Origin of the sequence: Phascolarctobacterium sp., assembly GCF_030531065.1 — a bacterium.
GTDB lineage: Bacteria > Bacillota > Negativicutes > Acidaminococcales > Acidaminococcaceae > Phascolarctobacterium_A.
The window spans coordinates 1-57,671 of the sequence record NZ_JAUNOQ010000005.1 but is presented as its reverse complement, the minus strand read 5'-3'; the positions used below and the strand labels follow the sequence as shown (position 1 = coordinate 57,671).

Below are 57,671 nucleotides of genomic sequence, written 5' to 3'. Positions count from 1 at the left end.
CTTTTTGCCCAGCTTGCGGGCTACGGCCAAAGAGGTGTTTACGCAGTCGTTGTCGAAATCGACCAATGCGATGCGGGCGATGGAAGGATCAACGTATTTGTCGAAGGCTTCCGTCGCCGCTACGGTATCGCCGTTGTAAGAAGCGATGAGCGCATGAGGAATAGTGCCTAAGCCTTTGCCGCCGTAAGCGCGGGCGTTAGCGTCCGTGGAAAAGCCGGTGATGCCGCCGACCATAGCTGCATAGCCGTCGGTTTCCTGGGTTTGGTATATATCATAGCGGGCGGGGAAGAACAGGACTGGCTTGCCGTTGGCTGCCTTAACCACGCGGCGAACATTGGTAGCGATGCGACTCTGGCGCGCCAAAATACCCAGATAGATAGTTTCCAGATGGGCAAAATCGGCATAATCGCCTTCGATAGTCATAACGGTTTCCCATTCGCTGACCTCTTCGCCGTCGCGCAGGGAGTGGATAACGATGTCTTCAGGATGGAAGGCGCAGGTCTTGATCAGGGCAATGACCTCGTCGGTACCGCAGACTACTACGTTATCGCGGGCAAATACCTGCATCAATACGCGGGGGTGATAATTATCGCCGTTTAAAATTTCTTCAGAACGCAGAAAATAAGCGTCGGTATAATAACCGGATTTGATTTCTTCTACAGGAAAGTTAAATTTTTCTACGGGTATTCTTTTAGTCACTTTGAGAACCTCCCAAAAATTTTTCAGTAATTAAACATTTCTGTGATTGAATGTTATTGAAAATATGATACAATAATAGCGTTTGTTATTCAAGTGATTTTACAAAAAAATCGTTTTTTACGACGGACTTTTGCGATTGACTGATAATGGTGAATGCTTATGCAGATAGAAGAAAAAAAGATTACCGTACTGCTGCTGTCCGCACCTATTGGGTCGGGACACAAGCTGGCGGCAGAAGCCCTGGAGCAGGAGCTTCTGCGCACGCCTGGAGTGCGGGTCGTCCACGGCAATATCTTCGACTTTTTTCCGCGCTGTTTGGGGAGCGCTTTTCTGCGCAGCTATTTGTGGATTTTAGAGCGCTGTCCCTGGCTGTATGCGCTGGCCTATAAATGGGGCGACAGGCAGGGAGGTTCGCTGTGGCTGCGCAGCTTGCTTAACAGTGCGCTGGCCCGGCTGGGGCGCGGCTATTTAAACCGTGTGCAGCCTGACGCGGTGGTGGCTACCCACGCTACTCCGGCCGGTATCGTAGCCTGCTATAAAAAGCGGCGGCCTGATTTATGGCTGGGCGCAGTAGTAACGGATTTTACTATTCACCGCTGGTGGCTGTGCGAGGGCGTGGATACTTATTTTATTGCCGACGAGCTGCTGCGCAGTAAAATTACGTTGCCAGCTGATGTGCAGCCCTTGGGGATTCCGGTGCGCAGGCAGTTTTGGCAGCACGATAAGCAAATGTGCCGTCAAGGCTTCGGCTGGGGCGCGGACGAGCGGGTGTGCCTGCTGATGGGCGGCGGCGAGGGCCTGCTGCCCATGGAAGAAATTATGGAAGCGCTGCAGCGGGAGCAAATTGCCGGGCTGCGGGTGATCGCTGTGACCGGACGCAACGCCGGACTGGCGGACAGGCTGCGCCGCCGTTTTGGCAGCAGCATGGAGGTTTATGGCTTTCGGGAGGATGTTCCGCAGCTGATGGCCGCAGCGGATATGATTATTACCAAGGCCGGCGGGCTGACGTCGGCGGAGGTGCTGGCGTCCGATTTGGACTTTCTGGTATATAAGCCACTGCCGGGACAGGAGCAGGGCAACGCGCTCTTTTTGCAGCAGTATTGCGACGTCAGAGTAGCGGATAACGTACAGGAGCTGATGCGACTGGTACGGAGCAGGAGGTCCGGCGAAGCGACGCAGCTGCGGCGGCAGCACGCGCATCCGCAGGCGGCGCAACAGATTTGCCGCTATATTTTGGCTAAAATACGCAGCTACGACCAAGGAGAGAGCGGCGTTATCAGAAAATAGTGCTTGACCGTTGTTGCTTTCTTCATTATAATGAGAGAAAATTACATATTATGAAGGCTGTGGCGTGAAGTTGGTCCTGACTGCATAATAGAATGATTTACAGGAGGGATCTGCTTTCATGCACAATCTATATTTAGCCGCTTTATGCGCCGTTGTGCCCGGCCTGGGCCGCAAACAGATAGTAAAGCTGACGCAGCGCTTAGGCGGCGCTCGCGCCGTATTTGAAGCTGATGCGGAAGCTTTGCGGGCAACAAGGCTGGTAAGGGCGGCGGCCGTGGAAAATTTTATTGCCAACCGCAGCGCGGTGTGGCCGCAGAAAATAGCTTATTTCTGCCAACAGGAGGGCGTGAGGCTGGTCGCCGTAAGCGACGAGGATTACCCGAGCGCTTTGCGGCAGGCCTCCGATCCTCCGCCGGTGCTGTATGTTAAGGGAGAGCTGCCGCGTACTGATTACTGCCTGGCCGTAGTGGGCTCGCGGGATTGTACGGCTTACGGGGAACGGGCGGCGTCTTATTTTGCAGGTGCGTTGGCCAGACAGGGTATACCTATTATCAGCGGCGGCGCCCGCGGCATCGATACTGCCGCGCATGAGGGCTGTCTGGCAGCAGGCGGGCGGACTGTGGCTGTTATGGGCTGCGGTCTGGATATGGATTATCCGCCGGAAAACAGCGCGCTTTTTCGCCGTATTGTGCGGCAGCAGGGAGCGCTGGTAACGGAATATCCGCCGGGCGTAGCGCCTCTGCCCGCTAATTTCCCCGCGCGCAACAGAATTATCGTGGGTATGTCCCAGGGCGTGCTGGTGGCGGAGGCCGCAAGGCGCAGCGGCGCACTGATTACGGCTAATATAGCGGCTGACGAGGGGCGCGAGGTTTATTGTGTTCCCGGTAATATTTTTGACCATACCAGTGTTGGCTGCCACGATTTGATTCGTACAGGCGCTAAGCTAGTGGATACGCCCCAGGATATTTTAGAGGATAAGGACGGCTGGGAGCTGCATATGCGGCGGCACGTCAGCCAGCCGACGATTTTTGACGCAGTAAAGCTTGAAAAGGACGCGCCTGCGGTGCCGGTAACTGAGCTGGGCGGCAGGCTGCTGCAGGTTTTGCAGGGAGGGGCCTGTACGCTGGAGGAGCTGACGGAACGAAGCGGCGCAGATTTTGCCGCCGTTAGCATGGAGCTGCTTGAGCTGCAAGCGGCCGGTTTGGCAGACGTCGATCAGGCTCAGCGATACTACCGCAGGTAGGAGGAAAAGGAATGGCTATGAATTTGGTTATCGTGGAATCTCCCACGAAATCCAAGACTATTGAAAAATTTTTAGGAAGAAATTATAAGGTCAAAGCGTCTATGGGGCATTTGCGCGATTTGCCGAAAAGCACCTTCGGCGTAGATGTGGAGAAGGACTTTGAGCCTAAGTATATCAATATACGCGGCAGGGGCGAGCTGATTAAAGAGCTCAAAACTATGGCCAAAAAAGCGGATAAGGTTTATCTGGCGACTGACCCTGACCGCGAGGGAGAAGCAATCAGCTGGCATTTGGCACATATTCTTGGCCTGGAGGAGGATAAGAACTGCCGTATTGAGTTTCACGAAATTACCAGCAGCGCGGTAAAGGATGCGATTAAGCATCCGCGGGCCATCGATATGGATATGGTTGATGCGCAGCAGGCGCGGCGTATTTTAGACCGCATCGTCGGTTATCAGCTGAGCCCGCTGCTATGGCGCAAAATACGCAAGGGCTTGAGCGCGGGCCGTGTGCAATCCGTAGCCGTAAAGCTTGTAGCCGACCGCGATAAGGAAATCGAAGCCTTCGTGCCCCAGGAGTACTGGACGCTGAACGCTAAGCTGCGGGAGCATGCCAAAGCGCCGATTTTTGAAGCGGAAACGGTAAAATACAAGGGTAAAAAGCTGGAGCTGACCTCGGCGGAGCAGGCTCACGCCGCTGAAGCCGCCTTAGCCGACGCTTCTTATATCGTCAGCAAGGCGGAACGCAAGGAGCGCAAGCGTCATCCGCTGCCGCCCTTTACCACGTCTAATTTGCAGCAGGAAGCCAACAAGAAGCTGAATTTTTCCGCTAAGAAAACTATGATGGTAGCCCAGCAGCTTTATGAAGGCGTTTCTTTGGGCAAGGCGTCCGTTGGTTTGATAACTTACATGAGAACGGATTCTGTGCGTCTGGCCGACGTAGCCGTCGACGAAATTCGCAATTATATCAAGGATAGCCTGGGGCAGGAGTTTTGCTCGCCTAAGCCTAATCATTACAGCGCCAAAAAGAACGCGCAGGACGCTCACGAGGCTATTCGTCCTACCAGCGTACTGCGAACCCCCAGCGAGGTCGCCAGCCATTTAACAGGCGACCAGCTGAAGCTGTACACGCTGATTTGGAAACGCGCCGTTGCCAGTCAGATGAGCGACGCCGTTTATGACGTGACTACGCTGCTTATCGACGCCGGCGATTATCAGCTGCGCGCCAGCGGCTCCATTCTGCGCTTTGCCGGCTTTTTAGAGCTGAACGGCGGCAGGAGCGCCGACGAGGAAAAGGATAAGACCGTACCGTATATCGAGCCGGGCAGCAAGCTGATGCTGCATAAGCTGCTGCCGGCCGAGCAGCACTTTACCGAGCCGCCTGCTCATTTTACCGAAGCGACGCTGATTAAGGAACTGGAGGAAAAGGGCATTGGCCGCCCTTCCACCTATGCTCCTACTATCGTCACTATTATCAGCCGCGGCTATGTGGTGAAGGAAGGTAAAAAGCTGCTGGTAACGGAGCTGGGCCTGCTGACCATCGATATGCTGACGGAATACTTCAAGGATTTGATTAATATTCCTTTTTCCGCAGAATTAGAGGGGCAGCTGGACGAGATTGCCGAGCATAAAATCTCCAAGGAGCAGGTGCTGCATAATTTTTACGAGCCCTTTTCTAAGGATTTGGCAAGAGCTAACGAGGAAATACCCGTAGTTGACCTGCCGGTGGAGGTAACAGACATTCCTTGCGAAAAATGCGGCCGCATGATGGTAATCAAGGAAGGACGTTTCGGCAAGTTTTTGGCTTGCCCGGGCTTCCCCGACTGCCGCAACGCCAAGCCGATTTTGAAAAAGATAGGCGTAGCCTGTCCCGTATGCGGCGGCGAGCTTATCGAACGCAAAACAAAGACAGGCAAAACCTTTTACGGCTGCGAAAAGTATCCTGAATGCGAATATACTACCTGGGATTTGCCCTTGCAGGAAAAATGCGCCAAATGCGGCCATATGCTGGTAGAGCACACGGAACGCAGCGGGCGCAAGCGTAAATATTGCAGCAATCCTGAATGCGTTGACGCGCGCCCTGTACGGCCTGCTGCCGTTAAGGAGCAGGAACCGCCTAAGAAAATCGCCCGCGGCGGCAGAAAGAAGGCTGCTAAATGAAACCGGTTCATGTAATAGGCGCTGGCCTGGCAGGCTGCGAGGCCGCCAATCAGCTTACTAAAAGAGGTATTCCCGTTATTCTGCACGAAATGCGTCCGCTCAAAAGCGACGCCGCACATAAAACGGCTTATTTTGCCGAGCTGGTATGCAGTAACAGTCTGCGCGCTGGAAATATTGAAAATGCCGTAGGCTTGCTAAAAGAGGAAATGCGCCGATTAGGCTCGCTGATTATGGAGCAGGCAGACAAGCATCAGGTGCCGGCGGGCGGAGCCCTGGCCGTCGACCGCGACGGCTTTGCCGCAGGCGTAACAGAGGCCGTGCGCAATAATCCTTTGATTACCGTTGTGCATGAGGAGGTAACCGACTTACAGAGTCTGGAGGGTATCGTCATTGTGGCCAGCGGGCCGCTGACCTCCGACGCTCTTTCTGCTAATATTAAGGAGATGCTGCGCGAGGAATATTTTCACTTCTTTGATGCGGCGGCTCCTATAGTAACTGCCGATTCGCTGGATTATGATAAAGTGTACCGCGCTTCTCGCTACGATAAAGGTGGGGCGGATTATCTTAACTGTCCCTTTTATACCAAAGAGGAGTATGTGGCTTTTTGGCAGGCTTTATGCGCTGCCGAAAGCGCGCCGGTTAAGGATTTTGAGCACGATGTCTTTGAGGCCTGCATGCCTATTGAGGAAATGGCTGCCCGTGGCGAGGACACCATGCGCTTTGGCCCGCTGAAGCCAGTGGGCTTGATTGATCCACGTACCGGTAAGGAAGCCTATGCGGTAGTACAGCTGCGTCAGGACAATGCCGCCGCTTCGCTGTATAATATCGTAGGCTTTCAGACGCATTTGAAATGGCCGGAGCAGCGCCGCGTATTCGGCATGATTCCCGGCTTGGAAAAAGCCGAATTTGTGCGTTACGGCGTAATGCATAAAAACACCTATCTTAACTCGCCGCAGCTTTTGGATAAGCATTTCTGCCTGCGCAGCGATAAGCGCTTTTATTTTGCCGGGCAGATGACAGGCGTAGAGGGCTATGTGGAGTCGGCGGCGTCGGGGCTGATGGCAGGCATTGCCGCAGCGCGGGCGGCTTTGGAGCTTCCGGAAGCAGAGTTCCCTGCGGAAACGGCTCACGGCGCTTTGGCTAATTACATCAGCAATCCTGCGATAGAAAACTTCCAGCCCATGAATATAAATTTCGGCTTGATTCCGCCGCTGACAGTGCGTATCCGTAAGAAGAAAGAGAAGAACGCGCAAATTGCTGCCAGAGCCTTAGAGGCATTGGAGACTTTTCAAACGCTTCTAAAAAAATAAAATATTTGCTTTTGCCGTTCAGGCAAAATGCTTGACAAAGCAGAAAATTTACGCTATTATATATTTTGTAAAAATTCTTACTGCTGATTCAATGAAGAAACAGTGCCGCATTATGATGAGCACTGTTTTTTTGTAATTTATAAATCTATTTGAAAATTGAGAAGAATAGAAAAATTATCTTGCTCTTAACTGAAGTTTGTGATAGGATATTTAACAAGGAGATGTGAGTATATGCCTGCTACCGCAGCCCAGTATCCTGAAAGATTTTTAACATATCTGACAGTTGAAAAAAATTGCTCGCCGCTGACAGTAGCCAATTATGGCAAGGATTTAAAAGCTTTTGTCGATTTTTGGCAGCAAAAGCAGAAGAGTACTTTACGGTGGGAGCGGGTAGGAGCGTTGGATATTCGCGCTTATCTGGCGTATTTAAACGATAAGCAGTATGCCAGGCGTACTGTAGCTCGCAGGATCTCGGCGTTACGCTCTTTTTATAAGTACCTGGTGCGGGAGAATATTCTGGAAGCCAGTCCTTTGGACAAGATTCGTTCTCCTAAGCTTGATAAAAAACTGCCGACCTTTTTAGATGAAGCTGAAATCAGCGAGCTTTTAGAATTGCCGGATAATGACGCTTTAGGACGCAGGGATCAGGCGGTATTAGAGCTGTTATACGCTACAGGCTGCCGCGTATCTGAGCTTGTCGGATTGACGCTGACTCGTATCGATTTAGGCAACAGGTACGTCATTTTATTAGGCAAGGGCAATAAGGAAAGAGTGGTGCCGTTGGGGCACACCTGCTGTGAAGCATTAAGCCGTTATTATACAATACGAGCTATGCTGATGCAAAAATATAGGACGGCAGAACATGATTATGTATTTGTCAATAGCAGGGGAGGCGCTTTGACAGACCGCAGCGTGCGCCGTATTCTGGATAAGTATATTTCTCAACTGGCAATTCGCAAAAATGTCAGTCCGCATACTATCCGTCATTCATTTGCTACACATCTTTTAGCTCACGGCGCCGATTTGCGCGCTGTCCAGGAACTTTTAGGCCATGCGAATTTAGCTACTACGCAAATTTACACGCATGTAACAACGGAGAGAATAGCCGCTGTTTACAAAAAAAATCATCCAAGAGCATAGTGGAAAATAGGAGGGGTAAATTATGGAGTTATTAGAAAAAACAAGAAAAATCAATAAATTATTACAAAGTGGCGATAAAGTAGAGTTTAACGCTATTGCAAAATTGCTGTGCGATATTATTCAGGCTAATACCTATATCGTAGGACGAAAAGGTGGGGTTAAGGGATACGCTTTAATTCATGAGTTCGAGTGCGATATTATGCGTGAGCAGGTACTGGATAATAAACGCTTTCCTGCTGATTACTTGGATTTTATTATGAGCGTAAAGGAAACTATAGCTAATATTCCGCATCAAGATCAAAATTGCTCCTTTGTTTCTGCTACTAAATGTATTTTTAAAGATAAAATGACGACTGTAGTACCTATTTACGGTAAAGGCGAACGTATTGGTACATTGATTGTTGCTAAATATAATGATAAATTTAACGATGAAGACTTATTACTGGCAGAGTATGCCGCCACTGTATTAGGAGTAGAAATTCTGCATGACCGCGAAGCGCAGGTAGCTGAAGAAATTCGCAAAAGAGCGATGGTACAGATTGCTTTTTCCACGCTGTCTTATTCTGAATTGGAAGCTATCGTTAATATTTTAGGCGAGCTGAATGGCAACGAAGGCTTGCTGGTCGCTTCTAAAATTGCTGATCGTGTAGGCATTACCCGTTCTGTTATTGTCAACGCTTTGCGTAAATTTGAAAGCGCAGGCTTAATTGAAACTAAATCTTTAGGTATGAAAGGTACTTATATACGCGTGCTTAACGAGTTGTTATTTGAAGAATTAAAAAATAATAAGAAAAGATAAGAATTAGTTCAGAAGACAAATTTAATATACAGATACAAAAAGGCAGCTCTTTGAGAGCTGCCTTTTAATTTTGACGTAATAATAATGTCATTATAGCGTCACTATATCATTATTTCAACGGCAAATTGTCTGTAAAATTACAGCATACGGAAAACGGAGATAACCTTACCCAGTACCTGAATATTATCGGAGCCTACGATGGGCTGATACTTGTCGTTTTCAGGTTGCAGACGCACGCTGCGCAGCTCGCGGAAGTAACGCTTAACAGTAGTTTCTTCGCCGTCGATTAAAGCGACTACGATATCGCCGTTATTGGCAAAATTTTGCTTGCGGGCGATAATATAGTCATGATCTAAAATACCGGCGTTAATCATACTGTCGCCGCAAACGGAAAGCATAAATACGTCGTCGTCGCAGCCAATCAGGTCGCGGGGAATGGGATAGGTTTCTTCGATATTTTCTACCGCCAAAATCGGAACGCCTGCCGTAACCTTACCAACCAACGGTACGGGAACCAACAGCTTATTTCTCCAAGCGTCGCTTTCAGACATTAATTCCAAAGCGCGCGGTTTAGCTGCGTCGCGCTGAATAAAGCCAAACTCCTGCAATCTTTTTAAATGGTTATGCACGCTGGCGCTGGAAGACAAGCCGACAGCAGCGCCAATCTCACGTACTGCGGGAGGATAGCCCTTGCGATTGATAAAGTCGCGGACAAATTTCAAAATATGACGCTGGCGCTCTGAGAGCATATCTTCGGTATAATTGCCATCAAAATCAGGGGGAAGCGCTTTTCTTCTACCCATATTCAGAACCTCCAATCAAGTGTTTATGATTTACTGTAACTCCATTATAACAGATAAAATTAATTTCGTCAAACAGTAGTGCGATAAAATGCTTCTTATGTTGATGTAGTTTGCATATAGAAAAAGCAGAAGCGTTTTGCTCCTGCTTTTTCTATATAATGGTTATTTATAGTGTTGCTTTCTAGTAAAAGTATTGGTATATACAGTTTACTACAAGCATTACTACCACCTAACTTAGTTCTTTATAATATAATTATATTTCAATTCTTAACCAAAGATAGCTTTAGTAGCTAAAAATAGTATTGACGGGCACATGAGACATCCTAAACCAGTATAAAATGTTGCACACATTGCTGCGTAAGGTACAAGTTTGGGATTTACGGCGGCCATACCAGCAGAAGTACCGGAAGTTGAACCTAAAAGCCCGCCATATACCATAGCTGATTTAGGATTATTGATTCCACAAACATTAGCCAACAGGGGAGTTAATATCATAATAGCAACAGACTTAACAACACCAGCAGCAACGCTTAAAGTAATGACTTCTGACGAAGCTCCAAGAGCAGTGCCGGTAACAGGACCAACAATTAGAGTTACAACGCCAGCACCGATTGTTACCAAGGATACTACGTCCGTATATCCCCAAAGAAAAGCTAAAATTACACCAACGACGAAAGAAGATATTATGCCAAGAAACAATGCTAATACGCCAACAAAACCGCATTTCTTTATTTCTTTTAATTCTACGCCGAAAGCTGTCGCTGTGATAGCAAAATCTCTAAGCATACCGCCGCCCATAAAGCCGATGCCTGCAAACATAGGTATTGACGCCAAACCTTTATGCCCACCGGTAGTTATGCCGCCAATATACGCCAAAATCAAACCGAAAAAGATAGCTAGAGCCGATGCATAAGGCTTTTTATTTAGTTTACCGGCAATAGTATATGCAATATGTGTTGTTATTCCAACAATTAAAAACGCACAAATTAAACCATTCTTTATTAACAGTTTAGACAAAATCGCTGCTAAATCCATAATAACACCTCACAATTTCGCCAAAATAGGAATGAGCGCAAACCCTGCCAATACGCCTAAAACACCGCCAATAATTGCTAAAGGCCCGCTTGTTACGGCAGCAACTACATCCTGAGACGCCGTCATAGCTACAACAATAGGAATGTACATAGCAGCCCAAAAATCAATGCCGCTAGCCGATTTGCTATCTAGCCAACCATATTTAGTACCATGGTTAGTTAAGAGTATTAGGAAAAGCATGGCAAAACCTACGCCGCCCACATTAGCTTTAACGCCCAGCAGGGGACCCAGAATATCGCCAATATATAATCCTGAAAGAAAACATGCAGCTAGCAAAGCTACACCTTTAATAATCATAATTTTTACACCACCTTCAAAAATTTAGAAAACACTATAATAACCATAACGTTGAGTACTCTAGGTTATGGTTATAGTATATGAATTATATCCACTGTTGTCTAATAGCAAATAGATTGCTAATCAATAAAGCTTTAATTATATAAAATTCATATAAACTACATATAAGAAAAAGCTACAACATCAATAACTAAATAGTTATCTATGCTGTAGCTTTTGAGCGATTTAGCAAATAAGTATGTTTAGAGTTTACATAAATTATGCTTTACAAATTCATAAAATTGCTTGGCAACTGGAGACATTTTCTTGTCTCTGCGCCATAGCAAGGATATTGGTCGTTCGCACCTAGGTTCTGTTATAGGAATTACTCTACACCCCTTATTATACATACCAGTTTGAATAGCTGTTTTGTTAATCAAAGCAATGCCAAGATTTTCTTCTAAGTAAAGCGGCTCGTATTCTATAATCAAAGATGATATATCAGCGCGTTCAATTTCTGTACTGCAAAACACAAAATCTAGCTCTTGTTTATCAAATAACGCTTCAGCAATTTTGTTTGAAGGGATTAAGGTTTGACTTATAGTAATGTTAGGAAATTCTTCGTGAAAACTTTTTTGGTAGTTACGGGAAAAACTAGTGCCAGTAACTCCTAATCGTAAAGTCTTTTGCGCCTGAAAATCAACTTCCTGCATTTCATATAAAGCCGCGTTATATTCTTCTAGTATCTTGGTAATATGTCTTAAAAAAATTTCACCTTGAGAAGAGAGAACGATATTTCTTCCTCGTTTTACAAACAGGGGATAACCGACCTCCTCGCTGATTCTTGCAAGAGCGCTGGATAAAGCCGGTTGAGCTACATGCAAATATTCTGCAGCTTTTGTCATGTTGCCAATGGTAGCGATAACATGAAAATATTCCATTTGGTGTATATTCATAATAACCTCGTAAAAGTGTTTTTTTCATTATTTTCATTATATAACTCGACGCTTGAGAAAGCAAGCGTGCGAAACCGATGATATATAACTTTTGCGTTATTGATTTATGAATCTATCTATATTAGACCTGTTATGAAAATAATTGTATAATAAAAGCATCAAAAGGAATTCTTCCTGAAAACAAAAAAAGGAGTGTGTTAGATATGTTGACTAAACAAACCTTAATCGTGATTCTTCCCAGCATGCTTGCCATGTACGCTTTAAGCAAAAAATGGACTATTTTAGCAAGCGGTATTATGATTCTAGCGATAGTCGGAATGTTTCATATTTAATTATATGAAAAGTCAAATTGAGGCAGGCCTTTAAATTAAAAGAGCTGTCGTAAAAATAGGAGGCAATGAAGACTTGCAAACGCGGTCTCAATGCCTCCTAAAAATATTTCTTTTTACGTCCGATAATGTACATTATGTAAAATTTTTGCTTTTTCTCACAAACGCTTTTGTCAATCCATGATATTTTCCCTTCACGCCAATTACTCAAGCGCAATCAAAATTGCCATTTATCAATGTCTTTAGTAATTTGTTCATCCGGCGTTATATCGCTTTTGTACAAGTAAAATAATATGCTGCCCGTATCATCTGACACAGGAGCGATGCGCAGGAGATTATCGAAAGCAAAATCCTGCAGCAGATTAATTTTGCTGTGAATGTTAATGTACGCCGCTTTGCCTTGCTTATAGCTTACGCCATAAGAATACTTTTGTAAAGAGAAATAATCGTTTTCAAATCTTTGCAGCTGGTGCAGCGTTTCGCGCGTAATCAATTCTGTATCTAAAGACATCGATAACATATGCTTAAAATCTTCATCTTTAGATTTAATGCTGCAGGCTAATAGCAAAGCGTCCAAATTATTTAATACCTTGCGTACTTCTTCCTTAGCCTTATCCCGAAGAGGCTCATATTTATTGGTAGTTTTATCCACTGCCGTTAATATGGACATTTCGTCGCTGTTTGCGTTATCCGCCGCAAATAAAGCAAACATGCCCTGATAATCAAAATCGTTGGCAATTTTTTGCATTACCGGCAGAGAGGCGGCCATAGTAAATGTGCCTGCGGCTTCCTTTTCCTTAAATTGGATTTGGCCGTAAAACCAATCCTGCGGCAGCGTCATCGTTTTCTGCGCCGTTGCGTCGGTAAAGCTTACCGGGGCTGCAGCTTCAATCGGAGCCATCGTTTTGAAGCTTTTGACAAGCTTATTATGTGCCTTAGCAAAATTTTTAAGCGTACTTTTATCAATATCGGCAGGGTTGACGTTTTCAACCTGCATAGCTTTGGCTAAGGCTTCGCTGAATTTACCGGAGCTCATGCCTGCTTCCGTAGTTTTGCCGTTTTTAGAATCGGTTTTCGCTGTATCTTCCTGTTCTGCATCAGCAGAGTTATCGGTCGGCTGTTTTTTCGCCAGCGCCTGCTCGTCGATAGTTACCGTCGACAACATATACAGCCGGTCGTTAGCCGATAACAGGCTGGTATCCACCGCTACCAGGCCGTCGCCCTGCTTATATAAATAGGAAATATTGACGGCTTTGCGGCTGCTGATTTTACTTACGCTAATAATGGGCTTGAGTTTTTGCAATTGGTCCTTAAACAGCTTCTGCTCCAAAGGCACAACATTGTTTTTGTTTTCATGAGCCGCATAACGCTCCATATCCACCAGAGGGCTGGGAACTGTGCGCACGTCCAGTTCGGAACGCTGCAGCAAAGCCATCTGCTCGTACTGCTTATCAAAATAAGCCGTACTGAACTTTTCCCCTAAAATACTTTCCATTTCATCGGCGGTATAATAATTGATTAAATACACGCTGGCCTGATTCATACGCTCCAGCTTATCAACGGAAGCCGCCCCAAAGCTGGAATAAGCGTACAGCTTACTGCTGACCATTTTGTAGAACGGTTCCTTATCTTGTACGCTGTAGCCTGCCTGCAAATTGTCGTAGGCCCAAGCCTGACTGGCGCACAAAAGAAATACTGCCGCTAACGCTGCACTTTTTTTCATTGTCAACCCTCCCCTGCCGATTACTGTTTTATTTTTGATAAACGATATTTACCATGACGCCGCTGTCTAAATTGCAGGCGTTGGCTTCGTCCGTATCGATATGCACCTCGTCGGCATGCTTCACGCCTGCGCGCACTAACACGTTATGCAGCGTCAGGCTGCGTTCACCTTCTGTCTGGATATCTACGATATCGCCGTCCTTGAGGCCGTACTTAGCGGCTGTTTCAGGATAAAGATGCACATGACGGGCCGCAATAATAATGCCCTCCTTCAGCTCCAGCTCGCCTGCCGGGCCAATAAGCTTAGCGCCTGCCGAGCCTGCAATATCGCCGCTGTTGCGAATAGGCGCGTTGAGCCCTACCTTGCGGGCATCAGTTAAAGAAAGTTCGATTTGCGTTTCCGGACGCAGCGGGCCGATAATGCGCAGTTTCATAGAATCCTTAGGCGTTACCATAGTAATCTGTTCTTCGGAAGCATACTGCCCGGGCTGACCGATAGCTTTTTTAGGATGCAGCTCGCTGCCTTTACCGAAAAGAATATCCATGTGCTCGCGGCACAGGTGCGCATGACGGGCGCTGACGCCCAAAACGATTGGAAATTGCATGTATCTCACCTCGTATAAATTTTATCAGGATAGCTATAGTATATCATAAAAATATCTTTATATGTTGTATACAAAACAAAATTAGCATATTCTTCACACTAAGAAGCGTTTTTGCGGCCGTCTATGGACAAGCGGACGCTGATAGCGTATACTAAAGAAGCATAAAAGAAAAGCGTGGCCAACACGCTTATTTATAAATGAAGGACGGTATAAAGATGGACGGACAAGCCTATTTACAGCTTTTGCAGCAGCGGCTCCAGCGCTATTTTGACTGCAAGCCAACGCCGGAAGAGCTGCCCTTTGCACTTGTTGCGGAGCTGAACGCGGCGGACGAGGGCTATTTTATTGTGCCAAGCATTAAAACCTACAGCGTGCAGCATAACGAATACCTTTATGTGCAGCGCTTTGAGCAGCCGCTGACTATGGCTATGGTGCAGCCCTATTTAAACTATCTGCGGCAAAAAATGCAGAATTTAGTTACGACGACGGAGCATATGAACAGCCTGTTCGCTTTGGTTCTTGTTTGTGAAAAAGGTCTGGAGCCGTCGGTGCAGCAGGAGCTGACTACATTCAAATATCACAAGGACTATTGCTTTTCCCTCAAGGGCTGGTCGGACCTCGCCGTATTTATTGCAGACCTGCCGAACCGGCAGCTTTCATATAATAAGGCCGGACGCAAAACGGCCGCCTATTTCGATTTTCCTCATTAATATACACTACCAGCTGTTAAGAGGATAGTTCTGTATCTATCTTAACAGCTTTTTTTGTTTTCTCTCATTCCGGCATTTTTATTTAAAGACTTTCTGACTATTTCGTTGACAAAACGCTGAAATGTGCTATACTATTGCTATGTTTGGCACAATATATAGTGCTGATACGCTCTTATTTTTCTCATAACTTTATTGCAAGGATGCAAGAAAAAAGAAAGGATGTTATGTATGAGTGGTTTTATGTTATTAGTAGGCTCAATGATTATTTTCTTCATTGCCTACACTGTTTACGGCGCCTGGTTGTGTAAGCAATGGGGCATCGACCCCACGCGCAAAACGCCGGCTGAAAGATTGCGCGATGATGTAGACTACATGCCTACGCCTCCGGCAGTGCTGATGGGTCACCATTTTTCCTCTATCGCAGGCGCTGGACCTATCGTCGGCCCCATTACCGCAGCTGTATTCGGCTGGGTTCCTGTTATGCTGTGGATTTTATTCGGCAGCATTTTCTTTGGCGGCGTGCATGATTTTGGTTCTTTGTTCGCTTCCGTTCGTTTTGACGGCAAAACCATCGGCCAAATCATCGAAGCTACTCTGGGCAAGAGCGGCAAGTTCCTCTTCTCCATTTTCGCTTATGTAACGCTGCTGGTAGTAATCGCTGCTTTCGCCAATATCGTAGCCGCTACCTTCGTGGCCAGCCCGCAGGCTGCCACCGCTTCCATGCTCTTTATCGTGCTGGCCGTAGCCTTTGGCCTGGCAGTATACCGCGGCGGCCTGAGCTTTAAAATCGGTACTGTAGCCGGCGTTATCCTGCTGGTTGTGTGCATCGCTTTGGGCAACATGTTCCCGCTGGTTTTGACTAAAAACACTTGGGTATGCATTCTGATGGCCTATATCTTTATCGCTTCTATCGCGCCTGTATGGATTCTGCTGCAGCCACGCGATTATCTGAACTCCTTCCTGCTGTATGCCTGCATAGCTTTTGCACTGGTTGGTATTATCCTGTATCAGCCCACCATGCAGCTGCCTGCAATCACTACCTTTGACCCCTCCGGCAATGGCAGTAACCCCATGTTCCCCATGCTGTTCGTAACCGTTGCCTGCGGCGCTATTTCCGGCTTCCACTCCTTGGTATCCTCCGGTACCACCTCTAAGCAGCTGGATAGCGAGGGCAACGCCCGTCTGATCGGTTACGGCTCCATGTTGCTGGAAGGCGTGCTGGCCGTGGTTTCTGTTGTAGCCGTTGGTTATGTAGGCGGCGAAAAGCTGACTGAATTGCTCAAGGCCGGCGGCCCGGTAAACGTATTTGCCGACGGCGTTGGTACCTTCATGACTACTTTGGGCTTTTCCTTCGGCGTTGCCAAAGGCTTTGTGGCTCTGACTATTTCCGCATTCGCTATGACTACTCTGGATACCTCTACCCGCTTGGGCCGTTTTATCTTCCAGGAGCTGTTCACTAAAATTGAAGCTGAAAGCGGCGAAGCAAAAGGCAGCATGCTGACTAATCCGTATGTAGCTACCGCTATTACCGTTGTTCTGTCCGGTTATATGTCCTTGGGCTCTTACCTGACTATCTGGCCGATTTTCGGCGCTGCAAACCAGCTGTTGGCTGCTCTGTCCCTGCTGGCCGTTGGCGTATGGCTGAAGAGCGTGGGCAAAAACAATCTGATGGTTGTTATCCCCATGATCTTTATGTTCTGCGTAACGCTGGTGGCTCTGGTGCAGATTATCGCCGCTAATATGGCTGCGCATATTATCACCGCCGCTCTGGGCACTGTCCTCTTTATCCTAGCAATCGCCCTCTTCTTCACCGCTCGCAAGAGCTTGTTCGGAAGTTCTAAAGCGTAAGGAAAATAAAATCAAAAATTTAGCTCCCGTTTCATTGCGAAGCGGGAGCTTTTGTATGTAACAAAATATTATTTATTTGTTCAAATACTCGTCGATAGCCGCGGCAGCCTTCTTGCCTGCGCCCATAGCCGAAATAACGGTAGCTGCGCCGGTAACGATATCGCCGCCGGCAAAAACGCCGGGGATAGATGTCGCCCCTGCCGCGTCGGCTACGATATTGCCGCGCTTGTTGACCTCCAAATCGGGAGTGGTATCCTTAATCAGCGGGTTCGGCCCCTGACCGATGGCCATAACCACCATATCCACGTCCAGCACATATTCGCTGCCGGGGATAGCTACGGGACTGCGGCGGCCGCTGGTGTCAGGCTCGCCCAGCTCCATTTTTACGCATTGCAGGCCCTTTACCCAGCCCTTATCGTCGCCGACAATGGCTACAGGATTATTCAAAAGGCGCAGCTCGATGCCTTCTTCTTCGGCGTGGCCGATTTCCTCTTTGCGGGCGGGCATTTCTTCCTTGCTGCGGCGGTAAACAATGTAAACTTCTTCCGCACCCAAACGCTTGGCAGTACGCGCAGCGTCCATAGCCACGTTGCCTGCGCCGACGATAGCGGCGCGCTTGCCCACATAAACGGGAGTCGCTACATGGGGGAATTGATAAGCCTTCATCAAATTTACGCGGGTCAAAAATTCGTTGGCCGCATAAACGCCGTTTAAATTTTCTCCGGGAATATGCATGAAGTGCGGCAGGCCTGCACCCGTACCAACGTAAACGGCGTCGAAGCCTTCCTCCTCCATCAGCTCTTTGATAGTGAAGGTACGGCCGATAACGGCGTTGACCACAATCTTAACGCCCATTTGTTTGAGCGCTGCAATTTCGTGCTGCACAATTTCCTTCGGCAGACGGAACTGAGGAATACCGTACATCAGCACGCCGCCGGGCGCGTGCAAGGCTTCAAACAGGGTCACGTCGTAGCCCAGCTTAGCTAAATCGCCTGCGCAGGTCAAGCCGCTGGGGCCGCTGCCGACGATGGCTACCTTTTTACCCTTGCGCTCCGGCATAGCTTCGCTCACGGCGTCCAGTCCATGCTCGCGTGCGTAATCCGCTACGAAGCGCTCCAAGCGGCCGATAGCCACAGGCTCGCCCTTAATGCCTAAAACGCATTTGCCCTCGCACTGATTTTCCTGGGGGCACACGCGACCGCAGACAGCGGGCAGCGTGGTTTTGCGTTTCAGAATCTTAAAGGCCTCGGCAAAATCTCCTTGAGCGACGGCGTGGATAAACGCCGGAATTTCTACGTTTACGGGGCAGCCCATAACGCAGCGCGGCTTGGGACAATTCAGGCAGCGCTGCGCCTCGTCCACAGCCATTTCCTCGGTATAACCCAAGGCTACCTCTTCAAAATTTTTATTGCGAACATCAGCCGGCTGCTCCGGCATCGGGTTTCTCATTCCTCCACGCATTTGCAATGACCTCCGCAGCTATATTCCAGTGCTTCCTGGTTCTTGTACATTTGCTGGCGCATTACCAGATTAGCGAAATCTACCTGATGCGCGTCAAACTCCGGCCCGTCGACGCAGGCGAATTTATTTTCTCCGCCTACCATAACGCGGCAGCCGCCGCACATACCGGTGCCGTCCACCATGATGGTGTTCAGGCTGGCGGTCGTTTTGACGCCAAAGGGTTTGGTTACTGCGGCTACATTTTTCATCATAATAACGGGGCCGATAGCCAGAGTTAAATCGATTTTTTCGCCGGCTTCCAGCATCTCGCGCAGCGGGTCGGTAACGAAGCCCTTGCGGCCTGCGCTGCCGTCGTCGGTGGTAACGATCAGCTCGTCGCTGATGGCCGCCATTTTATCCTGCCAAATCACTAAATCCTTATTGCGTGCGCCGATAATAGCGATTACCTTATTGCCCAGCTCGTGATATGCGCGAGCGATAGGATAGACCGGCGCTACGCCGATGCCGCCGCCGACGACTACCACAGTGCCGAATTTGCCCATTTCCGACGGACGGCCCAAAGGCCCTACTACGTCCAGAATTTCATCGCCCGCGTTAAAATCTTCGCACATATGCTTCGTACTGTTGCCAACAGCTTGGATAATCAGCGTAATAGTGCCCTGCTCTCTGTCAAAATCGGCGATGGTCAGCGGTACGCGCTCGCCGTATTCATCGGTGCGCACGATTACAAATTGCCCGGGCTGGCACTTATGCGCAACCAGCGGCGCTTCCACGACCATCTCGTAGACAGCGGGAGCGATATTTTCCTTGGTGATGATTTTTGCCATAATATTTCTCCTCGTATGATGCTCTTATTTATTGATCAGCCTTTGCGCGCAGGCTTCAGCCTCGGCGTAAATTTTTTCCTCGTCGAAGGTCAGCAGTCTGCCCTGCTCTACAACCTTTTTACCGGCGACGAAAACGGTGTCCACGTCGCTGCTGTTAGCTGCGTAAACCAGCTGGGACAGCTTGTTGTGGCGCGGGTACCAGTAGGGCTTGTGCATATCCCACAGCACAATATCCGCCAGCTGTCCTGCCTCTAAGCGGCCCAGCTGCGTAAAGCCCAGTGTCTTGGCACCATCCTCCGTAGCCATAGCCCAGGCTTTGGACGCCGGAACGGCGAGAGGATCGAAGGTAGTAGCCTTGTGCAGCATAGCGGCGGCGCGGCATTCCTCCAGCATGTCCAGATTATTATTGCTGGACGCGCCGTCGGTGCCCAGGCCAACGCAAATACCTTTTCGCAGCATGGCCGGTACGGGTGCGATGCCGCTGGCCAGCTTCAAATTGCTTTGCGGGTTATGCGCTACGCGCACTTTTTTTGCGGACATAATATCCATATCCTCGTCGGTCAGGTGTACGCAGTGCGCGGCGATAGTGCCCAGCTCGAACATGCCCAGGCTGTCCATCAGCTTGATGGGCGTTACGCCGTGCTCTTTAAGGCAGCTTTCCACCTCAAATTTGGTTTCGCACAGGTGCATTTGTATTTCCGCTTTATGCGCCGCCGCCGCGTTGATAACCTTCTCCAAATAATCTATCGGGCAGGTGTACGGCGCGTGGGGGCCGTAAGTAACGCGAATGCGCCCGTTGTCGTGCCCCTGCCAGTTTTCGGCCAAGGCGTCGTTTTCCGCCAGCTTCGCGTCCTTATCCGGCGCCAGTCCGATTAGCCCGCGGCACAAGTTGGCGCGAATGCCTGTTTCCGAGCAAGCGCGGGCTACCTCCTCCATAGCGGGGCCGTACATATCGGCAAAACAGGTCGTGCCGCTTTTCAGCATTTCCGCAATGCCCAGCATAGCGCCCCAGTAAATATCGTTGGCGTTCATTTTAGCTTCGACAGGCCAAATCTTATTTTCCAGCCAGTCCATTAGCGCCATATCGTCGGCATAGCTGCGCAGCAGCGTCATAGAAACGTGACCGTGGGTGTTGACCATACCGGCGGTAGCCAGCTTGCCCCTGCCGTCGATAATTTCGACATCCTCCGTATCCGCAGGCAGTTCAGCGCCTACGTAGGTAATTTTATCGTTCTCCACGGCAATGCAGTGCATTTGCCCATTGGGAGTATGTAAAAGCTCGATATTTTTAATCAGCAGCTTGCTCAAAATATCACTCCTCTATTCTTCGCCCATTTGCCGCTTGGAATAATGCTGCTCGTAAAAGCTGTGCATTGCCGCGGCGTCGGCTTCGTCTAGTTCGTACACCTTGCCGCCGCAGCTGGAGCAGATAACGGCTATCTGCGCCGCTTTTTCCAAAATTTCGGCGACAACAAGCGCGTCGTCAAGAGATTTTCCCCAGCACACCGCGCCGTGATTTGCCAGCAACGCCGCCTTGCGTCCGGCCAAAGCCTTCACCGCGGCGTCGGCCAGCTCCTGCGTACCGGGAAAGGCGTATTCGGCGCAGTTAACGCTGCCGCCGCAAATCTGTACGATATCCTCAATGATGGCAGGAACGGGACGATGCATGGCGGCTAAAGCGCTGGCGTAAATACTGTGAGTATGAATTACGGCCTGCGCTTCAGGACAGGCTGCATAAATTGCTACATGCAGCTTGCTCTCCGAAGACGGAATGCGTTCGCCGTCGATAACGCGGCCCGTATCATCCAGCAGCACTACGTCGCTGGGCGCTAAATGCTCGTAACCGCGCCCGGACGGCGTAATAGCGATGGTCTGCTGGCCTGCGCGGCAGCTGATGTTGCCCCAAGAGCCCGCTACCAACCGCTTTTCTATCAGCCTGTGCCCCATTTCCACAATAGCGGCACGGGCTTCGTTGGCAGATAAATACTTATCCATCGTTATTCGGCGGCCAGATAGGCTTTTTGCTCCTCGGTGAGCGTATCGATGCCCGCGCCCATAGCGTGCAGCTTCAAGGCGGCAATTTCCGTGTTCAGCTCTTCCGGCAGCACATACAATTTATTTTCCATAGCGCCCTTGTGCTCCAGCAGATACTTCATCGCCAGGAACTGCATAGCGAAGGACAAATCCATAATTTCGATGGGATGACCGTCGCCGCAGGCCAGATTTACCAAGCGGCCCTCGCCCAGCAGATTCAGCTTGCGACCGTCGGCCATGGTATAGGTCATAATATTTTTGCGCACCTCGTAGGGAGCAACAACGGACAGCTCCTCCAGATGATGCTTATTGACTTCCACGTCAAAGTGACCGGCATTGCACATAACAGCGCCGTTCTTCATTACCTTCATATGCTCCTTGGTGATAACGTCCTTGCAGCCCGTTACGGTAACGAAGATATCGCCGTACTTTGCAGCTTCCTGCATGGGCATTACGCGGAAGCCGTCGAATACCGCTTCGATGCCTTTGATGGGGTCGACCTCGGTAACGATTACGTTAGCGCCCATGCCTTTAGCCCGCATGGACACGCCCTTACCGCACCAGCCGTAACCGGCTACGACCACGGTCTTGCCCGCTACGGACAAATTAGTAGTGCGCATAATGCCGTCCCAGGAGGATTGACCGGTACCGTAACGGTTATCGAACAGATACTTGCAGTAAGCGTCGTTGACGGCAATCATGGGGAAAGCCAGATGGCCGGCGGCAGCCAGCGCCTTTAAACGATGTACGCCGGTGGTGGTTTCTTCGCTGCCGCCCAGCAGCTTGCCAATCAAATCGCGGCGTTCGCCGTGCAGCATATTTACTAAATCGCCGCCGTCGTCGATGATCAAGTCGGGCTCTACCTTCAGGGCTTCGCGCAAATACATATCGTATTCTTCATTAGTGCAGGCGTGAGTTGCAAAAACGGTAACGCCGCTGTCGACCAGGGCTGCGGCAATCTCGTCTTGGGTGGACAAAGGATTGCTGCCGGTTACGACTACGTTCGCGCCGGCATTTTTCAGCACCAGCGCCAAATATGCGGTTTTAGCCTCCAAGTGAATGGTTACGACCATGTTCAAGCCTTTAAAGGGCTTCGTCTTGCTGTATTCCTCATTCAAAATATTCAGCAGGGGCATATATTCCTTGGCCCAGGCAATGCGCTGATGGCCTAAAGGCGCCAGCTTAATATCCTTAATGATGCTTTCCATGTACTAAAAATCCTCCTTGCTCTGCTTATGCAGCTCTTGAATATTTTCTATATAGGGCACGCGAATCACGCCATATTCCGTAATAATACCGGCTATCAGCTCCGACGGAGTCACATCGAAGGCCGGGTTAAAAACGTCCACGCCGTCCGGCGCAGTCTGCTCGCTGCGAAAGCTTCTGACCTCTTGCGCAGCCCGCTCCTCAATGGGAATCTGTTCGCCGCTGGTCAGCGAAAAATCGAAGGTGCTTACCGGAGCGGCAATATAAAAGGGAATGCCATGGGCTTTCGCCGCCAAGGCCACGCCGTAGGTACCTATCTTATTAGCCGCGTCGCCGTTGGCCGCAATGCGGTCGGCTCCCACAACCACGGCGTTGACGCCCTTGGTTTTCATAGTCCAGGCCGCCATATTGTCCGTTATTAACGTCACAGGCAGGCCGTCCTCGCAAAGTTCGTAAGCCGTCAGGCGCGCTCCCTGCAATAACGGGCGCGTTTCGTCGGCGTAAACCCTGCGCAGCTTGCCCTGCGCATGGGCGGTGCGCAGTACGCCTAAGGCCGTACCCCAGCCGCAGGTAGCCAAAGCTCCGGCGTTGCAGTGGGTCAGCACCACTGCGTCCTGCGGTAGGACGGCGGCGCCGTACTCGCCCATTTTTTTATTGCGGGCAATATCCTCATTATAAATTTTTACAGCGGCCTTTTCCAGCTCGCCGATAATTTTACAGGGCGCGTAATCCTGCTCGTGCAGCTTTACTGCCAGCCGGTACTGCTTTTCCGCAGCCCAGGAAAGGTTGACAGCCGTAGGCCGGGCGGAAATAAGATCGGCGCGCACAGCGTCCAGCGCTCCTAAAAAGTCGGGCTTATCGGCAAGCTGACGCGCACCCAGTACCATGGCAAAGGCGGCCGCAGCGCCGATAGCCGGCGCACCGCGAACCTCCAGCCGCTGAATAGCCAGCTTCACCCGTTCGTAATCACGGCAGGCAATAAATATACATTCCTGCGGCAGCCTGGTTTGGTCTAAAAGATTCAGCACCCCCTGCTGCCAACGCATCGTTTCTACCATCGCAGGCTCCTTACAGCTTAAAGCCGCCAAATTCCTTGAGCGCTTCCGCGCAGCCGCAGCTGACCGTGGCAGGCTCATTGTAAGCGATAAAGGCGGTAATCAGCTTTTCCATATTTTGAATACTCTTGCCCATGGCCTCCACTACCTCGCTGTGAGATAAAGGCGTAGGCGAAATGCCTGCCGCCATATTGGTTACGATGGAGCAGTTAGTGTAGCACATTTCCGCCTCGCGGGCTAAAATAGCCTCCGGCATATTGGTCATGCCCACGACGTCGCCGCCCAGCATGGCGAACATTTTAATTTCAGCAGCGCTTTCAAAGCGCGGGCCTTCCGTTGCAACGTAAACGCCATGCTTATGAAAAGAAATATCGGTTTTTTCCAGGCATTTGATAACCTTTTCCCGCAGCGCCGGGCAGTACGGATAAGAAAAATCCGCATGCACTACGCCGCGCTCCGGCGTGTCGTAAAAGGTGTTGATACGGCTTTTGGTAAAATCCAGCACATTGTCGCAAACGACAAAATCCCCGGCCTTCATTTCAGGATTAAGGCTGCCCACAGCCGTGGTAGCAAAAATTTCTTCGGTGCCCAGGCTTTTCAGCGCCCAAATATTAGCACGGTAATTTACCTTATGCGGCGGCGTTTTATGCCCCACTCCATGACGGGTAATAAAAATTACCTGATTGCCTGCCATGTGGCCGATATTGCATAAAGCCTGACCATAGGGAGTTTCTACTATTTTTTGTTCAAAGCCGTTCAAGGCTTCGGGGCTGTAAATACCGGTGCCGCCAATAATAGCAATTTTACGCATACTCAATCATCTTCCTCCGTTCTGTTTAAATGTTCTATAAGATTCAGTAAAGCTTCAGGCTCGTCGATGACAAAATCGGGAACGCCCTCCAGCAATACTTTATCCAAAGCAAAGGCCGTATATTTGACGGCAGCCGTTACCGTACCGGCCGCTCTACCGCTTTGCATGTCGTAAGGGCTGTCGCCTACGCAAATGCACTCCTGCGGCTTTAAGCCCAGACGCTGGCAACCCAAAAGTACGGGAGCAGGATGCGGCTTGCCAAATTCCGTGTCCAGCACTGTAACCTGAGCGTCAATGTACTGCGACAACTCTAAACACTCCAGCCCTCGCTGCAGCATGGGCGGCTTTTTGGAAGTAACGACGGCAATTTTAAAGCCGCGTTTTTTCAAATTGGCCAGCAGCGCCTTCACTCCGGGAATGGGCTCAATCATCAAATCATGGTGTTCGCGGTTAAAAAGACTGTAAGCGGCGCGCAGCTTCTCCAGCTTATCGGGAGCATTCGTCAGCACAATAAATGCGTCTACCAAGGGCAGACCGATAGTGTTGATGATGTTCTTTCTTGCAGGCTTTAGCCCTAACACCTTTTGGCAGCTGTATTCAAACGAGGCTACGATCAAATCGATAGTGTTAGCCAAGGTACCGTCAAAATCAAAAAGAATCCCTTTAATCAAGATTAAGCTCCTTTAAACGAGTTCTATTCTTATAATTATATCATAAATCAGAACCGTATTTCAGCACATTTTTGCGAGCATATGAAGCACTGACTTAAAATTAAGTAGCGTAATTTTATACATAATAATTATAGCACATTTTTACTGTCCAATGCCTGCCAAAAACTGCATTATCCATTAGCAAAACTGTTGTAAGTATGAAAAATTTGCAACATTTCTGCTCGCATACAAAAAGCTCCGCAGCCTTTACTGCGGAGCCAGCTAACAATTTATTTCTCTTTTTCTTTGGCGAACACTACTTCCTTTGGTCCCTCATTCACCGCATCCTCCGGAATAATAACGTCGTCGAAGCTGATGCCGCGGGTATGCAGCGTATGGTTCCATTCATGATCGTGGCGGTGCCACCAGCCCAAAGCTGTAATCGGCACCCAGCTGTAAATAAACAAGGGATACAGCAGCAGATACAGCCAGGATTTCAAGGAAGCGCGGATTTTCCACAGCACTGCTACCGGGAAAATATACTGGCCGAAGCCGATAATCGTCCAAACCTCCAAGGGAATAACCTTGTACAAAATATTAGTGTAAAAAGGCTCGATGCTGTTGATATAACTGCATAGCACGAAAAAGGTAGACACCATCAAAAAGTAGGGCTGAATTAAATTAACGGAGCAGTCCAGCATTACGATGTTGCGCTCCCTGAAAGCCTTTTTCAGCATGGGCAGCAGATAGCGGTCGGCCACGTCAAAATGTCCTTGGGACCAACGCTTGCGCTGATTCCACGAAGCCTTAAAGGTCAAGGGTTTTTCGTCGTAAATAATAGCGTCGTGAGCCCAGGTCGTGGGGATATTTTCCATCATAGCCTGAATAGTAAATTCCATATCCTCCGTCAGGCAGGTTGCACGCCAGCCGTAACGCTTTAATACCTGCGTATCGAAGCACATACCGGTACCGCCCAGGCAGCAGCTCAAGCCCATATTATATTTTGCCAGGCTCCATACATGGTTGACAATCCAGAAGGATATGGCAAATACGCCGGACACCCAGGTATCCGTAGGATTTTTCGCGTCGATGTAGCCCTGAATTATTTTTTCGCCGTGGCACAAGCGGCTGTTCATTTCCTTCAGAAAATCTGGATGCACCAAATTATCGGCGTCAAAAACGCAAACGGCGTCGTATTGGCGCTCCATTCTGAACAAACGCTCAAACATCCAGGCCAAAGCAAAGCCCTTACCCTTGCCTGTTTCGCTGAAGCGCTCATGCACTAAGGCGCCGGCCTCGCGGGCCACCTGCGCCGTATTATCGGTACAATTATCAGCTACCACGAAAACGTCGTATAAAGCGTTATTATAATGCAGCCTGCGCAGGTTATCCACCAGCTGCGCGATTACTCTCGCCTCGTTATGAGCGCAGACCACCAACGCGAAGGTTTTGCTTTCGTCGTAAATCTTTACTTCCTTTTTTTTGCCGAACAAGCCGAACCACGAAACGAAGAAATAATAAACGGTAAAAAATATAATCAAAATCTGCAATGGTATCATGATTATATCAAAATAGGTGTACATGAAAAGGCTCCTTTACTCCCTAAAAGTTTTGCGCCGCCACATTTTTTACTTATTTTTTCCGGTTACGGCACGATAAACGTGGTTGATAATGCCGGCAACGGTATAAGTAAACATACAAACAAAGGGCCAGGCGCCGGGGCGTTCGAACAGCATTACTGCGCCGATAGCCAGCGCGATAATAACGGGAAGCTTATACATTGGATTGCCCTTCCCTTTAAAATCTGGGAAGCGGACATTGCTGTACATAATGACCGCGATGACCAGCGTCATTGCCGCCGTTACCGCAGCGCTGAATTGATAGCCGCTCAATACATAAGCCGCTAAAAAGCAAGCGCCCGCAGGAATGGGCATGCCTTGAAAATAACCGTGGACAACGCCCGTATTACAGTTAAAACGGGCTAAACGCAAACAACCGCCTACGGCAAACAGGGCTGCGATAACCTGTCCCAATACGCCAAGCTCCTGCAAGCCAAACTGGTAAATCATAATAGCCGGAGCTACGCCGAAGGAACACATATCGCATAAGGAATCCATTTCCTTGCCAAAGTCGCCGCCGCCCACGCCTAAGGCTCTGGCGGCACGACCGTCCAGAGAATCAAAAATTACGGCTATTACTATGAAGATGGGCGCATAGAAAAAATCGCCCTGAATAGTTTTAAAAATGGACAGTATGCCAAAAATCAAGCTGGCGGAGCTGATACTGTTGGGTATAAGACGACGGTAGTTCATTATGCCTTGATCCTCCCTACTACGGTCACGCCGCCGACGACGGTCTGCCCCTTTTTCACGGTAATCTCCACATTGCGCGGCACTATCAGCTCCGTACTGGAGCCGAATTTAATCATGCCATAGGTTTCGCCCTGTTTAAGCTTGTGCCCTACCGTTACCCAGGATACGATGCGGCGCGCCAAAAGACCTGCTACCTGAATAACCAGAAAACGCATACGGCCGTTGTCGATGCCTATAGCGTGGCGCTCGTTTTCAAAAGAGGCCGATTTTTCGTAAGCCGGAACAAATTGACCGCAGGTATAGCGTTGATATTTAATTTCGCCGTCCAAGGGACTGCGGTTAGTATGCACGTTGAAAACGGAAAGGAAAATCGTCAGCTTTAAAGCGGGCTCGTTTAAATATTCGTCGTCGTAAATTTCTTCCACGCCCATGACCGTACCGTCGGCCGGAGAATATAAAATATCAGGGTCATAGGGCATACTGCGGTGAAAATCGCGGAAGAAGTAAGCAAAGTACAACGCCAGCACGATAGGAATAACGGCCCATACCGCGCCGAACAGATAATACACGATCACGGCTACAACCAAAGATGCAATAATAAAGGGGTATCCCTCTTTGACAATAAACATAAACAGCCTCGCTTTCTCTAGCTTTATATAAACGTATCATAAATATACAAAAAGTGATGGCGGCCTTTGCGACAAAGCTCATTCCATCACTTAATTATAATACACGATATAATTTTTGTCCATGATAACCGTTAAACATTTAACATAAATAACGCCAAAAAGCAAGCAGATTTATGTTAAATCTTATTTGCCGGAAAAAATTACCTTGAGTACAAATTTAGGCAAAGCCAGCATACGGATAAAGCGGCTGGGCTGTTTATACAGGCGGAAGGCCCACTCCAGCGAAGCGTCCTGCATCCATTTAGGCGCCCGCTCCATTTTACCGGCAAACACGTCGAAGCTGCCGCCGATGCCCATTAAAATGCGCGGACGCAGCTGCGCCCTGTGCTGCAGCAGCCATTTCTCCTGCTTAGGCGCGCCTAAAGCGACAAAAAGCATATCTGCTCCGGAAGCGTTAATGGCCTCGATAATCGCAGGCTCGTCCGCTTCCGTAAAATAGCCGTTGTGGCAGCCTGCTACCTGCACTCCCGGATACAGGCTTTCAGATTTTGCTTTAGCGGCTTCTGCTACGCCGGGCGAGCCGCCGAAGAAAAACGCCTTATAGCCTTTTTTTGCAGCCAAAGCCAATAAATGATTAAACAGATCGAAACCTGCCACGCGCTCCGGCACCTGATAGCCCAAATAGCGCCCTGCCCAAACAGCGCCCGCGCCGTCAGGCAGCACCAGCTCAGCCTCCTGGCTGACGATTTTATTGTAGCCTGCATCCTCCTGACACATCATAATGATTTCGGCGTTAGCGGTGACAACGAAAGTTTGCTCCCTGGCCAGCATACGCTGCTCCAGAAAATCCACCGATTGCCGCATGGTCAGAGGATGTACGGGAACGCCTAAAATTTTTATTGGCTCTTGCATTTTTATAGCCTCACTTTTATTGAATATAGGCCTTCAGAACATCGCTATGTTTATCCAGACATAAGTATTTATATACCGGACGGCCCACGGAGCCGCGATGCAGATCCAGCTTCAGCAAATGCAGGGATTTCAAAAATTCCAGATATTTGCGGATGGATACGCGGGAAATGCCCACCTTAACGGCTACTTCTTCCGTAGTAAACATGCCGTCGATGCTGCGGATGCACTCCCATACCGTGCCTAAAGTATTTTTATCGAGTCCCTTTGGCAGACTGACAAGCACCTGGTCCTCCTGCCGGATAATAGTCTGATCCAAATCGGACTGCTCGATAATGTTCTGATCTTCTACGATATGATAGCGCTTCAGATAATTGTTCAGCGCCAGATTAAAGCGTTCAAATTCAAAAGGCTTGATAATATAGTCTACTGCGCCTAAACGCAACGCCTGCTTAATCTTATCCTTATCGTTTGCGGCAGAAACGATAATAACGTCCACGTCATAGGCGTTATCGCGTATTTTGGCCAACAGCTGCAGCCCGTCCATAGTCGGCATAAAAATATCCAAAATGAGCAGGTCGTAGCTATTGTTTGCCAAAAGCTTCAGGGCCATATCTCCGTTACTGGCAATACCGCACAGCTGATAGCCTTTAATCTGACTGAGATAATGCTCATGAAGCTGGGCTACCATTGGATCGTCTTCAACAACCAATACGTTGATCATGTTTAGTCCTCCTTCTTGACGGGCAATCGTACGGTAAAGGTAGTGCCTTCACCCTCTGCTGATTCAACTGTAATAGTACCGTTAAGATTATCGATATTTTGCTTAACCAGGAACAGGCCGAACCCATGGCCGCTGTCGTTCTTGCTGCTGAAGCCGCGCTGATAAATCTTCTTGATGGTTTCCTCGTTCATACCGGGGCCGGAATCTTCGACCACGATAACAATTTCCTTGTCAAAATCCAAAATGGACAAATTGACGATGCGCTCGCCGTCGAAATTTTTGAGAACGTCAAAAGAATTTTCAATGATATTACCGGCAATCAACACCAAATCATGTACGGACGGAACTTCCAGATCGCCGCGCAGTTCGCTTTCCTCCGTCAGCGTAAAATCGATGTCCAGCTCGCGGCTGCGGCTCATCTTACCTAGGATAAAGCCTGATAAAGTAATATCCTTCAAGCGGGTAACGACGTAGGAGACTTCGGAATTTCTGTTATGCGCAATCTCCTGCGTATAATTTTTCAGCTCGTCGTAAGCCTTCATATCGATAAGTCCCATGATGACGTGCATTTTATTCATGAATTCATGGGTCTGCGCACGGAGCGCCGTTGCATAATTCTTAAAGCCGGTCAGCTGATTGGCCATTTTCTCTACTACCGACTTTTTGCGGAAAGTAATAACAGCGCCTAAAATACGGTTGCCAGAAATTAACGGTACGGCTGTAAAGACAAAGACGATATTGCCAAATTTAGCGGTAGCGTCGACTACTATTTTGCCATCTTTAATAATATCATTTAATGAAATATGTTTCAATACATCCGTAGCATATTTGCCTTGCAGGCTGTTGATGTCGGCTATGCCTGCCTGCCGCAGCAGCTCGCGCGCTTCCGAATTGATTACGGTAATAATGCCGTTGCTGTTGACGTTGATAATGCCTTCGCGTACCGAGTTCAAAATGATATTACGCTCCTGCAGCAAGCGGGCGATTACCTCCGGCTCGTAGCCGAACAGGACCGTTTTGATGCGCCCGGCTAAAAATACCGCGCCTACAATGCCCACAATTAACCCGAATAAGGTGGTCAGCAATAAAAACATAACGGCGTCGATGGTCGAATTATTGAGAATGTCGTCCGAATAGCCCGTAACGACATAGCCGATGGTTTCGTTATTTGCATCGCGCACAAAGCCCAGAGCTTTATTAGGAATGTTATAATTTTCGCGCCAGTTAATCGTACCGCGCAAGGCGTAGCTCTCCATCAGGCTGCGGGCGCTTTCCTCAAAATTAGGCAGATTACCTGGGTTATACATAACGCGTAGATTATGATGCTTATCATAAATGGCTACGCCCGCTTCGTCAGAGTGGTCCACATCATTGACATAAGCTGTCATATAAGCGTCTGTTGCCGCACTGGGGTTACGGCTGGCGTTCTGCTGCACCAGGCTGGACTGAATTTCCTCAGAATTGCACAAAATGTTGTTGATACTTACGGCGTTGATGCTGACGCGGTCGTAAATTACCTTGGACACGCGATATGTAGTAAATAAGGACGCAGGCAGCAGCGCTACGCAAACCACAAGACTGATTAGGATGACGATTTGCTGGGACAAGGAAACTTTCTTATTAAATTTAAAAGCAATAAATTTTTCCTTAAATTTTTTCCACATCTGCAGGCACCGTCAAAAACTGTATTCCGGGATTACGCTCCAAAATCCAATTCAAAGACCATTCGTTGCTTACGAGGATTACGGGCCGTTCCTTTTTATCGTACACCAGCATACCGTTATCCAGGCCTTTAATATTGTCAATGAGCTTTTTATCTTCCGCATATACCCAACGGGCCACGGAATAAGGAAGCTGGTTCATCAGCAGCTGCGCGCTGTATTCATTAAGCAGGCGGTATTCCAGCACTTCCAGCTGCAATACGCCGACTACGCCGACGATGTAGCTTTCCAAGCCTACGCCTTTTTGGCGGAACACCTGGATAGCGCCTTCCTGGGACAGCTGCACAATACCCTTTTCAAACTGCTTGCGCTTGAGAGAATCCTTGGGCTGCACACGGGCGAAAATTTCCGGCGGGAATACCGGAAAATCCTCAAATTGCAGTTTTAAGCTATTGTCGCTCAGGGAATCGCCGATACCGAAAATACCGGGGTCAAAAACGCCGATAATATCGCCGGGATAAGCCTTTTCGACGATGGTACGTTCCTGCGCTAAAAATTGCTGCGGCTGCGCCAGCTTCACCAGCTTGCCAGACTGCTTATGATAAACGCTCATGCCCTTATCAAAGACGCCGGAGCAAATACGCATGAAAGAAATTCTGTCACGGTGGGCAGGATTCATATTGGCCTGGATTTTGAAAACAAAAGCAGAGAATTTTTCGTTGTCCGGTTCTATTATTGTACCATCTTGCAGCGTTCTAGGCTGTGGCTTGGGAGACAATTCCAAAAATTTTTCCAAAAAGCTCTGCACGCCGAAATTGGTCATAGCGCTGCCGAAAAACATGGGCGTCAGCTCGCCTGCGTTGACCTTAGCCAAATCGAAGGTGTCGCCCGCCATATCCAGCAGCTCGATATCGTTGCACAGGTTTTCGTACAGCTCCTCCCCCAGCATCTCCTTGATTTTAGGGTCGTCCAGAGAACCGGTGGTAGATTTCAGTTTGTTAGAACCGTGGCTGGTATCGTCCTCAAACAGTTCGATGGTATTTTGCAGACGGTCGTACACGCCCTTGTAATGGCCGTCGATGCCTATGGGCCAGTTGACAGGATAAGCGCGGATGCCTAAAACCTTTTCCAGCTCGTCCATCAGGTCGAAGGGATTGCGGCCGTAACGGTCCAGCTTATTGATAAAGGTAAAAATCGGCAGATGGCGGCGGTGACAGACCCAGAAGAGCTTTTTCGTCTGCGGCTCTACGCCCTTGGCAGCGTCGATCAGCATAACGGCGCTGTCGGCAGCCATCAGCGTACGGTAGGTGTCCTCGGAAAAGTCCTGGTGACCGGGAGTATCCAGAATATTAACGCGGTAGCCGTCGTAATCAAATTGCAATACGGAGGAAGTTACGGAAATACCGCGCTGCTTTTCAATTTCCATCCAGTCGGACACAGCATGCTTATTGCTTTTTCTGGCTTTGACGGAACCGGCCAGATGAATAGCGCCGCCGTACAGCAGCAGCTTTTCCGTTAAGGTGGTTTTACCGGCGTCAGGGTGAGAAATAATGGCGAAAGTTCGCCGTTTTTCAATTTTTTCTAATAGTTCCTGCATAAGATCCCCCTATCAATCCTCAATAGTTTCTTCCATATTTTGCGCCTCGTATAATTTGTAGGCTTCCAGAATTTGTTTTTTGATATAATCGGGTACGGGTATTTCCGTCTGCAGCTCTCCGCGCACAGTCACGCGAAAGGCCACGTTGTCGAACTTTTCCCCGCCATAGGTTTCACAGGTAAAGGAGGTACGCATAAATTCGTCCGTAAAAATGCAATCCTTCAGATAATGAGCCTTACGCTCCTTGTCCCAGGCGTCGTAAACGGCATACAGCCTACGCTGCGCCTCAACGGGGATATCCTCGCCTACAACTACAGTTCCCGTTTCTTCAATGGGCGTGCAGTCCATATTATGGTAAACGCTGCCGTCCTCCAGCTCGATATCCACGGTCAGCACGTAATCCTTTTCGGTAAAGCTGGCGCTTTTAATCTGCCATTTAGCCTGCCATTTAGCAATACATTCCTGGCAGATAAATTTAGTATCGCGGATATTCGTAGTCAAAAAGTTGTCGCGGTAATACAATTTTCCATCAGGCACAAAGGTATTGCCGCATTCGCTGCAAATGAGCTCTAAAGTACGAATCATGGGTAATGCCTCCAAAAATAAACGTAAAAAAAGCCTTTACGCAAACGTAAAGGCTATAGATCCGACATGGTCGGAGCGGCGGGATTCGAACCCACGACCTCTTCCACCCCAAGGAAGCGCTCTACCAAACTGAGCCACGCCCCGACTACTTTGGGTTGTTGCCATATCTTAGCAACGAATAAGATTATACTGCATTAAAATGCTTTTGTCAATACTTTACAAGTAAAAATCTTCAGATTATCTAAATAGCTTTTACGCCGTCAGTATCTAAATCAAGTATATGGTATACGCAATGTTCCCCTTTAGCGGCAAAAGCGCGCACCATAGCTTCTGCAATAGCCTGACAATCAGCTTCCGGCGCAGCGTACGCCATAACCGTGGAGCCTGCGCCGCTAATAATGGCGTTATAGGCTCCAGCTTCTTTGGCAGCGGCGAAGACATCGCCCAGACCCGGTATCAAATGCGCCCGGTACGGCTGGTGCAGCTTATCCTCCAGCGCCGCTCCTAAATACTGGTAATTACCGCTCAGCAGCGCGCCTACCAGCAGCGAAGCCCTGGAGGTGTTGAATACAGCGTCCTTATGAGCGATATTAGCCGGAATAGCCTGACGCGCCAATACCGTGGGCAGCTTGCTGTCAGGCACTACGGCGATAAATTTTAAAGGTCTGGCGGGCAGCAGGCGCAAGGAATGAGCCTTGCCGTTATCCATATAGCTGATGGTAAAGCCGCCGTAAATAGCGGGAGCCACATTATCGGGGTGGCCTTCGATATCCGTCGCTATACCCAGAAGCTCGTCCTTGGTATAATAATTGCCGCACAGGCAATTGGCAGCGTACAAGCCGGCGACAATGGCGCTGGAGCTGCTGCCTAAACCGCGGGACATGGGGATGCGGTTATGCATAGTTACTTTAAGGCCAATGCGCTGGCTATTGGCAGCCTTATTCCATACGCGCAGAAAGCTGGCAAAGGCTAAATTACGGCCGAAAGGCTTGAGATAATCCGCGCCCTCGCCTGTTACGGACAGCTGAAAGCCCTTGGTATCCGTTATTTCATAAGTTACTTCGTTATACAGAGTACATGCCAGCCCCAACGTATCGAAGCCGGGACCGCAGTTGGCAGAGGTAGCCGGAACCTGAATCGTTACTTTCTTCATCATGCCGCACCTCTAGGATAAGCTGCTGTCCTCAACGCGGATTACGCAGCTCACCTTCTCCACTACCGGCAGTACTTGCAGAATTTGCAGCGCCATTTGCAGATTAGATTCCGATACGCTGTGAGTAACAACAACGACCTCGGCCTTTTGTCCCAATACGCCATTGGTCTGCAAAACATTGCGCAGGCTGACGTTTTGTGCGCCGAAAGCGGCGGCGATAGCCGCTAAAGCGCCAGGCTGGTCCAGAACCTGCAAGCGGATATATGCAGGCGCGGACATTTTCTCCGGCGGGCACAGCTTCTTTTCCTTGAAGCAGGTGCAGCTGATACGTCCGTTGGAATGATATTGCATATTGCGGGCAATTTCGATAATATCGCCGCAAACGGAGCTGGCCGTAGGCAAACGTCCTGCGCCCAGACCCAGGAACATGGCTTCGCCGATAGCGTCGCCGTTGACGAAAACTGCGTTATATACGCCGTTGACGCCTGCCAAAGGATGGCTTAACGGCAGCATGGTAGGCTTAACGCAAGCCATTACGCCGTTTTCCGGATCATTTTTAGCGATAGCCAAAAGCTTGATGGCATAGCCTAAATTTTGAGCATACTTAATATCGCTGGCTTCAATGCTCTCGATGCCCTCTACCAGCACATCGTCCAGACTGATGCGGGTATTAAAAGCAATGGAGGCCAGAATAACGATCTTACGCGCCGCGTCAAGGCCGCCTACGTCAGCGGTGGGGTCGGATTCGGCATAGCCCTTTTCCTGCGCTTCCTTCAATACATCCTCATATTCCAAGTGTTCGTTGGACATTTTCGTCAGCATATAGTTGGTAGTGCCGTTGACAATGCCCATAACAGAATGGATAGTATTAGCGGCCATACTGGTTTTGAGCGGTTCGATAATGGGAATGCCGCCGCAAACGCTTGCTTCAAACATAAAATCGCAATGATGCTTTTCAGCCAGAGGAAACAGCTCGGAGCCGTAACGCGCCAATACGTCCTTGTTGGCTGTAACTACGTGCTTGCCGTTTTCAAAGGCCTGCGCGATATATTCCTTGGCCGGATGCTCACGGCCCAGCAGCTCGACGATAATATCGATATCCTTATCGTTCAGTACCTCCTCCGGCGCATCGGTAAAGATATATTGATCGCCGAATTCCTTTTGCCGCGCTTCTACGTTTCTATCCAAAATTTTTGTAATGCGAATAGGTTTGCCTACTTTTTGTGTAATAGCCGCAGCATTTTTCTCTAATACTTTAATAACGCCGCCGCCCACGGTACCGGCTCCTAAAAGACCGACATTGATAAAATCCTTCATAGCTTCCCCTCCAGCTTCATAATATTACAGCTTCTTTCAGGCTGATTATACCTGACCCAATACTTCCAGGCGCTTTACGCCGTCAATCATGCGCAGCTTATCCAGCAAGGCTTCCAGATCAACGGTCAAATGCTTGGTTTCAATGGAAATAGTGGTATTGGCCACGCCCTGCAAAGGAATCCCCTGGTTGATGGTCATAATGCTGCCGGACTCGTCGGCTACGGTATTCAGAACCTTGGACAGTACGCCAGATTTATGCTCCAGCAGCAGGGACAAGGTAATAATCTTTTCTTTGCTGGCTTCATAAAACGGAAAAACAAAATCCTTGTACTTATAATAAGCGCTGCGGCTGAGACCCATTTTTTCTACAGCCTCGTTAATCGTCTTGATTTCGCCTCTCTTGAGAATCTCTTTTACCTTAATAGTCTTTTTAATAGCTTCCGGAAGAATTTCTTCACGAACTAAATAAAATGTAGATTTTTCAGACATAATCCTGTCTCCCTTCTTTACGCAGAACTCTTTGTTTATTATAGCACTGTTTGTGTGAAAAGTACAAAGGTTTTTTGTGAAAAAAGACTGACAAAAAGATGTACTCAGCATCTCTCTGTCAGTCTTGATTTTACGATTAAAGTTACTTTTTCAGGTTGTTGGCGTTGCCCGGTTTAATCTTGCTTTCTGTACCGGACAGCAAGCGCCCGATGTTTTCCTTATGCCGCAGCACCACAAAAAAGCCTGCAATTGCGCCTAAAGCTATGTAGGCCGACGGATAGACAAAATACCAGGCCATAACGGGCGTACATACCGCGGCTACAATGGAGCCCAGGGAAACGTAGCGCGTTACCAGCACCAACGCCAGCCAGATGAGAAAGACCGTGCCCGCTACCTTAGGCATCAAAAATACTAACAGGCCCAAACCCGTAGCCACGCCCTTGCCGCCCTTAAAGCCCAGGAAAACCGAATAATTATGTCCTAAGAGCGCGCCCAGGGCCGTCGCCACATCCAACACCGGATTATGAAACAAATAGCTTACCAGAGCTACTGCCGCTATACCCTTGAGCATATCGCACAGCAGCACCAAAACAGCTGTCTGCGGGCCTACGGTGCGAAACACATTGGTCGTGCCAATATTTTTGCTGCCATACTCGCGTATATCAATGCCATGAATGGCCTGCACCAGCCATAGGCCGCTGGGAATAGAGCCGCATAAATGTCCCAGCACAAAGCCCATTAAATAATGGACAACCCCTACTTCATTAAACATTAAAAATCACCTGTCTTTAGCCGTTATTCGTCCTCGTTTTTGCCGCGAATGATCATTTGAATCGGCGTACCCTCAAAACCAAAGGCTTCGCGCAGCTTGTTTTCTAAATAACGCTGATAGGAAAAATGCATAATCTCCGGCTCGTTGACGAAGATAACGAATGTGGGCGGTTTAATCTTAACCTGCGTTACATAAAGAATCTTCAAGCGCTTGCCCTTTTCTGTCGGCGGCGGGTTAATAGCCACAGCGTCCTCGATAACCTGATTAAGAATGCTGGTAGAAATACGCATAGCGTTTTGCTCGGCCACATAGGAAATAACCTCCGGCAGGCGGTGGATACGCTGCCTGGTAACGGCGGAAACGAAAACGCAGGGCGCGTACTGCAAAAATACCAGCTCCTTGCGCAAGGTTTCCGTATAGCGCAGGGTAGAACTGTTATCCTTTTCATACAAATCCCACTTATTAACCACCAGAATAATGGCCTTGCCTGCCTCATGGGCATAGCCTACGATACGCTTGTCCTGCTCGGTAACGCCTTCTACGGCGTCGAAAACCATGAGCACTACGTCGCTGCGGTCAACAGCGCGCAGAGAACGCATAACGCTGTATTTTTCAATGGGTTCGTCCACCTTGGCCTTCCGGCGCATACCGGCAGTATCGATAAAAAGATATTTCTGCCCATTGCGTACTACGGGAGTATCGATTGCGTCGCGGGTAGTGCCGGCAATATCGCTGACAATGGAGCGCTCCTCGCCTACCAGCGCATTAAAAATAGAGGATTTGCCCACATTGGGACGACCGATAAGCGCTACCTTGATTTCGTCCTCATCGTCCAGCTCGCTTTGCAGCTTATTACTGGGGAACTTAGCGACCACTGCATCCAGCAAATCGCCTAAGCCCAAATGGTTGGACGCGGACACCGGAATCGGTTCGCCAATGCCCAGATTGTAAAATTCAAAAGTATTCATCTCCTGCTTGGGAGAATCAGACTTATTAACGGCCAAAACAATTGGTTTCTTCGATTGACGCAGCATACGCGCCACGTCGGCGTCCTCAGTAGTAATGCCGCTGCGGGCGTCGCAGACGAACAGGATAACGTCCGCCTCCTGAATAGCGATCTGCGCCTGCTGGCGAATGGACACGGCGATAGCGTCGGCGTTCATAATCTCGATGCCGCCTGTATCCACCATCATAAATTCGTGGTCCAGCCATTCGGCCGTCGCATACAAACGGTCGCGGGTAACGCCCGGCGTATCCTCCACAATGGATATCCTGCTGTTGGCAAAAATATTGAACAAAGTCGATTTGCCAACATTAGGACGTCCTACTATCGCAACAATAGGTTTTCCCATAATACGTTTCCTCCATAATAATATAAATTTCGTAATCTATCCAGCAAAGTAATGTAAAATCTTTGTTATACAGACTGAAAAGAAAGCGTTAGAGACGAGGAAGGGCGACGACGGCGTATAATAATACTCCTGGGAGCCCTGACGAAATATATAATGCTTTACTTTCAGTCTGAAATCAGTGGTCGATGCCGTTGCGCGAAGCAACCCCCTTATGGAAGTAATGCTTGACCTCCTGCATATCCGTTACCAAATCGGCAATTTTCAGCAGCTCCGCCGGTGCGCCGCGGCCAGTAGCAATAATCTCCAGCGTATGGCTGTGTTGCCGCAGAAATTCGCAGACTTCGCCAACCGGCAGCATATTTGTCGCCAGCACGATGTTCAGCTCGTCCAGAATAACAATATCGGCCGCCCTTTGGGCAATAGCGTTTTTGGCTTCCTCCCAGCCTGCACGGCACAGCTGCAAATCCACAGGATCGGGATTGCGGAAATTAACGAAAGCGTCGCGTCCTACCTGCTTCAAGGTAAAGCCCGGCAGCAGCCGCGCCGCTCTGGCCTCGCCGTAGGCAGGATCGTCTTTAAGAAAGGACAGCATCAGCGTCTTTAAGCCGTAGCCTGCGCCCCGCAGCGCCACGCCTAAAGCGGCAGTAGTCTTGCCCTTGCCAGTACCTGTATATACCTGCAGCATAGTACCACCTTATCTTTCCAATAGTAAATGCAAAAGCTCCCTGGCGCCCTTAGCCAGCTCCACCCTGCCGGGATAGGCCTGCTTGAACTGCTCCAAGGATTTATCGTCTAAAAACAGCTGATCGTTATTTAAAACCACGGCGGGCAAAATAATACGCTGCTCCTGTACGGCGTTTAAGATATCGCCCGCAGTCAGCAGGCCGGTGACGTTAACCTTACCGCCAAAGAATAAATTAGGCACGGCCGCAAAACGGTGCTGAGCGCCGAAACTGCGGTTAAACTTTTCCATCAGCGGCTGCAGCACCTGATAAGCGCTCTCGCCCACAGGAATTACCGCCGGAGCCGTAGGCTTCCAGCCACGCAGCTTGCCGCACTCCTCGTGCCATTCGTCCACAAAGCTGCGGGTCAGGCCAATGCCGTTTTCCAGCTGCGGAAAGCCGTCGTACCATGCGGCAGGAGGCACCTCCCTGCCTGCCAGAAGATAAAATTCGTCGCCTAGATAAATAAAGGACTTGCCCGTTTCTTCCCGGCATTGCTTTTGCCAAAGAGCAGCCTGGTCTACAATTGCCGCCGCTTCCTCTTTCGTAAAAGTACGCAGGGGGTGCAGCGCTTCCCTGTGCTTTGTCAAGCCTACCGGCACGACCGCCATCGTCAATACCGAAGGATGCAAAGCGTATAAATCGGCAAAGCTTTTAGCCAATACTTCCCCATCATTGTAGCTTGGGCAGCAAACGATCTGCGTATGCACCTGAATACCGGCGTCAAATAAACGCCGCAGCTTGGGCATCAGCTCACCGGCAAAACGATTCTTCATCATCTGACAGCGCACTGCCGGGTCGGTAGCATGCACCGATACATATAAAGGCGTCATATGGGTGCTGATAATACGCTCAAAATCAGCGTCCCGCATGTTGGTCAGCGTAATAAAATTGCCGTATAAAAAGGACAGGCGGTAATCGTCGTCGCGCACATACAGACCGGGACGCATACCGGGAATCATCTGGTCGACAAAGCAAAAGAGGCACTTGTTATAACAGGTGCTAACCTTGTCAAAAACTGCCGCTTCAAACTCCAAGCCCAAATCCTCATCAGGATATTTATCAATATGCAGCTGACGGCGCTGGCCGTCGGAGCCTTCCAGCTCCAGCTCCACAGCATAGTCAGAAGTATAAAAGCTTAATTCAATAATATCTTTAACCTGTACGCCGTCCACAGTAAGCAGCTTATCGCCGGGCTGAATACCGGCCTGCTCTGCCAAGCTGTTTTTGCGCACGCCACTAATAAGTCCTACCATGACAACTCCTATTACAAGCTGCCGGCCAGGGCGTAAAAGCCCGTAAACCAGCTAAAAAATCGCATAATAATCCCTTGAGAAACAAATCGTCATTAAATTATATCATATATTGCCTGTAATTTCCATAGTCTTGTAAAGAGCCGCATACTTTATCTGTTTTACTAAAAGCAAAAGTGTTGGATTACAAATTATTGCCGTCAAAGGCGCCAACAAACAAAAGATATAGAAAATAGCCTCATCCGTTCTTAACAACAGATGAGGCTATAAATAATCCCTATTTTATTTCAACATACCTTCAACGATACCGGCTGCCGCAGCCAAAGCTTCGTCCAGCTTAGCCACGTCCTTAGCGCCGGCCTGAGCCATATCGGGACGGCCGCCACCGCCGCCGCCGCACAACTTAGCCACAGCCTTAACGATATTGCCGGAATGCGCGCCCTGAGCGATGGCATCTTTGGTAGCCATAGTCAGAATGCTTACCTTCTCGCCCATCACAGCAGCCAAAACCACTACGCCGCCAACCTTATCGCGCATTTTATCGCCCAGGCTGCGCAGTGCGTCAACGCTGTCGGCCTGCACCTTCTGTACCAGCACGGGCACGCCCTTAATTGTTTGTACCTGGTCTGCCACGCTGCTTACCTGCGCTTTGGCAATTTCAGCAGCCAATTCCTCGGCCTTCTTCTGAGTGGCCTTCAGCTCGCATTGCAGCGCCGCCAGACGGTCGGGCACATCACAGCAGCGGCATTTCAAATCTGCCGCCAGGGCTTTAACCATGTCCTCTATAGAGTCAATATGCGCCACAGCGCCATGACCGGTAACAGCCTCGATGCGGCGCACGCCTGCGCCGCTGCTGCCCTCGCTGACAATCTTGAACACGCCAATCTGAGCCGTATTGCTTACATGGCTGCCGCCGCAGAATTCCATGGAGAAGCTCGGCACGGTAACTACGCGCACAATCTTGCCGTATTTTTCGCCAAAAAGCGCCATTGCGCCCTTCTTCTTGGCTTCCTCGATGGGCAGCTCTTCTATTTCCACAGTCTTGCCTGCCAAAATCTGCTCGTTGACGATGCTTTCCACTTCCTTCAATTCAGCGTCCGTAACCTGGGAGAAGTGGGAGAAATCGAAGCGCAGACGGTCCGGCCCAACATAGCTGCCGGCCTGGTTGACATGGCTGCCCAAAACCTGCTTCAAAGCGGCGTGCAGCAAATGGGTTGCCGTATGGTTGCGGGCAATATCCATCTTACGCGCTTTATCTACGGCAAAGCTTACCTCGTCGCCCTCGGCAACAACGCCTTCCGTTACCTGGCCCACCATAATAACTGCGCCGTCGGGCAGCTTTTTCGTAACGGTTACGTCGATAACGCCGGTAAGAGCAGTAATGGTGCCGACGTCGCCCAGCTGGCCGCCGCCCTCGGCGTGGAACGCGGTAACGTCGCAGATAACTGCCACCTCTGTTCCGTCCTCAGCGCTGGCGATGGGCTGCGCATCATGGGCAGGATACAGTTTAACGATTCTAGCCGCAGCTGCGCTTTCGTCCACCTTCAAAGCTGGCACGTCGATACCGTTGGTATTATAAACCACGGGACGACCGGCCTTATCGTTGCGGGCGTCGCGAGCCATCTGGCGCTGAACCTCTAAAGCTGCGTTAAAGCTTGCCTTATCCATAGTCAGGCCCTGCTCCTCCAAAATTTCTTCCGTCAGCTCCCACGGAAAGCCGAATGTATCATTTAATCTAAAGGCAGTAGCGCCGTCCAATTCAGTTTTGCCTGCTTCCTTCAGCTTGGCAATTTCTTCGTTCAGCAGCTCGCAACCTTGCTTCAAGGTACGCAGGAAGCTGGTTTCTTCCATGTCGATAACCTTTTGGATATAATCGCGTTTTTCTTCCAGATTGGTGTAAACGTGGCCGAACATGCCGATAACCACATCCACAGCGCCAGCCAGGAACTTATCGTTAATGCCGATCAAACGGCCATGGCGTACCGCGCGGCGCAGAATGCGGCGCAATACGTAGCCGCGGCCCTCGTTGGAAGGCAGAATGCCGTCGCCAATCATAAAGGTCATGCTGCGCGCATGGTCGGCAATAACCTTCAAGGATACGTCGATATCCTTATCCTTGCCATACTCCACGCCGGACACCTTGCAGGCATATTCAATAATCGGGAAAATCAAATCGGTTTCAAAATTAGAGGGCTTGCCTTGAATAACGCTGGCTAAGCGCTCCAAGCCCGCGCCGGTATCTATGTTCTTGCTTTTCAGCGGCGGATAGGTGCCGTCGGGCATCTGGTTAAATTGGGTGAACACCAAATTCCACAGCTCTAGGAAACGGTCGCAATCGCAGCCTGGCCCGCAGGTCGGCTTGCCGCAGCCGCGCTCGGGTCCTAAGTCGATATGGATTTCGCTGTCCGGACCGCAGGGACCGCTGCCAATCTCCCACCAGTTATCAGCCAAACGTACAATGCGCTCATCGGGAACGCCTACGCTGCGCCACAGCTCATAGGCTTCGTCATCCTCAGTGTGAATGGTAATCCACAGCTTATCGGCTGGCAATTCCAATTCTTTAGTCAAAAATTCCCAGCTCCAGGGAATAATTTCCTTCTTAAAATAATCGCCAAAGGAAAAATTGCCCAGCATTTCAAAATAAGTATGATGGCGGGCAGTACGGCCTACGTTTTCAATATCGCCGGTGCGCACGCATTTTTGACAGGTAGTAATACGCGGAGATGGCGGCTTCATCTTGCCGGTGAAAAATGGCTTAAAGGGCGCCATACCTGCGCCAATAATCAACAGCGTCGGGTCGTCCTGCGGAATAAGGGACGCGCTCGGCAGCATTAAATGACCTCTGTCCTGGAAAAATTTTAAAAATCTTTCGCGGATTTCGTTGCCAGTCATGTATTTCATAATCTTTTCTTCGCTCCTTCATTAAATAATCAGCCAAGGCTTGCCAAGCCGTTGACTTCAGCCTAAAATATAACAACGCATATAAAAAATTATATAGTTTTTACAGATTAAAGTCAACGCTAAAATCTTGTATTCATGTTACAATAAAGGAACTGCCGTCGGCAACAGCTTATTGCGCTAAGCCGTTATTACGATATAACGGCTTCGCCACATATGATAAATTTCTTGACTAAAGCAAAGCTCTATGGTAAAATATTTTTTGTGTTCGGGGTGTAGCGCAGTTTGGTAGCGCACCTGCCTTGGGAGCAGGGTGTCGCAGGTTCGAATCCTGCCACTCCGACCAGCAGACTGCGGGTGTAGTTTAGTGGTAAAACCTCAGCCTTCCAAGCTGATGTTGTGGGTTCGATTCCCATCGCCCGCTCCAATTTTTTGGTCCAGTAGCTCAGTAGGATAGAGCAACGGCCTTCTAAGCCGTGGGTCGGGGGTTCGAATCCCTCCTGGATCACCAGTAAGCAAACCCTTGAAAGCACCGTGTACAGCGGCTTTCAAGGGTTTTTCTGTTTTCTAAAGCACTTTTCACAATAACCTAATTTAATTGATTTTTAGAGTGTTTTTTCTTTCCGTTGCCCCCACGTTGCCCCCCATTTTTAGACAGTATTTTTAACGATTTACTGCGTAAACAAGAACCGCTCCAGCAACGCACCAAGCTAAATTTCGCTGCCGCCTAATCCTACTTTGCGTCCGCTGCTGCTCTGCGGCGAACGTCTGCAACGATGCGTTGGCAGTCTGCAATAAGGTCTCCTGCGCTCGCGAGCTGAGTTTCAATTCTTCCAGCTGCCGCGTCAGCTCCGCCGACTGCTCCCGCGCCTGCGTCAATGCTGTCTGCGACGTCTCCTGTTTTTTTGCTTAGAAGCTCCAGCGCACGCCTGCGTTCCACTGCCACGGCGTTGCCACGTCGCCGCCGTAGGTTTTTTCTATATCAAAATACAAATGCGCCGCTTCGCTGAAGTTGATGTTCGTACCGACGCCGACCTCCCACCAGCCGCCGCCGAGGTCTTGCTCAAAGCGTTTGTTCTGCCGACCGTAGCTGTAGCGCACGTCGGTCTCGCCGTCAAAATCGTACAGATAGGATGCCCGCAGGTAGACGTTGCCTTTGTTTTTAGCCAAATTTTTGCCTAAAGCGAAGCCCAAACGCCCTACCAAGCTGTCCATGCCATCTTGACGCACCCTGACACCGTTATTCGTAAGATATTCGCCACTGCTTACTCTGCCGTAAGTCAGTTCCACCTGCGGTTCTATCCACAAACCGCTCTTTTGCGTAAAGCGCTTGCCGTATTCCGCGCTCAGGCTATAGCCGTTGGTATCGAAATCGCCTTTACCCGCGCCACCGTATACTTCATACTCGTGTTCCAAACGCGCATAGCGGGCGATGAGGTCGATAAAGCTGCCGTCGTCGTTCAGACGGCTGCCGTAAACCGCCAAGCCCTTATGTTTGTTTTCGCCCTTACCGCTGCGGAAGCTACTTTCGGCGTCCGTATAGGTCAGCGCTGCGCCCACTGTCCAGTGCTTGTCGCTGCTCAGCTTTTCATCGTAGCCTAATTGATAAGCGTTGTACTGGTTCTTAATATTTTGGTTGCCGTATTTGCTTTCGCCGCGGGTCATGCGCACCCACACGCCGTGCTCGCCGGCGCTGTCGCGCAGCTCTCCCAGACGCTTATTCATATCGTTATTCTCCTGCCGCCAGGTCATGAGGGCGATAGACGCCATCTCGCTGATACCTTGGTTGGAATTGTTAACGCCTTCTTTTACACTGGCAGTAATAATATGGTTAGCACCGTCGGTTTCGCCGTACAAAGCGCCCAAAATTTTACCGGCAGGCGCAATAACGGTTTTGCTTTGGCCGTTCTGCGTGCTGTTCACAGATGCGGTATAAGCCAAAGCCTGCAAGCCTGCTTCCACATTATCAACCTCAAAGGTGTCCGTCAGCTGGCTGTCGCCGGTAACGGTCACGCCGCTGCCGTCCATTTTATCGATAACCACCTGCTCCGGCGTCAAAGAGGCTACATTGATTTTTAAATCATTGCCGGTAAATTCTTGAACCGCAATTTGTTTTTCCTTACCGGACTGCAAAGCGAAGGTCAGTTCTTCGCCGCTCATAGTCGTTGTGGACAAAGAACCGCCGTCGCTGACTACCGTACCGCCCTCGGTCATAGCTAAAGTTTCAGATTTAAAAGCAGCGGCTGCGCCTAAAGCGACGGCTTCCGTACCGCTGACATCTTTTGCGGTAAACTTAGAACTGTCCGCCAAAGAAATTACACTCGCGCTTACGTCGTTAGCGGTAAAGCTTGCGGATTTATCCAAAGCGATTGCTTTTTCGACAGAAACAGTATCAGCATTAGTAGAAAGTGCGGCGCCAGCGCCCACGCCGACGCTGGTAAATTCATATTCTGTATTTTTCAAAGCGAAATCGCCATCAGACAATACAGTCAGATTCTCTACATTAAAGCCACGACTTTCTTTGAAAGTGCCATCTGTTTGTTCAATACCATCCACACCATTTAAAACAGCAAGGTTTGTAGCATAAAGTTCACCCTGATTAACAAATTCAGAGTTAATTATCAGATTTTCGATAGTTTCTTTTTCTGCATTTTTAGCCATAATGCCAACAGACTCACCGCTATAACTGCTGGTAATCACCTGATTTACAAGTTGTCCATCACCCTCAATTACGATTGCCTCGCCATCTAAACTATCCAAGAATAAACGGTCCCTATTTTCAAAAATCGGCATACCATTAGAAGAATCAAAAATTAACTTTTTATGAACCGTAACGACAGAATTTCCGTATCCGCTCGCTCCCGAATCCTTTTCACCTATAATACTTGCCCAACTATTACCACTATCATCAACATAATTACCAATAACTAATTCATTAACTTCAATGGTACTCTCTCCATTCTCAATGTAGTAAGACACAAAACCTTCCTTAGCAACTATTTTATCTGCTTTTATATGTCCTCTATTATCAATAAATCCAGCCACAAGTTCGTTTGCAGTTAAAACAGACTGACCATAATAGTAATTATTATCCAAAGTCAAAATTCCAACTACATCTATATCTGCCAAACCTTTATTTTCATTCTTCCAAATAGCAGCGTTAGCAGTCGATAAAGTTAAGTCCTTATCTATTTTTAAAAACCCTTTTGTTGCATATATAGTACCCGTGTTTTGCAGGCTACCACCTATTGACGCTGTGCCATTATAAGTTAATTCACCAGTATTATAAACCGAAGTTTTTAATTCATTATTAACAATAAGCTGTGCATTGTTTGTAGTTGTAACTATCACAAAATTATTGTCACCGCCAGTAATTGACCCTACTTCAGCAAGGCCAGAATTATTTTCAAATCCGCCATTTTTACCTATAACAAAAGAAGCTTGTCCCGCCTCCAGTGTTCCTCCCGGAGTTTTCATATAACCATTAGTAAAGCCATTAGCAACCGTAACAGTAACGCCATCAGCAATAACTATCTTAGCGCCATTTGCATTATATAATGATGAATAAGTATAATTAGCAACTTGAGTAGTCCCCGAAAAGCTCGTGTCACCATTTATTTTTAATGTAGCTTCCTCATCATTCCTAAACGCACCTGTAAATTCTCCTTCTTGAATAGATATTACAGCTCCGCTACCTGAATTTAAAACTAAATTCTCAGCAGTAAAATTAACCACATTTTCTATTTTGCCGTAGTTGATAACGCCGTAAGCGTTTCCTCCGCTATCATTAGTATTTCCTTTAACGCTGATATCATATCCTGCACCATCTAACGCAGCACTGTTATTTACGTTCAATCCGTCTGTATAGGTTTTATTTTCTGTCAAAGGAGTATCACTACTAACCACATCGTATGCCCACGCGCTACACGGCATCGCCAGCAGCAAGCCCAAGGTTATAGCTTTCGCTAAAATTTGTTTTCGTTTCATGTACATCCAACCCTTTCCTCATAAAAATTTTTATATGTGTGGTCAGCAGCTTAAAAATGCCTGACCTACTATTAACGGCTAACCCTCTTGCAGCTCAAATGATATTGGGCTGCGTGCTTGCAACATTATTGCATTGTCCGCTTACAAATAAAGAACTTTCCCCTTAACCAGCCTTTTTTGCCTCGCTTTTTGCGGCGGTGAAAAAAGCGTTGTTTACCTCGCTTTTCAAAAGCGAGTGGCTTTCTTGTCACTTCTTTGGCCATCCAAAGAAGTGAATTAAAACGCACTAACATTCGGTAGAACTCTTTAGTAAAAAATACACCTGCACTTCGTCACTATATCGTTATTGTATCATACTTGTACCCCCCCACAAGACCCTTTAGGTTTCTCCTGTATATTTATTTTTTCAGCGCCCTCTGCACACTAAACCTCGTCCACACCATTTTCATATACCTTAACAGCAAACTACAAAAGCAATTAATCCAAAACGCAAAAAACTCGATGACCGCTTCCCTGCTATCAGAGAAGTTCGTCATCGAGTTTTAGAGTTTAGATTTTTATTTTATTTTCCAATTTCAGATACAGCCCAATCAAACAGCGCTTGAGCACTTTTTAAGCTTTTACAGTTTGCTGCTCTGTAATATGCCATTCACCAAGATAGCGAACATTTACCCCATACGGTGTTAACATATCTGCATAATCCCAAAATTCATCTTTTATGGATGTATACTTTTTCATTTGATTCAACAAAATTCTAAATCATGTATCTTTGGAATTCCGCCTTGGCTTTCTTTCGCTATTATAATAGCTTTTAGCGCTTTCTCGGCAGCCTGCTGGCTAAGCTTTTTTAAACAGTCTGCCCAACACCGGCGACAGCAGCGACAGGGCCGCAGCAGCCAGGAAGAACAGGCACAGAGGCCGCTCGTAAAAGATACTGAAGCTACCGTCGCTCATAATCAGCGAACCGACAAAATTCTGCTCCGCCATGCCGCCTAAAATGATACCGATGATGATAGCCGACATGGAAAAGCCCAGCTTATTGAGGAAATAGCCGATAAAGCCACTGACCACCATTAAGTACACGTCGTTGACGGAATTATTGTAGGAATAAGTACCCACAAAGGTCATCATCACGATAATGGGCAGCAGGATATGAATCGGCACGTTGACTACTTTGGTAAACAGGCGAATCAGGCTGAAGCCCATCAAGCCCATAATCAGGTTGGCCAGCAGCAGGCCGATGAATATAGCGTACACGTCCGGCGCTTTTTCCACAAACAGCAGCGGTCCGGGCTGCAAGCCCTGCACCATCAGCGCACCCATCATAATGGCTGTCGCGCCGTCGCCGGGAATGCCCAGCGTCAGCACGGGTATAAATGCGCCGCCGGATACGGCGTTATTCCCCGCTTCGGACGCCACAATACCTTCCGGTTCGCCGTTGCCGAAATTACTGCCGTGCCTGGACCAGCGCTTAGCCTGGTCATAGGACACAAAGGAGGCGATGTCGCCGCCCGTACCGGGTACGCAGCCGATAAAGGTACCGATGGCCGAAGACCGCAGCAGCGTCGTAAAAACGCGCTTAATATCCGCCAACGACGGCAGCACGCGGTCGATAAGCATATGCTGCTCGCTGCGCTCGTGGTGGTAATATTCTTCGATGCTGCCCAACACCTGGGCAAAGGCAAAAACGCCGATAAGCACGGGAATAAAGGATACGCCGCCCAAGAGATAGGTGGTGTCCAACGTAAAGCGAATCGTTCCCGTCATATCATCAATGCCGACGGTAGCCAGAAACAGGCCGATAAGGCCGCCCATAATGCCCTTGATGACGCTGCCGGAGGATACGCTGGTAATAATGCTCAAGCCAAAAATCGCCAGCGCAAAATATTCCGGTTTGGAAAATTGCAGCGCTACCTTCGCCAGCTGGGGCGCCAATAAAATCAAGCACACGGTGCTGAACACGCCGCCGAAGGTGCTGGCCATGGTGGATAAACCTAAGGCGCGTCCCGGCTGCCCCATTTTCGTCGCCATGGGATAGCCGTCCAGCGTAGTCGCCACCGATGCGGGCGTACCCGGCGTTTTGAGCAGAATGGCGCTGATGCTGCCGCCGTAAATAGCGCCGCAATAAATGCCCAAAAGCATCAAAATCCCGCCGATGCCATGAAAGGTAAAGGCCAGCGGAAAGAGCAGCGCCAGGCCCATATTCACGCTGAGGCCCGGCATACAGCCGAAAGCAATGCCCACCAGCACGCCGAAGAAAAGTCCTAACAGGTTGAGAGGAACGAAGATCATATTTAATGCAGTAATAACGTCGCCCATAAGTATGACCTCCTATTCCAAAAATACGGACTGCGGCATGGACGTATGCAGCAAAAGTCCGAACACAAGATAAATAAATACCAAAGTCAGCGCCGCCGTCAGGGCGATAACCTTCTTATTGCGGTAATCCATCAGCCGCATAACGGCGGCAATCAGGAGCGCAGCCGCCGGATAAAAGCCCAGCAGGTTCATCAGTGCGCAGAAGATTACCACCAAGCCCATCATCATATAGACGCGCTTGTTAGCCGTGGTCGTCAGGTTCACCCGCTGGCCGGACAGGTCGGTCTTGTTGCTGAAAGTGTACAGCAATAAGCCCACTGCCGCCGCCAGCAAAGCGCAGCCCAGGCTGAAGGGCCAAAAACCCGGCCCCGGCCCGTTTTCGGTAAAGCTCAGCGGAAATTCCGCAGCAGCCAGCATAATCAGCCCGCCGATAACAGCTCCTGCCAAACCCACAATATAATTACAGACGGTCATATTATTCATCACAATCAACCTCTTATAAACATATTTCTCAGATACGCACGGCGCAGCTTACAGGCCTGCTTTCTCCCCTACCCGCTTAGCTGCCGCCATAATAGCCAGCCTGCCGTGCTCAAAGGTGAGCCCGCCCTGGAAAAAGACGTTATAGGGCTCGCGACATGGCCCGTCGGCGCTCAGTTCGATGGAAGCGCCCTGCACGAAAGTACCCGCCGCCATAATAATATCGTCCTGATAGCCCGGCAGCGGCGAAGGCACCGGCTCCACATGGGCGTCCACCGGCGAATTGCTCTGCACGGCTACGCAAAAATCGCATAAACGCTGCTTGCTTTCCAGCGTAATAGCCTGAATGATATCGCTGCGGCGTTCCTGGGGCAGCGGCTTTACAGCGTAGCCCAAACCTTGGAAAACAGCCGCTGCGAAGATAGCGGTCTTAACGGCCTGCACCACGATATGCGGCGCTAAAAAGAGTCCCTGATAAAATTCCCGCGCCGTATCGCCCAAAGTAGCGCCCATTTCGCCGCCCAGTCCGGGAGCGGTCAGACGGTAGGAGGCGTTTTCTACCAAATCTGCTCGGCCTACGATATAGCCGCCGGTAGGAGCCAGACCGCCGCCCAAATTCTTAATCAGCGAACCGGCCATCAAATCAGCGCCGACCTCCGTCGGCTCCTGCTTTTCGATAAATTCGCCGTAGCAGTTGTCCACGAAGCAAATAACCTTGGGATTAGCTTCCTTGGCTGCCTGACAGATGCGGCCGATTTCCGCCACGTCGATGGTTTTGCGCTCGCTGCTGTAGCCGCAGGAACGCTGGATATGCACCATGGTGGTTTTGTCGGTCACGGCTTTTTTCATAGCCTCTAAATCCACATGGCCGCCCGTCATAGGCAGCTCCTTATAGGTCACGCCCAAATCCACCAGGCTGCCCGGAGTTTTTACTGGATAGCCGATAATAGTCTGCATGGTATCGTAGGGCGCGCCGGTAACAGCTACCAGCTCGTCCCCCGCCCGCAGGTTGCCCAAAAGCGCCACCGCCAAAGCGTGAGTGCCGCTGACAAATTGGGAGCGTACCAAAGCCGCTTCCGTTTTAAACAGCTCGGCGTAAATAAGATCCAGCTTATCGCGGCCCACGTCGCTGTAGCCGTAGCCCGTAGTAGGCTTTAAATAATAATCGGAAACCATATTATGACGAAAAGCGGCGATAACCTTTTCCGTATTATACAGCGCCGCCGCTTCCAGCTCCGGCGTGTGCTCAGCCACCGCCGCCAGAGCCGCTTGTTCAAGTGCTTGATAATCGATCAAAATACTTCACCTTACATAAATTATTTTTGCAGATATTGCTCAAATGCGCTTACCTGCTCTGCCTCCAGACGCACCTTCAGCAGCGTGCCCTCGGCCAGATATTCCTGTTCCAGCACCGTGCCCGCCTCGTGCAGACGCGCAGCGGCGGCAGAATCGCTGTAGGGAATCAAAAAGCTTGCTTCCACTGCCTTCAGCTTCAGATTTTCGGCAATCAGCTCCAGCAGCACATCCAGATTAACGCCGCTCTTGGCGGAAATGCAGACGCTGTTTTCCTCCTTAGCCAGGCGTTCCGGCAGACCGGATCCCTCCGGCAGCTTATCGATTTTATTATAAACGGTAATGATGGTTTTATCTCTGGCGCCCAGCTCGTCCAGCACCTGATACACGGCGTTGCTCTGCTCCTTGTACAGCTCGTGGCTGACGTCGATAACGTGCAGCAGCACGTCGGCCTCCACCACTTCTTCCAAGGTGGACTGGAACGCCGCCACCAGCTGATGGGGCAAACGCTGAATAAAGCCTACGGTATCGGTCAGAATGGCCTGCTGCTTATGGGGCAGCTCCAGTTGGCGCGTCGTAGGGTCAAGGGTAGCAAACAGCTGGTCTCTGGCGTAAATATCCGAATTGGTCAGCGTATTGAGCAGCGTGGATTTGCCGGCGTTGGTATAGCCTACGAGGCTTACCGTAGGCACGCTGGCCTTAGCCCGCCCTGCCCGGTGCAGCGTGCGCACGTTCTTCACCTTGCCGATACACTCCTTAATATAAGCGATACGGTCGCGGATACGCCGCCTGTCCACCTCCAGCTTGGTTTCGCCGGGGCCGCGGGTGCCGATGCCGCCGCCTAAACGGGACAGGCTCAAGCCCTTGCCCATAATGCGCGGCAGAGTGTATTGCAGCTGCGCCAGCTCTACCTGCAGCTTGCCTTCGTTGGTACGCGCCCTCTGCGCGAAGATATCCAGAATCAGCGCCGTGCGGTCCAGCACGCGCACGCCCATAGCCTGCTCGATATTCCGCTGCTGCGCCGGCGACAGCTCGTCGTCAAAAATGCACAGGTCGACGTTTTCCTGCTGCACATACAGCGCCAGCTCCTGCACCTTACCCTTGCCGATGAAAAAGGCCGGGTCGGGCTTGGGCCGCTTCTGCAAAAATTTAGCCACGACCTGCGCCCCGGCAGTATCTGCCAGCTGCTTCAATTCCTCAAGGGAGTCCTCCGCCGTCCAGCCGATGCTGCTGACGCCGCCGCCATATTCCATACCTACCAGAATGGCTCGTTCCGCGCTTTGCGCCAGGCTGGAACTGCCGCTTTGCTTTTCCAGAATGCGCTCCACCATTGCCGCCAGATTGGGGAAGAAAATGCTCTCCGCCTGCTCCAGCGCCAGCGGTCCGTAGCATTCCGTCTGGTACTGCTCGTTATCGTCCATGCTGGTAATCATGCCGAAGCTCAGCGTGGATTGGGCAAAGTCCGGCGCAGTAACGCCGATGGCGACCATAGCGTCGAAACGGTTATTTTTCAGCGCCGAAATATCCACGCCGCTCAAGGCAGGATTGCCGTTGGGATGGGTGTGAACGCAGCGCACGCCGCTTAAACGTCCGGCGCCGCGGCGTCCCTCGATGGGCGGCAGCTCCACGCTTTGGTCGTCGCCTACGGCCACGGCCAGCACCTGGCCGCTGCGGCTGATGTAAACGGATACCTCGCGGTTGATAAAATCCGTAATATCCGCTAGCTTCAGAGCCAGCTCCGCCGTGACCAGCTGCCCCGCGTCCAGGCGCAGCTCATATAGAGTTTTCAGTTCTTCGATAACGGAATTTCTGATGCCCTTCAGATTACCGTAAATATTATTCTGTGCCATAGCGGCACCTCCATGCTATTTTCTCGCTGCCGAAAAAGCCAACTATCAAGAATCAGCGGCGCTCTCTTACCCGCGCAGGCTCAATGTTCACCTTGTAGCCCTTGATAAAGTTCTTGTGCATAGCGCCGATAACCTTTTCCGCTACGTCCTCCGGCACCTCGACGAAAGTAAATTTATCATAAATATTGATCAGGCCGATATCGCGGGCGGGAATATCCGCCTCGATGGCGATAGTGCTGACAATATCCTTGACCATAATCTTCTGACTGCGGCCGATATTCATAAACAGGCGCACCATGCCGGGACGCCCGCCGGTGTTCTGCAAATCCATAGCCAGCGTATCCTCCTGCGGCGCTTCCAAGGCCTTATTGCCCTCCTGCATCAGCTTAATAGCCGCGGCGGCAACCTCCTCGGCGGAATAATCGTCCAGCAGGCTTTCGGCAATGGGCATGTAATCGTGATAAGCGTTAAGCTCCAGCACCGTTTGCATCTTGCTGATAATCTGGTCCCGCTGGCGCTCGATAACATTAGCCGCAGTCGGCAGCTGGCGGCGCTGAATTTTGGTCTTGACCATGCGCTCGATAAGCTTCAGCTGGCGGAATTCACGCGGCGTGATAAAGGTCATCGCCACGCCCGTATTGCCTGCGCGGCCCGTGCGGCCAATGCGGTGCACATAGCTTTCCGGATCCTGAGGAATATCAAAATTGATAACATGGGTAATATTATCCACGTCGATGCCGCGGGCGGCTACGTCCGTAGCGATGAGCACGTCCACTGCGCCCTCGCGGAATTTCTTCATTACGCGGTCGCGCTGGTTCTGGCTCAAATCACCGTGCAGGCCCTCGGCCATATAGCCGCGGCTGGACAAGGCGATGGATAAATCGTCCACGCCCTTCTTCGTGCGGCAGAAAATAATCAGCTTGCCGTCGATTTCCGCATCCAGCAGGCGGCACAAGCCTTCGATCTTATCCTTAGTTTCAAAATAATACTGCTCGATCAGCGGTACGGTCAGCTCTTCCTTGGAAATAGTTACATTCTTCGGCGCTTTCATGTACTTTTTGGTCAGGCTCAAAATAGGACGGGGCATGGTTGCGGAAAAGAGCAGCGTCTGACGCTCCGTCGGCAGCGCGCGCATAATCTCCTCGATATCGTCCACAAAGCCCATATCCAGCATTTCATCGGCCTCGTCCAGCACTAAAAACTTAATGTGGTCCAGCTTAATCGTACCGCGGTTAATATGGTCGATCAAACGGCCGGGAGTGCCGATGACGATTTGCACGTTATTTTTCAGCGCACGAATCTGGCGTTCGATGGGCTGCCCGCCGTAAACCGGCAGCGCGCGCACGCGGCGGGTGCGGCCGATCTTGCCCACCTCTTCGGCCACCTGAATAGCCAGCTCGCGGGTCGGGCACATAATCAAAGCCTGAATATGCTTAAAATCATCGATGGACTGTACCAGGGGAATGCCGAAGGCGGCAGTTTTGCCCGTACCCGTCTGGGCCTGACCGATAACGTCGTTACCCTCCAGCACCAGCGGAATCGTGGCAGCCTGAATGGGAGACGGCTCCTCAAAGCCCATTTCCGTCAGTGCCGCTACGACCTTTTTATCCAGTTCCAGTTCACCAAACATTTCTTTTTGTGTTGTCATCAATAAAATTCCTCCGCTCAGAAGCTTACGCTTCCTTATTCTTCTTTTCTTCCTTTAATTTATCAATAGCCATGGAAATAGCGGCCAGCGCTATCCGCAGCTTATTTTCTGTTCTCGTTGAAGCGAAACGATGCTCCTGACAATACACCACGTCCTCCGTAGCCACGGCGATATACACAAGCCCCACCGGCTTGCCCTCGCTGGCTCCGGGCCCGGCGTTACCGGTAATGCTAACGCCTAGATCGCTGCCCAGCAGACGACGCACGCCTACGGCCATTTCGCAGGCCGATTCCCTGCTTACGGCTCCGTAACGATTCAAGGTATCCTGCTGCACGTTGATGAGCTTGTTTTTCGCCATATTGGTATAAGTCACTACGCTGCCCAGCAGGTATTCGCTGCTGCCCGGCACGTCCGTAACCAGGCTGCTGGCCAGACCGCCGCTGCAGGATTCCGCAAAAGCGATGGTTTTGCCCTGCTTGAGCAGCTCCTGACCCAAGCATGCAGCCAAGGTGGCGTCATCCACGCCGTAAATATATTCGTCGACATACTGGCGCACCTGCTGCTCGCAGACGTCCAGCATAGCCTTAGCCTGCGCTTCGTCGGCAGCCTTAGCAGTTAAGCGCAGCAAAATTTCGCCGTAGCGGGCATACAAGGCTATGGTGGGATTGCTTTGGGCCACAATTAAAGCGTCCAGCTTTTCCGCCGCCAACGATTCGCCCAAGCCGCGCAAATGCAGCGTGCGGGACAAAATCACGCCATGGTCTGCAAAGCGGCGCAGCAAGCGGGGCCACAGCTGCTTTTCGCACACGTCGACCAACTCGGAGGGAGGCCCCGGCAGCAGAATAAAAAGCTTGCCCTGATATTCCAGCCACAGTCCCGGCGCAGTTCCCACATCATTCTGCAATATTTCCGCTCCCAACGGCACATAGGCCTGCTTATCGTTATTAGCAGGGCGATCAACGCCCTTCTTAGTAAAATAAGCGTCGATGCGTCCCCAGGTGTCCAAATCGAGATAGCTTTCCGTATGGCACACCCGCATTACCATCTCTTTGGTAATGTCGCCTCGAGTAGGCCCCAGCCCGCCGCTGGTAATGATAATATCGGCGCGCTCCATGGCCTTTTCCAGCACCGCCTGCATACGCTCCGGGTTATCGCCCACCGTAGTGTGGTACAAAACGTCGAAGCCCATGCTGTTCAGCCTGCGGGAAAGATACTGCACATTAGTATTGAGAATTTCGCCCAGCAGCAGCTCAGTTCCTGTCGTTATGATCTCTGCCCTCATTTTCATCCCTCCAGCCGTAAAGAAGCGTCTTTTACTGCTCCTGCTCAGCCACCATTTCGTAAGTAAAGCCCTGTAAAATGCGAACCTTTACCATCTGTCCAATCTCCAGCTCTCCGGCATTTTCAATAAAAATGGTGCCGTCGATTTCCGGAGCCTCGTGCTGGCTGCGGCCATAGGCCAAACGCTCCTCGTCGAAGCCCTCGACCAGAACCTCCAGCACCTCGTTCTCCCTCTCCCGGTGAATTTCCTCCGAAATACCGGCCTGTAACGCCATCAGCTCGTGATAGCGGCTTTCCTTAATTTCCGGCGCAATCTGGTTTTCCATATCGCCTGCCACCGTGCCCTCTTCCTGGGAGTATTGGAACACGCCGGCGTTTTCAAAGCGCTGCCGCTCTACAAAATCCAGCAGCTCGGCAAAATCCCCGTCCGTTTCACCGGGGAAGCCCACAATGAAGGTCGTCCTGATAGTAATGCCGGGTATGCGGGTACGCAGCTTTTGCAGCAGCGTTTCCACCTGCGCCCGCGTATCATAGCGGTTCATGCTGGCCAGCAGATTATCGCTGGCGTGCTGCAGGGGAATATCGATATATTTGCACACCTTGTCCAAAGAGGCAAAAGCGTCGATAAGCTCGTCGGTAAAATTATTGGGATACAGATACATAACCCGTATCCAGCGGATGCCCTCCAAATCGTTCAAATCGCGCAGCAGCTGGGGCAGCAGCAGCTTGCCGTATAAATCCTCGCCATAGCGCGTAGTATCCTGCGCCACTACGATAAGCTCCTTAACGCCGCTGGCAGCCAGGGCTCTGGCCTCCGCCATAACCTCCTCGTAAGGACGGGACGTATAAGGGCCGCGCAGCTGGGGAATGATGCAGTAGGAGCAGCAGTTATCGCAGCCCTCGGCAATCTTCAGATATGCCATATAGCTGGGCGTAGTCAGCATACGCGGCGGCAGCGGTACGTTCTTGCTTTCCAGCTTGCGCAGGTGCTTCAAGCGTTTACCCTGCATTACCTGGTCGATAACCCAGCCGATATCCGTAAAGCAATCGGTGCCGACAATAGCGTCCACCTCCGGCATACTCTCGAACAAATCGTCAGCATAGCGCTGGCCTAGGCAACCGGTCATCACCAAATATTGGCAACTGCCGTTCTTTTTATATTCTGCCATCTGTAAAATCGTGCCGATGGATTCCTCCTTGGCGCTTTCGATAAAGCCGCAGGTATTGACGATAATCAGATCCGCTGCCGCCGGGTCATTAGTGATGTCCAGCTGCTTTTCGCGGATAAGCCCCAGCATTACCTCTGAATCCACAAGATTTTTAGGACAGCCAAGGCTGACCATACCTATTTTCATTCTGTATCCTCCTCGTATAATATATTCAGAAGCGAAAAAACAGCTTCTATAAATTAATAT

50 protein-coding genes and 4 tRNA genes (1 of these 54 running past the window's edge) are annotated in these 57,671 nt (G+C 49.9%); 12 read left to right on the top strand and 42 right to left on the bottom strand.

Annotation, left to right across the window (positions count from 1 at the left end; all coding sequences use genetic code 11):
- On the bottom strand, positions 1-699 hold the 5' portion of the coding sequence (locus Q4E64_RS04645) for a nicotinate phosphoribosyltransferase (protein ID WP_303166547.1). It extends 354 nt beyond the left edge of the window; 699 of the gene's 1,053 nt are visible here — the first part of the coding sequence; the start codon lies at positions 697-699; its stop codon lies beyond the left edge, outside the window.
- 159 nt (positions 700-858) lie between these two features.
- Here Q4E64_RS04645 and Q4E64_RS04640 point away from each other — a divergent pair, with 159 nt between their 5' ends.
- From Q4E64_RS04640 to codY, 6 genes are all read left to right on the top strand, one after another.
- Positions 859-1,986, top strand: a complete 1,128-nt coding sequence (locus tag Q4E64_RS04640) for a glycosyltransferase (protein WP_303166546.1) — start codon at positions 859-861, stop codon at positions 1,984-1,986.
- A 118-nt stretch (positions 1,987-2,104) separates the two neighbouring features.
- Positions 2,105-3,229 carry a DNA-processing protein DprA gene (dprA, locus tag Q4E64_RS04635; protein ID WP_303166545.1) on the top strand — a complete coding sequence of 375 codons (1,125 nt, stop codon included), beginning with the start codon at positions 2,105-2,107 and terminating at the stop codon, positions 3,227-3,229.
- 11 nt (positions 3,230-3,240) lie between these two features.
- Positions 3,241-5,388 (top strand): type I DNA topoisomerase, encoded by a 2,148-nt coding sequence (gene topA, locus Q4E64_RS04630; protein ID WP_303166544.1) that lies wholly within the window; start codon positions 3,241-3,243, stop codon positions 5,386-5,388.
- Positions 5,385-6,698, top strand: a complete 1,314-nt coding sequence (gene trmFO / locus Q4E64_RS04625) for a methylenetetrahydrofolate--tRNA-(uracil(54)-C(5))-methyltransferase (FADH(2)-oxidizing) TrmFO (RefSeq protein WP_303166542.1) — start codon at positions 5,385-5,387, stop codon at positions 6,696-6,698. The genes topA and trmFO overlap by 4 nt, the downstream gene beginning before the upstream one ends.
- Before the next feature lie 231 nt (positions 6,699-6,929).
- Positions 6,930-7,838, top strand: coding sequence for a tyrosine recombinase XerC (gene xerC, locus Q4E64_RS04620; RefSeq protein ID WP_303166541.1), 909 nt, complete (start codon positions 6,930-6,932; stop codon positions 7,836-7,838).
- A gap of 19 nt (positions 7,839-7,857) precedes the next feature.
- Positions 7,858-8,637 (top strand): GTP-sensing pleiotropic transcriptional regulator CodY, encoded by a 780-nt coding sequence (codY, locus tag Q4E64_RS04615; protein ID WP_368501515.1) that lies wholly within the window; start codon positions 7,858-7,860, stop codon positions 8,635-8,637.
- Positions 8,638-8,774: 137 nt separating this feature from the next.
- Here codY and lexA read toward each other — a convergent pair whose 3' ends face one another.
- The 4 genes from lexA to Q4E64_RS04595 all read right to left on the bottom strand — a co-directional run bounded on the left by lexA (position 8,775) and on the right by Q4E64_RS04595 (position 11,767).
- Positions 8,775-9,440, bottom strand: a complete 666-nt coding sequence (gene lexA, locus Q4E64_RS04610; protein WP_303166538.1) for a transcriptional repressor LexA — start codon at positions 9,438-9,440, stop codon at positions 8,775-8,777.
- Between the two features lie 267 nt (positions 9,441-9,707).
- A complete protein-coding gene (madM, locus tag Q4E64_RS04605) occupies positions 9,708-10,475 on the bottom strand; it encodes a malonate transporter subunit MadM (protein WP_303166537.1) in 768 nt (255 codons plus the stop codon).
- A gap of 9 nt (positions 10,476-10,484) precedes the next feature.
- Entirely contained in the window at positions 10,485-10,832 is a 348-nt protein-coding gene (gene madL, locus Q4E64_RS04600) for a malonate transporter subunit MadL (protein ID WP_303166536.1), read from the bottom strand.
- Positions 10,833-11,074: 242 nt separating this feature from the next.
- On the bottom strand, positions 11,075-11,767 hold the full coding sequence (locus Q4E64_RS04595) for a LysR family transcriptional regulator (RefSeq protein WP_303166534.1): 693 nt from the start codon (positions 11,765-11,767) through the stop codon (positions 11,075-11,077).
- Between the two features lie 203 nt (positions 11,768-11,970).
- Between Q4E64_RS04595 and Q4E64_RS04590 the strand changes: the two genes are divergently transcribed.
- Positions 11,971-12,099: a hypothetical protein gene (locus tag Q4E64_RS04590; RefSeq protein ID WP_303166533.1), complete on the top strand. Its 129-nt coding sequence runs from the start codon at positions 11,971-11,973 to the stop codon at positions 12,097-12,099.
- Positions 12,100-12,313: 214 nt separating this feature from the next.
- Here the strand turns inward: Q4E64_RS04590 and Q4E64_RS04585 are convergent, their stop codons facing one another.
- Both Q4E64_RS04585 and pduL read right to left on the bottom strand, forming a co-directional pair.
- Entirely contained in the window at positions 12,314-13,819 is a 1,506-nt protein-coding gene (locus Q4E64_RS04585) for a hypothetical protein (protein ID WP_303166531.1), read from the bottom strand.
- Between the two features lie 28 nt (positions 13,820-13,847).
- Positions 13,848-14,423, bottom strand: a complete 576-nt coding sequence (gene pduL / locus Q4E64_RS04580; RefSeq protein WP_303166530.1) for a phosphate propanoyltransferase — start codon at positions 14,421-14,423, stop codon at positions 13,848-13,850.
- 197 nt (positions 14,424-14,620) lie between these two features.
- Between pduL and Q4E64_RS04575 the strand changes: the two genes are divergently transcribed.
- The gene (locus Q4E64_RS04575) at positions 14,621-15,133 is read left to right on the top strand and encodes a hypothetical protein (RefSeq protein ID WP_303166529.1); all 513 of its coding nucleotides are present in this window, start codon (positions 14,621-14,623) and stop codon (positions 15,131-15,133) included.
- A gap of 228 nt (positions 15,134-15,361) precedes the next feature.
- Positions 15,362-16,981, top strand: a complete 1,620-nt coding sequence (locus tag Q4E64_RS04570; RefSeq protein ID WP_303166528.1) for a carbon starvation protein A — start codon at positions 15,362-15,364, stop codon at positions 16,979-16,981.
- A 72-nt stretch (positions 16,982-17,053) separates the two neighbouring features.
- On the opposite strand, the gene gltA is transcribed toward Q4E64_RS04570, so the two are convergent.
- The 25 genes from gltA to alaS form a co-directional block, all read right to left on the bottom strand.
- Positions 17,054-18,442, bottom strand: coding sequence for an NADPH-dependent glutamate synthase (gene gltA, locus Q4E64_RS04565; RefSeq protein ID WP_303166526.1), 1,389 nt, complete (start codon positions 18,440-18,442; stop codon positions 17,054-17,056).
- The gene (locus Q4E64_RS04560) at positions 18,427-19,269 is read right to left on the bottom strand and encodes a sulfide/dihydroorotate dehydrogenase-like FAD/NAD-binding protein (protein WP_303166525.1); all 843 of its coding nucleotides are present in this window, start codon (positions 19,267-19,269) and stop codon (positions 18,427-18,429) included. Before Q4E64_RS04560 ends, gltA begins: the two co-directional genes overlap by 16 nt.
- A 24-nt stretch (positions 19,270-19,293) precedes the next feature.
- A complete protein-coding gene (locus Q4E64_RS04555) occupies positions 19,294-20,577 on the bottom strand; it encodes an amidohydrolase (RefSeq protein WP_303166524.1) in 1,284 nt (427 codons plus the stop codon).
- Between the two features lie 12 nt (positions 20,578-20,589).
- Positions 20,590-21,264 carry a class II aldolase/adducin family protein gene (locus Q4E64_RS04550; RefSeq protein ID WP_303166523.1) on the bottom strand — a complete coding sequence of 225 codons (675 nt, stop codon included), beginning with the start codon at positions 21,262-21,264 and terminating at the stop codon, positions 20,590-20,592.
- 2 nt (positions 21,265-21,266) lie between these two features.
- A complete protein-coding gene (locus Q4E64_RS04545; protein ID WP_303166522.1) occupies positions 21,267-22,511 on the bottom strand; it encodes an adenosylhomocysteinase in 1,245 nt (414 codons plus the stop codon).
- A gap of 3 nt (positions 22,512-22,514) precedes the next feature.
- Positions 22,515-23,567, bottom strand: coding sequence for an S-methyl-5-thioribose-1-phosphate isomerase (gene mtnA, locus Q4E64_RS04540; protein WP_303166520.1), 1,053 nt, complete (start codon positions 23,565-23,567; stop codon positions 22,515-22,517).
- Between the two features lie 10 nt (positions 23,568-23,577).
- Positions 23,578-24,375, bottom strand: coding sequence for an S-methyl-5'-thioadenosine phosphorylase (gene mtnP, locus Q4E64_RS04535; protein ID WP_303166519.1), 798 nt, complete (start codon positions 24,373-24,375; stop codon positions 23,578-23,580).
- Positions 24,376-24,377: 2 nt separating this feature from the next.
- The gene (locus Q4E64_RS04530; protein WP_303166518.1) at positions 24,378-25,046 is read right to left on the bottom strand and encodes an HAD-IA family hydrolase; all 669 of its coding nucleotides are present in this window, start codon (positions 25,044-25,046) and stop codon (positions 24,378-24,380) included.
- A gap of 269 nt (positions 25,047-25,315) precedes the next feature.
- On the bottom strand, positions 25,316-26,608 hold the full coding sequence (locus tag Q4E64_RS04525) for a glycosyltransferase family 2 protein (protein ID WP_303166517.1): 1,293 nt from the start codon (positions 26,606-26,608) through the stop codon (positions 25,316-25,318).
- A 45-nt stretch (positions 26,609-26,653) separates the two neighbouring features.
- Entirely contained in the window at positions 26,654-27,337 is a 684-nt protein-coding gene (gene pssA, locus Q4E64_RS04520; RefSeq protein ID WP_303166516.1) for a CDP-diacylglycerol--serine O-phosphatidyltransferase, read from the bottom strand.
- The gene (locus Q4E64_RS04515) at positions 27,337-27,966 is read right to left on the bottom strand and encodes a phosphatidylserine decarboxylase family protein (RefSeq protein WP_303166515.1); all 630 of its coding nucleotides are present in this window, start codon (positions 27,964-27,966) and stop codon (positions 27,337-27,339) included. Before Q4E64_RS04515 ends, pssA begins: the two co-directional genes overlap by 1 nt.
- A gap of 183 nt (positions 27,967-28,149) precedes the next feature.
- Positions 28,150-28,878, bottom strand: coding sequence for a WecB/TagA/CpsF family glycosyltransferase (locus Q4E64_RS04510; protein ID WP_303166514.1), 729 nt, complete (start codon positions 28,876-28,878; stop codon positions 28,150-28,152).
- Positions 28,879-28,894: 16 nt separating this feature from the next.
- Entirely contained in the window at positions 28,895-29,599 is a 705-nt protein-coding gene (locus Q4E64_RS04505; protein WP_303166513.1) for a response regulator, read from the bottom strand.
- A gap of 2 nt (positions 29,600-29,601) precedes the next feature.
- Positions 29,602-31,263 (bottom strand): ATP-binding protein, encoded by a 1,662-nt coding sequence (locus tag Q4E64_RS04500; RefSeq protein ID WP_303166511.1) that lies wholly within the window; start codon positions 31,261-31,263, stop codon positions 29,602-29,604.
- The gene (locus Q4E64_RS04495) at positions 31,247-32,857 is read right to left on the bottom strand and encodes a peptide chain release factor 3 (RefSeq protein ID WP_303166510.1); all 1,611 of its coding nucleotides are present in this window, start codon (positions 32,855-32,857) and stop codon (positions 31,247-31,249) included. Before Q4E64_RS04495 ends, Q4E64_RS04500 begins: the two co-directional genes overlap by 17 nt.
- 12 nt (positions 32,858-32,869) lie before the next feature.
- Complete coding sequence (locus tag Q4E64_RS04490; protein ID WP_303166509.1) at positions 32,870-33,442, bottom strand: hypothetical protein; 573 nt, start codon at positions 33,440-33,442, stop codon at positions 32,870-32,872.
- A 67-nt stretch (positions 33,443-33,509) separates the two neighbouring features.
- Positions 33,510-33,586: transfer RNA gene (locus Q4E64_RS04485), tRNA-Pro, on the bottom strand.
- Between the two features lie 97 nt (positions 33,587-33,683).
- Positions 33,684-34,598, bottom strand: a complete 915-nt coding sequence (thrB, locus tag Q4E64_RS04480; RefSeq protein ID WP_303166508.1) for a homoserine kinase — start codon at positions 34,596-34,598, stop codon at positions 33,684-33,686.
- 9 nt (positions 34,599-34,607) lie between these two features.
- On the bottom strand, positions 34,608-35,912 hold the full coding sequence (locus Q4E64_RS04475; protein WP_303166507.1) for a homoserine dehydrogenase: 1,305 nt from the start codon (positions 35,910-35,912) through the stop codon (positions 34,608-34,610).
- Between the two features lie 45 nt (positions 35,913-35,957).
- Complete coding sequence (locus Q4E64_RS04470; RefSeq protein WP_368501514.1) at positions 35,958-36,404, bottom strand: ACT domain-containing protein; 447 nt, start codon at positions 36,402-36,404, stop codon at positions 35,958-35,960.
- 139 nt (positions 36,405-36,543) lie between these two features.
- Positions 36,544-37,173: a glycerol-3-phosphate 1-O-acyltransferase PlsY gene (gene plsY / locus Q4E64_RS04465; protein ID WP_303166504.1), complete on the bottom strand. Its 630-nt coding sequence runs from the start codon at positions 37,171-37,173 to the stop codon at positions 36,544-36,546.
- A 23-nt stretch (positions 37,174-37,196) separates the two neighbouring features.
- Positions 37,197-38,525: a ribosome biogenesis GTPase Der gene (gene der / locus Q4E64_RS04460; RefSeq protein WP_303166503.1), complete on the bottom strand. Its 1,329-nt coding sequence runs from the start codon at positions 38,523-38,525 to the stop codon at positions 37,197-37,199.
- A gap of 175 nt (positions 38,526-38,700) precedes the next feature.
- Entirely contained in the window at positions 38,701-39,210 is a 510-nt protein-coding gene (locus tag Q4E64_RS04455) for a cob(I)yrinic acid a,c-diamide adenosyltransferase (RefSeq protein ID WP_303166502.1), read from the bottom strand.
- 9 nt (positions 39,211-39,219) lie between these two features.
- Positions 39,220-40,503: a DUF512 domain-containing protein gene (locus Q4E64_RS04450; RefSeq protein ID WP_303166501.1), complete on the bottom strand. Its 1,284-nt coding sequence runs from the start codon at positions 40,501-40,503 to the stop codon at positions 39,220-39,222.
- Positions 40,504-40,782: 279 nt separating this feature from the next.
- On the bottom strand, positions 40,783-43,401 hold the full coding sequence (gene alaS / locus Q4E64_RS04445; protein ID WP_303166500.1) for an alanine--tRNA ligase: 2,619 nt from the start codon (positions 43,399-43,401) through the stop codon (positions 40,783-40,785).
- Positions 43,402-43,667: 266 nt separating this feature from the next.
- On the opposite strand from alaS, the gene Q4E64_RS04440 reads away from it, so the two are divergent.
- The 3 genes from Q4E64_RS04440 to Q4E64_RS04430 all read left to right on the top strand — a co-directional run bounded on the left by Q4E64_RS04440 (position 43,668) and on the right by Q4E64_RS04430 (position 43,909).
- Positions 43,668-43,744: transfer RNA gene (locus tag Q4E64_RS04440), tRNA-Pro, on the top strand.
- A gap of 7 nt (positions 43,745-43,751) precedes the next feature.
- A tRNA-Gly gene (locus Q4E64_RS04435) sits at positions 43,752-43,825 on the top strand.
- A gap of 7 nt (positions 43,826-43,832) precedes the next feature.
- A tRNA-Arg gene (locus Q4E64_RS04430) sits at positions 43,833-43,909 on the top strand.
- A 398-nt stretch (positions 43,910-44,307) separates the two neighbouring features.
- Here Q4E64_RS04430 and Q4E64_RS04425 read toward each other — a convergent pair.
- The 10 genes from Q4E64_RS04425 to rimO all read right to left on the bottom strand — a co-directional run bounded on the left by Q4E64_RS04425 (position 44,308) and on the right by rimO (position 57,611).
- Positions 44,308-47,385, bottom strand: a complete 3,078-nt coding sequence (locus tag Q4E64_RS04425; RefSeq protein ID WP_303166499.1) for an autotransporter outer membrane beta-barrel domain-containing protein — start codon at positions 47,383-47,385, stop codon at positions 44,308-44,310.
- A 612-nt stretch (positions 47,386-47,997) separates the two neighbouring features.
- Entirely contained in the window at positions 47,998-48,135 is a 138-nt protein-coding gene (locus Q4E64_RS04420) for a hypothetical protein (protein ID WP_303166498.1), read from the bottom strand.
- Positions 48,129-48,278 (bottom strand): HEPN domain-containing protein, encoded by a 150-nt coding sequence (locus Q4E64_RS11450; RefSeq protein WP_368501513.1) that lies wholly within the window; start codon positions 48,276-48,278, stop codon positions 48,129-48,131. Before Q4E64_RS11450 ends, Q4E64_RS04420 begins: the two co-directional genes overlap by 7 nt.
- Positions 48,223-49,704: a tripartite tricarboxylate transporter permease gene (locus tag Q4E64_RS04415; protein WP_303166497.1), complete on the bottom strand. Its 1,482-nt coding sequence runs from the start codon at positions 49,702-49,704 to the stop codon at positions 48,223-48,225. The genes Q4E64_RS11450 and Q4E64_RS04415 overlap by 56 nt, the downstream gene beginning before the upstream one ends.
- 12 nt (positions 49,705-49,716) lie before the next feature.
- Entirely contained in the window at positions 49,717-50,187 is a 471-nt protein-coding gene (locus tag Q4E64_RS04410) for a tripartite tricarboxylate transporter TctB family protein (protein ID WP_303166694.1), read from the bottom strand.
- 48 nt (positions 50,188-50,235) lie between these two features.
- Entirely contained in the window at positions 50,236-51,480 is a 1,245-nt protein-coding gene (locus tag Q4E64_RS04405) for a methionine gamma-lyase family protein (RefSeq protein ID WP_303166496.1), read from the bottom strand.
- Positions 51,481-51,500: 20 nt separating this feature from the next.
- Positions 51,501-53,327 carry a GTPase HflX gene (gene hflX / locus Q4E64_RS04400; protein ID WP_303166495.1) on the bottom strand — a complete coding sequence of 609 codons (1,827 nt, stop codon included), beginning with the start codon at positions 53,325-53,327 and terminating at the stop codon, positions 51,501-51,503.
- Positions 53,328-53,379: 52 nt separating this feature from the next.
- Positions 53,380-54,975, bottom strand: coding sequence for a DEAD/DEAH box helicase (locus Q4E64_RS04395; RefSeq protein WP_303166494.1), 1,596 nt, complete (start codon positions 54,973-54,975; stop codon positions 53,380-53,382).
- Positions 54,976-55,000: 25 nt separating this feature from the next.
- Entirely contained in the window at positions 55,001-56,257 is a 1,257-nt protein-coding gene (locus tag Q4E64_RS04390) for a competence/damage-inducible protein A (RefSeq protein WP_303166493.1), read from the bottom strand.
- 31 nt (positions 56,258-56,288) lie between these two features.
- Entirely contained in the window at positions 56,289-57,611 is a 1,323-nt protein-coding gene (gene rimO, locus Q4E64_RS04385; protein ID WP_303166491.1) for a 30S ribosomal protein S12 methylthiotransferase RimO, read from the bottom strand.
- Positions 57,612-57,671: the final 60 nt, after the last annotated feature.

Excerpts from the sequence above, each read along its gene's own strand:
- Q4E64_RS04640 (WP_303166546.1), top strand. The coding sequence starts at position 859 with ATGCAGATAGAAGAAAAAAAGATTACCGTACTGCTGCTGTCCGCACCT.
- dprA (WP_303166545.1), top strand. The coding sequence starts at position 2,105 with ATGCACAATCTATATTTAGCCGCTTTATGCGCCGTTGTGCCCGGCCTG.
- topA (WP_303166544.1), top strand. The coding sequence starts at position 3,241 with ATGGCTATGAATTTGGTTATCGTGGAATCTCCCACGAAATCCAAGACT.
- trmFO (WP_303166542.1), top strand. The coding sequence starts at position 5,385 with ATGAAACCGGTTCATGTAATAGGCGCTGGCCTGGCAGGCTGCGAGGCC.
- xerC (WP_303166541.1), top strand. The coding sequence starts at position 6,930 with ATGCCTGCTACCGCAGCCCAGTATCCTGAAAGATTTTTAACATATCTG.
- lexA (WP_303166538.1), bottom strand. The coding sequence starts at position 9,440 with ATGGGTAGAAGAAAAGCGCTTCCCCCTGATTTTGATGGCAATTATACC.
- madM (WP_303166537.1), bottom strand. The coding sequence starts at position 10,475 with ATGGATTTAGCAGCGATTTTGTCTAAACTGTTAATAAAGAATGGTTTA.
- madL (WP_303166536.1), bottom strand. The coding sequence starts at position 10,832 with ATGATTATTAAAGGTGTAGCTTTGCTAGCTGCATGTTTTCTTTCAGGA.
- Q4E64_RS04595 (WP_303166534.1), bottom strand. The coding sequence starts at position 11,767 with ATGAATATACACCAAATGGAATATTTTCATGTTATCGCTACCATTGGC.
- Q4E64_RS04590 (WP_303166533.1), top strand. The coding sequence starts at position 11,971 with ATGTTGACTAAACAAACCTTAATCGTGATTCTTCCCAGCATGCTTGCC.
- Q4E64_RS04585 (WP_303166531.1), bottom strand. The coding sequence starts at position 13,819 with ATGAAAAAAAGTGCAGCGTTAGCGGCAGTATTTCTTTTGTGCGCCAGT.
- pduL (WP_303166530.1), bottom strand. The coding sequence starts at position 14,423 with ATGCAATTTCCAATCGTTTTGGGCGTCAGCGCCCGTCATGCGCACCTG.
- Q4E64_RS04575 (WP_303166529.1), top strand. The coding sequence starts at position 14,621 with ATGAAGGACGGTATAAAGATGGACGGACAAGCCTATTTACAGCTTTTG.
- Q4E64_RS04570 (WP_303166528.1), top strand. The coding sequence starts at position 15,362 with ATGAGTGGTTTTATGTTATTAGTAGGCTCAATGATTATTTTCTTCATT.
- gltA (WP_303166526.1), bottom strand. The coding sequence starts at position 18,442 with ATGCGTGGAGGAATGAGAAACCCGATGCCGGAGCAGCCGGCTGATGTT.
- Q4E64_RS04560 (WP_303166525.1), bottom strand. The coding sequence starts at position 19,269 with ATGGCAAAAATCATCACCAAGGAAAATATCGCTCCCGCTGTCTACGAG.
- Q4E64_RS04550 (WP_303166523.1), bottom strand. The coding sequence starts at position 21,264 with ATGGATAAGTATTTATCTGCCAACGAAGCCCGTGCCGCTATTGTGGAA.
- Q4E64_RS04545 (WP_303166522.1), bottom strand. The coding sequence starts at position 22,511 with ATGGAAAGCATCATTAAGGATATTAAGCTGGCGCCTTTAGGCCATCAG.
- mtnA (WP_303166520.1), bottom strand. The coding sequence starts at position 23,567 with ATGGTAGAAACGATGCGTTGGCAGCAGGGGGTGCTGAATCTTTTAGAC.
- mtnP (WP_303166519.1), bottom strand. The coding sequence starts at position 24,375 with ATGCGTAAAATTGCTATTATTGGCGGCACCGGTATTTACAGCCCCGAA.
- Q4E64_RS04525 (WP_303166517.1), bottom strand. The coding sequence starts at position 26,608 with ATGTACACCTATTTTGATATAATCATGATACCATTGCAGATTTTGATT.
- pssA (WP_303166516.1), bottom strand. The coding sequence starts at position 27,337 with ATGAACTACCGTCGTCTTATACCCAACAGTATCAGCTCCGCCAGCTTG.
- Q4E64_RS04515 (WP_303166515.1), bottom strand. The coding sequence starts at position 27,966 with ATGTTTATTGTCAAAGAGGGATACCCCTTTATTATTGCATCTTTGGTT.
- Q4E64_RS04510 (WP_303166514.1), bottom strand. The coding sequence starts at position 28,878 with ATGCAAGAGCCAATAAAAATTTTAGGCGTTCCCGTACATCCTCTGACC.
- Q4E64_RS04505 (WP_303166513.1), bottom strand. The coding sequence starts at position 29,599 with ATGATCAACGTATTGGTTGTTGAAGACGATCCAATGGTAGCCCAGCTT.
- Q4E64_RS04500 (WP_303166511.1), bottom strand. The coding sequence starts at position 31,263 with ATGTGGAAAAAATTTAAGGAAAAATTTATTGCTTTTAAATTTAATAAG.
- Q4E64_RS04495 (WP_303166510.1), bottom strand. The coding sequence starts at position 32,857 with ATGCAGGAACTATTAGAAAAAATTGAAAAACGGCGAACTTTCGCCATT.
- Q4E64_RS04490 (WP_303166509.1), bottom strand. The coding sequence starts at position 33,442 with ATGATTCGTACTTTAGAGCTCATTTGCAGCGAATGCGGCAATACCTTT.
- thrB (WP_303166508.1), bottom strand. The coding sequence starts at position 34,598 with ATGATGAAGAAAGTAACGATTCAGGTTCCGGCTACCTCTGCCAACTGC.
- Q4E64_RS04475 (WP_303166507.1), bottom strand. The coding sequence starts at position 35,912 with ATGAAGGATTTTATCAATGTCGGTCTTTTAGGAGCCGGTACCGTGGGC.
- plsY (WP_303166504.1), bottom strand. The coding sequence starts at position 37,173 with ATGTTTAATGAAGTAGGGGTTGTCCATTATTTAATGGGCTTTGTGCTG.
- der (WP_303166503.1), bottom strand. The coding sequence starts at position 38,525 with ATGGGAAAACCTATTGTTGCGATAGTAGGACGTCCTAATGTTGGCAAA.
- Q4E64_RS04455 (WP_303166502.1), bottom strand. The coding sequence starts at position 39,210 with ATGCTGCAGGTATATACAGGTACTGGCAAGGGCAAGACTACTGCCGCT.
- Q4E64_RS04450 (WP_303166501.1), bottom strand. The coding sequence starts at position 40,503 with ATGGTAGGACTTATTAGTGGCGTGCGCAAAAACAGCTTGGCAGAGCAG.
- alaS (WP_303166500.1), bottom strand. The coding sequence starts at position 43,401 with ATGAAATACATGACTGGCAACGAAATCCGCGAAAGATTTTTAAAATTT.
- Q4E64_RS04425 (WP_303166499.1), bottom strand. The coding sequence starts at position 47,385 with ATGAAACGAAAACAAATTTTAGCGAAAGCTATAACCTTGGGCTTGCTG.
- Q4E64_RS04415 (WP_303166497.1), bottom strand. The coding sequence starts at position 49,704 with ATGGGCGACGTTATTACTGCATTAAATATGATCTTCGTTCCTCTCAAC.
- Q4E64_RS04410 (WP_303166694.1), bottom strand. The coding sequence starts at position 50,187 with ATGAATAATATGACCGTCTGTAATTATATTGTGGGTTTGGCAGGAGCT.
- hflX (WP_303166495.1), bottom strand. The coding sequence starts at position 53,327 with ATGGCACAGAATAATATTTACGGTAATCTGAAGGGCATCAGAAATTCC.
- Q4E64_RS04395 (WP_303166494.1), bottom strand. The coding sequence starts at position 54,975 with ATGACAACACAAAAAGAAATGTTTGGTGAACTGGAACTGGATAAAAAG.
- Q4E64_RS04390 (WP_303166493.1), bottom strand. The coding sequence starts at position 56,257 with ATGAGGGCAGAGATCATAACGACAGGAACTGAGCTGCTGCTGGGCGAA.
- rimO (WP_303166491.1), bottom strand. The coding sequence starts at position 57,611 with ATGAAAATAGGTATGGTCAGCCTTGGCTGTCCTAAAAATCTTGTGGAT.